Origin of the sequence: Kitasatospora purpeofusca (assembly GCF_042691725.1) — a bacterium.
In the GTDB taxonomy this organism is placed as follows: domain Bacteria; phylum Actinomycetota; class Actinomycetes; order Streptomycetales; family Streptomycetaceae; genus Kitasatospora; species Kitasatospora purpeofusca_B.
Map to the genome: position 1 here is coordinate 1,764,026 of NZ_CP170483.1, position 57,671 is coordinate 1,821,696.

The 57,671-nt window shown below is 73.9% G+C and carries 43 protein-coding genes (2 of these 43 running past the window's edge); 28 read left to right on the plus strand and 15 right to left on the minus strand.

Annotation, left to right across the window (positions count from 1 at the left end; all coding sequences use genetic code 11):
• On the minus strand, window positions 1–630 hold the 5' portion of the coding sequence (locus tag ACFCLZ_RS06990) for a GntR family transcriptional regulator (RefSeq protein ID WP_380283876.1). Its footprint begins 144 nt before the window's first position; 630 of the gene's 774 nt are visible here — the first part of the coding sequence; its start codon is at window positions 628–630; its stop codon lies off the left edge, out of view.
• Window positions 631–897: 267 nt separating this feature from the next.
• Between ACFCLZ_RS06990 and ACFCLZ_RS06995 the strand changes: the two genes are divergently transcribed.
• From ACFCLZ_RS06995 to ACFCLZ_RS07005, 3 genes are all read left to right on the plus strand, one after another.
• The gene (locus ACFCLZ_RS06995; RefSeq protein WP_380283877.1) at window positions 898–1,839 is read left to right on the plus strand and encodes a glycoside hydrolase family 19 protein; all 942 of its coding nucleotides are present in this window, start codon (window positions 898–900) and stop codon (window positions 1,837–1,839) included.
• Between the two features lie 116 nt (window positions 1,840–1,955).
• Window positions 1,956–3,026: a serine hydrolase domain-containing protein gene (locus tag ACFCLZ_RS07000; protein WP_380283878.1), complete on the plus strand. Its 1,071-nt coding sequence runs from the start codon at window positions 1,956–1,958 to the stop codon at window positions 3,024–3,026.
• 161 nt (window positions 3,027–3,187) lie between these two features.
• A complete protein-coding gene (locus ACFCLZ_RS07005) occupies window positions 3,188–6,886 on the plus strand; it encodes a SpoIIE family protein phosphatase (protein WP_380283879.1) in 3,699 nt (1,232 codons plus the stop codon).
• Between the two features lie 90 nt (window positions 6,887–6,976).
• Here ACFCLZ_RS07005 and ACFCLZ_RS07010 read toward each other — a convergent pair whose 3' ends face one another.
• A complete protein-coding gene (locus tag ACFCLZ_RS07010) occupies window positions 6,977–7,918 on the minus strand; it encodes a pseudouridine synthase (RefSeq protein ID WP_380283880.1) in 942 nt (313 codons plus the stop codon).
• Window positions 7,919–8,022: 104 nt separating this feature from the next.
• Here ACFCLZ_RS07010 and ACFCLZ_RS07015 point away from each other — a divergent pair, with 104 nt between their 5' ends.
• The 3 genes from ACFCLZ_RS07015 (at window position 8,023) to ACFCLZ_RS07025 (ending at window position 10,501) form a co-directional block, all read left to right on the plus strand.
• On the plus strand, window positions 8,023–9,123 hold the full coding sequence (locus ACFCLZ_RS07015) for a PP2C family protein-serine/threonine phosphatase (RefSeq protein ID WP_380283882.1): 1,101 nt from the start codon (window positions 8,023–8,025) through the stop codon (window positions 9,121–9,123).
• Window positions 9,124–9,230: 107 nt separating this feature from the next.
• A complete protein-coding gene (locus ACFCLZ_RS07020; RefSeq protein WP_380283883.1) occupies window positions 9,231–9,629 on the plus strand; it encodes a DUF3224 domain-containing protein in 399 nt (132 codons plus the stop codon).
• A 113-nt stretch (window positions 9,630–9,742) separates the two neighbouring features.
• Entirely contained in the window at window positions 9,743–10,501 is a 759-nt protein-coding gene (locus ACFCLZ_RS07025) for a DUF5995 family protein (protein ID WP_380283885.1), read from the plus strand.
• On the opposite strand, the gene ACFCLZ_RS07030 is transcribed toward ACFCLZ_RS07025, so the two are convergent.
• Entirely contained in the window at window positions 10,462–11,901 is a 1,440-nt protein-coding gene (locus ACFCLZ_RS07030) for a GuaB1 family IMP dehydrogenase-related protein (protein WP_380283887.1), read from the minus strand. The two genes, ACFCLZ_RS07025 and ACFCLZ_RS07030, sit on opposite strands and share 40 nt — an antisense overlap.
• A 299-nt stretch (window positions 11,902–12,200) precedes the next feature.
• On the opposite strand from ACFCLZ_RS07030, the gene ACFCLZ_RS07035 reads away from it, so the two are divergent.
• Both ACFCLZ_RS07035 and ACFCLZ_RS07040 read left to right on the plus strand, forming a co-directional pair.
• Window positions 12,201–13,709, plus strand: a complete 1,509-nt coding sequence (locus ACFCLZ_RS07035; protein WP_380283889.1) for an SDR family NAD(P)-dependent oxidoreductase — start codon at window positions 12,201–12,203, stop codon at window positions 13,707–13,709.
• A gap of 30 nt (window positions 13,710–13,739) precedes the next feature.
• A complete protein-coding gene (locus ACFCLZ_RS07040) occupies window positions 13,740–14,195 on the plus strand; it encodes an NUDIX hydrolase (RefSeq protein WP_380283890.1) in 456 nt (151 codons plus the stop codon).
• A gap of 183 nt (window positions 14,196–14,378) precedes the next feature.
• On the opposite strand, the gene ACFCLZ_RS07045 is transcribed toward ACFCLZ_RS07040, so the two are convergent.
• Genes ACFCLZ_RS07045 through ACFCLZ_RS07055 form a run of 3 tightly spaced genes read right to left on the minus strand, consistent with a single transcriptional unit; the run spans window position 14,379 to window position 17,844 of the window.
• Entirely contained in the window at window positions 14,379–16,613 is a 2,235-nt protein-coding gene (locus ACFCLZ_RS07045; protein WP_380283891.1) for an FtsX-like permease family protein, read from the minus strand.
• Window positions 16,610–17,323, minus strand: a complete 714-nt coding sequence (locus ACFCLZ_RS07050) for an ABC transporter ATP-binding protein (RefSeq protein WP_380283892.1) — start codon at window positions 17,321–17,323, stop codon at window positions 16,610–16,612. The genes ACFCLZ_RS07045 and ACFCLZ_RS07050 overlap by 4 nt, the downstream gene beginning before the upstream one ends.
• On the minus strand, window positions 17,320–17,844 hold the full coding sequence (locus ACFCLZ_RS07055) for a PadR family transcriptional regulator (protein WP_350570858.1): 525 nt from the start codon (window positions 17,842–17,844) through the stop codon (window positions 17,320–17,322). Before ACFCLZ_RS07055 ends, ACFCLZ_RS07050 begins: the two co-directional genes overlap by 4 nt.
• Before the next feature lie 398 nt (window positions 17,845–18,242).
• Here ACFCLZ_RS07055 and ACFCLZ_RS07060 point away from each other — a divergent pair, with 398 nt between their 5' ends.
• Window positions 18,243–18,914, plus strand: coding sequence for a hypothetical protein (locus tag ACFCLZ_RS07060; protein WP_380283893.1), 672 nt, complete (start codon window positions 18,243–18,245; stop codon window positions 18,912–18,914).
• Between the two features lie 71 nt (window positions 18,915–18,985).
• A complete protein-coding gene (locus ACFCLZ_RS07065) occupies window positions 18,986–19,522 on the plus strand; it encodes a GNAT family N-acetyltransferase (RefSeq protein WP_380283894.1) in 537 nt (178 codons plus the stop codon).
• Between the two features lie 747 nt (window positions 19,523–20,269).
• Here the strand turns inward: ACFCLZ_RS07065 and ACFCLZ_RS07070 are convergent.
• Entirely contained in the window at window positions 20,270–20,944 is a 675-nt protein-coding gene (locus tag ACFCLZ_RS07070; protein WP_380283895.1) for a YoaK family protein, read from the minus strand.
• Window positions 20,945–21,045: 101 nt separating this feature from the next.
• Window positions 21,046–22,878 (minus strand): asparagine synthase (glutamine-hydrolyzing), encoded by a 1,833-nt coding sequence (gene asnB / locus ACFCLZ_RS07075; RefSeq protein ID WP_380283896.1) that lies wholly within the window; start codon window positions 22,876–22,878, stop codon window positions 21,046–21,048.
• A 177-nt stretch (window positions 22,879–23,055) separates the two neighbouring features.
• On the opposite strand from asnB, the gene ACFCLZ_RS07080 reads away from it, so the two are divergent.
• The 7 genes from ACFCLZ_RS07080 (at window position 23,056) to ACFCLZ_RS07110 (ending at window position 27,094) form a co-directional block, all read left to right on the plus strand.
• Window positions 23,056–23,994, plus strand: a complete 939-nt coding sequence (locus ACFCLZ_RS07080; protein WP_380283897.1) for a TIGR01777 family oxidoreductase — start codon at window positions 23,056–23,058, stop codon at window positions 23,992–23,994.
• A gap of 154 nt (window positions 23,995–24,148) precedes the next feature.
• Window positions 24,149–24,520 carry a BlaI/MecI/CopY family transcriptional regulator gene (locus ACFCLZ_RS07085; protein ID WP_380286098.1) on the plus strand — a complete coding sequence of 124 codons (372 nt, stop codon included), beginning with the start codon at window positions 24,149–24,151 and terminating at the stop codon, window positions 24,518–24,520.
• On the plus strand, window positions 24,517–25,401 hold the full coding sequence (locus ACFCLZ_RS07090) for a M56 family metallopeptidase (RefSeq protein ID WP_380283898.1): 885 nt from the start codon (window positions 24,517–24,519) through the stop codon (window positions 25,399–25,401). Before ACFCLZ_RS07085 ends, ACFCLZ_RS07090 begins: the two co-directional genes overlap by 4 nt.
• Window positions 25,402–25,502: 101 nt before the next feature.
• On the plus strand, window positions 25,503–26,006 hold the full coding sequence (locus ACFCLZ_RS07095; protein ID WP_380283899.1) for a metallophosphoesterase family protein: 504 nt from the start codon (window positions 25,503–25,505) through the stop codon (window positions 26,004–26,006).
• A 75-nt stretch (window positions 26,007–26,081) separates the two neighbouring features.
• The gene (locus tag ACFCLZ_RS07100; RefSeq protein WP_380283900.1) at window positions 26,082–26,630 is read left to right on the plus strand and encodes a hemerythrin domain-containing protein; all 549 of its coding nucleotides are present in this window, start codon (window positions 26,082–26,084) and stop codon (window positions 26,628–26,630) included.
• Between the two features lie 84 nt (window positions 26,631–26,714).
• A complete protein-coding gene (locus ACFCLZ_RS07105) occupies window positions 26,715–26,867 on the plus strand; it encodes a hypothetical protein (protein WP_380283901.1) in 153 nt (50 codons plus the stop codon).
• Window positions 26,864–27,094 carry a hypothetical protein gene (locus tag ACFCLZ_RS07110; protein ID WP_380283902.1) on the plus strand — a complete coding sequence of 77 codons (231 nt, stop codon included), beginning with the start codon at window positions 26,864–26,866 and terminating at the stop codon, window positions 27,092–27,094. Before ACFCLZ_RS07105 ends, ACFCLZ_RS07110 begins: the two co-directional genes overlap by 4 nt.
• An 8-nt stretch (window positions 27,095–27,102) precedes the next feature.
• On the opposite strand, the gene ACFCLZ_RS07115 is transcribed toward ACFCLZ_RS07110, so the two are convergent.
• Window positions 27,103–28,131 carry an NlpC/P60 family protein gene (locus ACFCLZ_RS07115; RefSeq protein WP_380283903.1) on the minus strand — a complete coding sequence of 343 codons (1,029 nt, stop codon included), beginning with the start codon at window positions 28,129–28,131 and terminating at the stop codon, window positions 27,103–27,105.
• 305 nt (window positions 28,132–28,436) lie between these two features.
• Here ACFCLZ_RS07115 and ACFCLZ_RS07120 point away from each other — a divergent pair, with 305 nt between their 5' ends.
• Genes ACFCLZ_RS07120 through meaB form a run of 3 tightly spaced genes read left to right on the plus strand, consistent with a single transcriptional unit; the run spans window position 28,437 to window position 33,583 of the window.
• Window positions 28,437–30,371, plus strand: coding sequence for a methylmalonyl-CoA mutase family protein (locus tag ACFCLZ_RS07120; protein WP_380283904.1), 1,935 nt, complete (start codon window positions 28,437–28,439; stop codon window positions 30,369–30,371).
• Window positions 30,368–32,581 (plus strand): methylmalonyl-CoA mutase, encoded by a 2,214-nt coding sequence (gene scpA, locus ACFCLZ_RS07125; protein WP_380283905.1) that lies wholly within the window; start codon window positions 30,368–30,370, stop codon window positions 32,579–32,581. The genes ACFCLZ_RS07120 and scpA overlap by 4 nt, the downstream gene beginning before the upstream one ends.
• A gap of 12 nt (window positions 32,582–32,593) precedes the next feature.
• Window positions 32,594–33,583, plus strand: a complete 990-nt coding sequence (gene meaB / locus ACFCLZ_RS07130; RefSeq protein WP_380283906.1) for a methylmalonyl Co-A mutase-associated GTPase MeaB — start codon at window positions 32,594–32,596, stop codon at window positions 33,581–33,583.
• Window positions 33,584–33,587: 4 nt separating this feature from the next.
• Here the strand turns inward: meaB and ACFCLZ_RS07135 are convergent, their stop codons facing one another.
• Complete coding sequence (locus ACFCLZ_RS07135; RefSeq protein ID WP_380283907.1) at window positions 33,588–34,004, minus strand: ATP-binding protein; 417 nt, start codon at window positions 34,002–34,004, stop codon at window positions 33,588–33,590.
• Between the two features lie 245 nt (window positions 34,005–34,249).
• On the opposite strand from ACFCLZ_RS07135, the gene ACFCLZ_RS07140 reads away from it, so the two are divergent.
• On the plus strand, window positions 34,250–34,576 hold the full coding sequence (locus ACFCLZ_RS07140) for a putative quinol monooxygenase (protein ID WP_380283908.1): 327 nt from the start codon (window positions 34,250–34,252) through the stop codon (window positions 34,574–34,576).
• Entirely contained in the window at window positions 34,573–35,814 is a 1,242-nt protein-coding gene (locus tag ACFCLZ_RS07145; RefSeq protein ID WP_380283909.1) for a helix-turn-helix domain-containing protein, read from the plus strand. The genes ACFCLZ_RS07140 and ACFCLZ_RS07145 overlap by 4 nt, the downstream gene beginning before the upstream one ends.
• A gap of 113 nt (window positions 35,815–35,927) precedes the next feature.
• Here ACFCLZ_RS07145 and ACFCLZ_RS07150 read toward each other — a convergent pair whose 3' ends face one another.
• The gene (locus ACFCLZ_RS07150) at window positions 35,928–36,530 is read right to left on the minus strand and encodes a superoxide dismutase (RefSeq protein WP_350541079.1); all 603 of its coding nucleotides are present in this window, start codon (window positions 36,528–36,530) and stop codon (window positions 35,928–35,930) included.
• A 163-nt stretch (window positions 36,531–36,693) separates the two neighbouring features.
• On the opposite strand from ACFCLZ_RS07150, the gene tsaD reads away from it, so the two are divergent.
• From tsaD to ACFCLZ_RS07165, 3 genes are all read left to right on the plus strand, one after another.
• Window positions 36,694–37,761: a tRNA (adenosine(37)-N6)-threonylcarbamoyltransferase complex transferase subunit TsaD gene (gene tsaD, locus ACFCLZ_RS07155; RefSeq protein ID WP_380283910.1), complete on the plus strand. Its 1,068-nt coding sequence runs from the start codon at window positions 36,694–36,696 to the stop codon at window positions 37,759–37,761.
• A gap of 194 nt (window positions 37,762–37,955) precedes the next feature.
• Window positions 37,956–40,286 carry a collagenase gene (locus ACFCLZ_RS07160; protein WP_380283911.1) on the plus strand — a complete coding sequence of 777 codons (2,331 nt, stop codon included), beginning with the start codon at window positions 37,956–37,958 and terminating at the stop codon, window positions 40,284–40,286.
• 235 nt (window positions 40,287–40,521) lie between these two features.
• Window positions 40,522–42,855: a collagenase gene (locus ACFCLZ_RS07165; RefSeq protein WP_380283912.1), complete on the plus strand. Its 2,334-nt coding sequence runs from the start codon at window positions 40,522–40,524 to the stop codon at window positions 42,853–42,855.
• A 78-nt stretch (window positions 42,856–42,933) separates the two neighbouring features.
• On the opposite strand, the gene ACFCLZ_RS07170 is transcribed toward ACFCLZ_RS07165, so the two are convergent.
• Window positions 42,934–48,834, minus strand: a complete 5,901-nt coding sequence (locus ACFCLZ_RS07170; protein WP_380283913.1) for a TIR domain-containing protein — start codon at window positions 48,832–48,834, stop codon at window positions 42,934–42,936.
• Between the two features lie 160 nt (window positions 48,835–48,994).
• Between ACFCLZ_RS07170 and ACFCLZ_RS07175 the strand changes: the two genes are divergently transcribed.
• Together ACFCLZ_RS07175 and ACFCLZ_RS07180 are read left to right on the plus strand one after the other, a co-directional pair.
• Window positions 48,995–50,203 (plus strand): SLC13 family permease, encoded by a 1,209-nt coding sequence (locus tag ACFCLZ_RS07175; RefSeq protein ID WP_380283914.1) that lies wholly within the window; start codon window positions 48,995–48,997, stop codon window positions 50,201–50,203.
• An 83-nt stretch (window positions 50,204–50,286) separates the two neighbouring features.
• Window positions 50,287–51,303 carry a hypothetical protein gene (locus tag ACFCLZ_RS07180; RefSeq protein WP_380283915.1) on the plus strand — a complete coding sequence of 339 codons (1,017 nt, stop codon included), beginning with the start codon at window positions 50,287–50,289 and terminating at the stop codon, window positions 51,301–51,303.
• An 18-nt stretch (window positions 51,304–51,321) separates the two neighbouring features.
• On the opposite strand, the gene ACFCLZ_RS07185 is transcribed toward ACFCLZ_RS07180, so the two are convergent.
• From ACFCLZ_RS07185 to adhP, 3 genes are all read right to left on the minus strand, one after another.
• Complete coding sequence (locus ACFCLZ_RS07185) at window positions 51,322–51,987, minus strand: hypothetical protein (RefSeq protein WP_380283916.1); 666 nt, start codon at window positions 51,985–51,987, stop codon at window positions 51,322–51,324.
• A 196-nt stretch (window positions 51,988–52,183) separates the two neighbouring features.
• On the minus strand, window positions 52,184–54,751 hold the full coding sequence (locus ACFCLZ_RS07190) for a ricin-type beta-trefoil lectin domain protein (RefSeq protein ID WP_380283917.1): 2,568 nt from the start codon (window positions 54,749–54,751) through the stop codon (window positions 52,184–52,186).
• Between the two features lie 325 nt (window positions 54,752–55,076).
• A complete protein-coding gene (gene adhP, locus ACFCLZ_RS07195; protein ID WP_380283918.1) occupies window positions 55,077–56,090 on the minus strand; it encodes an alcohol dehydrogenase AdhP in 1,014 nt (337 codons plus the stop codon).
• Window positions 56,091–56,350: 260 nt separating this feature from the next.
• Between adhP and ACFCLZ_RS07200 the strand changes: the two genes are divergently transcribed.
• Window positions 56,351–57,671, plus strand: partial view of a glycoside hydrolase domain-containing protein gene (locus ACFCLZ_RS07200; RefSeq protein ID WP_380283919.1) — the 5' portion only. 608 nt of this gene lie beyond the right edge of the window; only the first 1,321 of its 1,929 coding nucleotides appear in the window; its start codon is at window positions 56,351–56,353; its stop codon lies off the right edge, out of view.

Genomic DNA, 57,671 nt, shown 5'->3' on the forward strand with positions numbered 1-57,671 from the left:
GGCCTCGCGCGGGGTGGCCAGCACCGTCTCGATCCGCTCGTCGGCGGCGCCGAAGCCGATGCCCGCCTTCTGCGCGAGGTAGGCGTACAGCGAGGAGCCGGGGTCGAACTCGACGTCCAGCGCCGGGACCCGGCCGACCGCCAGGTAGGTGCTCTCCAGGCCCACCCGCTCGCCGTCCGCGAGCAGCACCCGCTCCAGGTGCCAGACCGGCTCGCCCGGGGCGAGCCGCAGCTGCCCGGCCAGCTGGGGCTCGGCGCCGAGCCGCTCCAGCCCGATCAGCGTGCGCCCGGGGACCCGGCCCTGGCGCCGCACGCCCTCGGTGTAGCTGGCCAGCGAGAGCGGCTGCTCCAGCTTGGGGCCGGCCACCACCGTGCTGCGCCCGCGCCGCCGGAGCCGGCCCTGGATCAGCAGCTCGCGCAGGGCCTGACGGAGCGTCTCGCGGGCCACCCCGAAGCGGGCCGCGAGGTCGCGCTCGGTCGGCAGCACGCCGCCCTCGCCGAGTTCGTCGAGCAGCTCCTCCAACCGGCCCTTGACGGCGTAGTACTTGGGCACCCGGCCGTGCTCCGGGATGCCCGAGCGGATCGGCGCGCCCGGACCGGACCGGGCGGCGGGGTCGGAGGTCTCGTCCACCCGGCCATCCTTCCAGATGGAGAGACCTGGTCATGACAGGACCGGTGCGGGCGGGTCGCGGCCGCCCCGCAGACCGCACGCCTTTTGCCCGCAACCCCTTGACAGGTCTAGACCATTCCGCTTGAGTCTGGGTCAGCCCCGCATCGGCCCGCACCCCGGTCGGCCCGTCCCCCACGACGTGCCCCCAGCCCGCGGGGCCCGGCTCCCCTGCCCCGACGTCCCTACCTCCACGACCGTGCGGCCCCACACCGCACAAGGGGTGATCAAGTGTCCACGAAACGCCTGCTCGCACTGCTGTCCGCCGTCGCCACGGCGCTGACGGTGGTCCTGCTGCTGCCCGCGGCCAACGCCAGCGCCGCCGTCTGCGCCACGCCCTGGAACTCCTCGGCCGTCTACACCGGCGGCGCCGCCGTCTCCTACAACGGCCACAACTGGCTCGCCAAGTGGTGGACCCAGAACGAGCCGCCGAGCACCGGCGGCTCCGGCGTCTGGTCCGACCAGGGCGGCTGCGGCACCGGTCCGACGACGACCCCGACCCCGACCGTCACGCCGACCGTGACGCCGACCTCGACCGGCACCCCGAACCCGGGCGGATTCCCGGTCGGCCAGGCCCAGTTCGACCAGATGTTCCCGAACCGGAACCCCTTCTACACCTACCAGGGTCTGATCGACGCGCTCGCCGCCTACCCCGCCTTCGCGGCCACCGGCACCGACACCGTCCGCAGGCAGGAGGCCGCGGCCTTCCTCGCCAATGTCAACCACGAGACCGGTGCGCTGGTCTACGTCGTCGAGCAGAACACCGCCAACTACCCCCACTACTGCGACAGTTCGCAGTCGTACGGCTGCCCGGCCGGCCAGGCCGCGTACTACGGGCGCGGCCCGATCCAGCTGAGCTGGAACTTCAACTACAAGGCGGCCGGCGACGCCCTCGGCATCGACCTACTGCGCAACCCCAACCTGGTGCAGACCGACCCGGCCGTGGCCTGGAAGACCGCGCTCTGGTACTGGAACACCCAGAGCGGTCCGGGCACCATGACCCCGCACAACGCGATCGTCAACGGCTACGGCTTCGGCGAGACCATCCGCAGCATCAACGGCTCGCTGGAGTGCAACGGCGGCAACCCCGCGCAGGTGCAGAGCCGGATCAACGCCTACCAGCGCTTCACCCAGCTGCTCGGCACCGTGCCGGGCAACAACCTGAGCTGCTGAACCGGGCCGTGACCCCGCCCGTCCCGCCCGTCCTTCCGGGGGACGAGCGGGGTCACGGTGAAAATCGTCGCCGCGGTGGACGCCGCCGCCCTCCCGCCGCTCCTAGGCTCGGGGGCATGAACGATCTTGGCAGCCTCGTCCAGCAGACCGCCGACCGCCTCGCCGGCCCCCAGGTCGGCGCGGTGGTCGCCGGCCTCGCCCGCGGCTCGGTGGAGATCCGCGGCGCCGGACGCACCGGCCCCGGCCCCGCCGGCGGGCGACCCGGCCCGGACACGCTGTTCGAGATCGGCTCGGTGACCAAGGTCTTCACCTCGCTCGCGCTCGCCCGGATGACCCTGGCGGGCACCGTCGCGCTGGACGAGCCGCTCGCGGACCTCCTCGCCGACGCGCTCCCGGCCGGCGCCGCCGTCCCCGCCAAGGGCCCGCAGCCGATCGCGCTGCGGCACCTGGCGACCCACACCTCCGGCCTGCCGCGCCTGCCCGCCGGCATGCTGCTCTCCTCCCTGCTCACCCCCAACAAGCCCGACCCCTACGCGCACTGCACCACCGAGTGGCTGCTGGGCAGCCTCGGCCGGACCAGGGCGCGGGCCGTGCCCGGGCGCAGCTTCCGCTACTCCAACCTCGGCGCCGGACTGCTCGGCCTCGCCCTCGCGCACCGGGCGGGCGTCACGTACGGGGAGCTGGTCCGGCGGGAGGTCTGCGAGCCGCTCGGGCTCGCCGACACGGTGCTCGCGCCCGACGCGGAGCAGACCGCGCGGCTCGCCCCCGGCCACACGGCGGGCGGCCGCCCGGTGCCGGGCTGGGACCTCGCCGGCCTCGCGGGGGCGGGCGCGCTCAAGTCCACCGCCGCCGACCTGGCCGTCTTCCTGCGGGCCCAGCTGGCGGCCGGGCCCGAGGGCGCCGACGGCGGCTCGCCGCTCGGGCCGGCGATCGCGCTGACCCGCGAGGTGCGGCACCGGGTCCACCCGTTCGCCTGGACGCACCTCGGCTGGCTGGGCCACCGCCTGCACGCCCGGCAGGGCGGCCACCTCAGGATCTGGCACAACGGCGGCACGGGCGGCTACCGCTCCTTCACGGCCTTCGACCCGGAGCAGCAGGTCGGGGTCGTCGTGCTGGCCAACACCCGCCGCTCGGTCGACAGCGCCGGCACCCAGCTCCTGCGCAGCCTGCAGACCGGCCACGGCTGAGCCGCCCGCGGGACCGGCCGGGCCGGCGGGCGGGCGGGGTCGGCCGGCGGGCGGACGGCGGGCGGGCGGCGGGCGTGCCGCGCGGGGGTGGCGGGGCGCGTGGGAAGATGGCAGGGCTGGTGTCGGCGATCTCCGGGCGGTTCTGGCCATGGTGACCGAGCATGGTGAACAAACGGCATGAGCGGCGCGAGGCCGGCGGTCCCGGACGGCCCGACGGTCCGGAGGCCCTGCTGATGGTGCCGATCGCCACCGCCCTGATCGAGCCCGACGGCCGGATCCTGCACTGGAGCAGCGACGCCGAGGCCCTGCTCGGCTACTCCGCGCAGGAGGCGATCGGCGCGCGGGCCGCCCAGCTGCTGGTCTCCGACGAGCGGCGGCCGGAGGTGCTCGAGCTGTTCCAGGGGATCCTGGACGGCCGCGGCTGGTCCGGCGTCTTCCCGGTGCGCCACCGCGACGGGCACCTCGTGTACCTGGAGTTCCGCACCCATCCGATCACCGGGCCGGGCGGCAGCCCACTGGTGCTGGCGGTGGCGTCGGACGTGACGACACTGCGCCGGATCCAGTCGGACCTGGCCGTCCTGGACGGCTTCTTCACGCAGGCCCCGGTCGGCATGAGCGTGTACGACACCGGGCTCGCCTTCGTGCGGCTCAACGAGGCGCTGGCGCGGATCAACGGGCTGTCGGTGGAGCAGCACCTCGGGCACCGGCTGACCGAGCTGCTGCCCGGCATCAACGGCGCCGAGAGCGAGGCGGTGATGCGCCGGGTGCTGGAGACCGGCGAGCCGGTGGTGGACGCCCGCTCGTACGGCCGCACGCCGGGCGACCCGACGCGCGACCACGCCTGGTCGGCCGCCTACTTCCGGCTGGAGGACCAGGGCGGCCGGATCCTCGGGGTGAGTTCGACCGTCGTCGACGTCACCGAGCGCTTCCAGGCCGAGACCAGGGCCGCCCGCGCGCAGGAACGGCTCACCCTGCTGGTCGAGGCCACCGCCTCGATCGGCACCACGCTGGACCTGCGGCAGACCGCCCGGGAGCTGGCCGACGCGATGGTGCCCAAGGTGGCCGACATCAGCGGCGTCTTCGCCCTGGAGGCCCTGGCCGCCGGCCGGGACGTCGAGCCGCTGGACCCCACCGCCCCGCTGCAGGTGCGCCGGCTGGCCCTGACCACCGCCGACCCGCTCTACCCGGCGGACGCGCTGCCGGTGGACGCGGTCTACGAGTTGGCGCCGGACTCCCCGTACTCGCGGGCGCTGGCCAGCGGGCGGACGGTGGTGGTGCCGTCCTGGGAGCTGCCGCCGCTCAGCGAGGCGATCACCGACAGCGGCCGGCAGGCGTACCTCGGCGACCGTCCGCGCTCGGTGCGGATCACCCCGCTGGTGGCGCGCGGCACCACGCTCGGCATGATCGTCTTCTCCCGGCGCGGCGAGCGGGAGTCCTTCGCCGAGGCGGACATCACGCTCGGCGACGAGCTGGCCTCCCGGGCCGCGGTGGCCATCGACAACGCCCGGCTGTACCTGCGCCAGCACCAGACGGTGCTCGACCGGCAGCAGGCGCTGCGCGAGGCGAAGGCCGCGCAGGAGCGCCTGGCGGTGGTGAACACCGCCTCCGCCCGGATCGGCACCACGCTCGACCTCACGCAGACGGCCCAGGAACTGGCCGAGGTGGCGACGCCCCGGCTGGCCGACACGGTGGTCGTCGAGGTGCTGGACGACCTGGTGCGCGGTGAGCGCGAGGCCCGCCCGTCGGCCGACGGCTCGGCACTGCTGCGGCGGATGGCGTTCCAGGCGGCGGCGCACTCGACGCTGCGCCCGATCGACCGGACCGGCGGGGTGCACCGCTTCGCCCCCTCCACCCCCTACGCCTGGGCGCTCACCCACCGCACCCCGGTGCTGGTGCCGCGGATGGACGCGGCCGGGCTGGCCTGGTTCCGGGACGACCCGGTCCGGGTGGCGGCGGTGCGCGAGCAGAACGTCCGCTCGTTCATGGTGGTTCCGCTGATCGCCCGCGGCTCGCCGGTCGGGGTCGCCGCGTTCTACCGGACCGTGGTGGACCGCCCGTACGAGGAGGACGACCTGACGCTGGCCGGGGAGCTGGCGGTGCGGGCGGCCGTGTCGATCGACAACGCGCTGCTGTTCACCCGGGAGCGGGACGCCGCGGCCGCCCGGCAGCGGGCGCTCGACGAGGCCTGGGCCGCGCAGCAGCGGCTGTCGCTGCTCAACGAGGCGTCCGGCCGGATCGGCACCACGCTCGATCTGCACCGCACCGCCCACGAGTTGGTCGAGGTGGTGGTCCCGCGGTTCGCCGACTTCGTCACCGTCGACCTGCGCGAGGCGGTGCTGGACGGCGAGGACCCGGCGCCGGTGCCGCCCGACGGCTCGGTGCTGATGCGGGCGGTGGCGGTCGGCGAACTGGACGAGCAGGGCCGGATGGCGGACGCGGCCGACGCCGTCGGGCAGACCTCGCAGTCGGCGCAGGTGTACGCGCAGAGCCTGCGCACCGGCCGCTCGATCCTGGTCTCGGAGGTGGACGAGGCGGCGCTGCGCCGGATCGTGGCCTCGCCGGACCGGGTGCAGCCGAGCCTGGCGGCCGGCGTGCACTCGTACCTGATGGTGCCGCTGCTGGCGCGCGGACTGGTGCTCGGCGGCGCGGAGTTCGTCCGCAACCGCAACCCGGTGCCGTTCGGCCCGGCGGACCGCGCGCTGGCCGAGGAACTCGTCGCCCGCACCGCGCTGGCCATCGACAACGGCCGGCTCTACCGGCGGGAGCGGGAGACCGCGCTCACCCTGCAGCGCAGCCTGCTGCCGCAGGAGATCCACCGCACGCCGGGGCTGGAGCTCGCCTACCGGTACCTGCCGAGCAGTGTGGTCAGCGAGGTCGGCGGCGACTGGTTCGACGTCGTGCCGCTCTCCTCCGGGCGGGTCGCGCTGGTGGTCGGCGACGTCATGGGCCACGGCATCCGGGCCGCCGCGACGATGGGCCAACTGCGGACGGTGGCACGAACGTTGATCACCCTGGAGATCGCCCCCGACCGGGTGCTGCAGCGGCTGGACGAGGCCACCACGGCGCTCGGCGAGGGACAGTTCGCCACCTGCGTCTGCGTGGTCTACGACCCCGTCGGCCGGCGCTGCACCGCCGCCTGCGCGGGCCACCTGCCCCCGGTGGTGTCCGACACCGAGGGCAACGCCCACCTGGTCGAGCTGCCGCCCGGCGCCCCGCTCGGGGTCGGCGGAGTCCCCTTCGAGAGCGTCGAGTTCACCCTCCCCGAGGAGGGCATCCTGACGGTGTACACCGACGGCCTGGTCGAGCGGCGCGGCCGCGACATCGACGAGGGGCTGCGGCTGCTCTGCCGCACCGTCGCCGACCGGCACGGCTCGCTGGAGCAGACCTGCGACGCCGTGCTCACCCGGCTCACCGGCCGCACCAGCGAGGACGACATCGCCGTCATCGTGGCCCAGGTCCGGCCGGCCGGTTCGGACCGGATCGCCACCCTCCCGCTCGGCGGCGACCACGCGATGGTCGCCCACTCGCGGCGCTTCACCCGCGAGACGCTCGGCGCGTGGGGGCTGGAGGCCCTCGCCGACTGGGCCGAGCTGCTCACCAGCGAGCTGATCACCAACGCCCTGGTGCACGCCGGATCCCCCACCCAGCTGCGGCTGTTCTGCGATCGCACGCTCACCGTGGAGGTCGCCGACCGGGACATCACCACCCCCCGGATGCGGCGCGCCCACGAGGAGGACGAGGGCGGGCGCGGCATCCACCTGGTGAACGAGCTCGCCCACCGCTGGGGCAGCCGGCGCACGCCGGAGGGGAAGGTGGTCTGGTTCGAGCTGGAGCTGCCGCCGGGAGCGTCCGGACGCTAGCCCCGGGGGGCGCGTGGAGCGTCAGGCGTCGTCGGCCGGGGCGAGGGCCCTCCCCGGGCAGCCGTCCGGCCGGCGTCGGCCGAACGGAAGCTACCAGGACTCGCGGTCCGTCCAGGCCGCCAGCGTCCGGCGGCTCTCGAAGCGGCGCGGGCGGCCGCTCAGCGGGTCGGTGAACTCCATCGCCGAGGAGAGCAGCTGCAACGGGCGGCGGAAGTCGTCCGGGGCCGGCTCCGGCAGCACCACCGGGTACACCGGGTCACCCAGGATCGGCAGCCCCAGACCGCTCATGTGCAGCCGCAGCTGGTGGGTGCGCCCGGTCGTCGGCCGCAGCAGGTAGCGGCCCAGCCCGTCGCGCCGCTCCAGCAGCTCGATCCGGCTCTCGCTGTTCGGCGCCTCGTCCAGCTCGTGGGCGGCGATCCGCCCGCGCTCCTTGACGATGTGGCTGCGCACGGTGGCGGGCAGCACGACCGCCGGGTCGTACGCCGCCACCGCCCGGTACTCCTTGCGGACCAGCCGGTCCCGGAACAGCGCCTGGTAGGCGCCCCGGTCCTGCGGCCGGACCACGAACATCGCCAGCCCCGCCGTCAGCCGGTCGAGCCGGTGCGCCGGGCTCAGCGCGGGCAGCTCCAGCGCGTGCCGCAGCCGGGAGAGGGCCGTCTCCACGACGTGCCGCCCGCGCGGGGTGGTGGCCAGGAAGTGCGGCTTGTCCACGACCACCAGGTGCTCGTCCCGGTGCAGCACCTCCAGCTCGAACGGGACCGGCACCTCCGGCGGCAGCTCCCGGTAGAACCACAGGTGCGCCCCCGGCCGGAACGGCTCCGCCGCCCCGACGGGCCGCCCGTCCTCGCCGACCACCCCGCCGTCCCGCAGCAGCCCGTCCACCCGCTCCGCCGCGACCGCCGGCAGGCGCTCCACCAGATACGCCCGCACCGTCTCCCACGGCCCGCCCGCCACGGGCAGCCGCAGGTGCACCGGATCCACCCCGAACCGCTGCGGAAGCGGCGAGGCCGGCGCCGTACTCCTACGTCTCATCTCGCCCGCCACCCTACGTCCTCCCGGCCACCGCCCGTTCCGGGATGCCGGTGGGGTGGGGGGCGGTGGAGAGTGGACGGGGGGCGGGTTTGCGGAGGCGAGGCGTGGCCGTGGGTGGTGACGGGTCCGAGGACGGTGCGGTGCCGCTGCCGCGGCTGCCCCGACGGACGCGGCTGCTGCTGTACGGCGCGTTCCTGCTGCTCGTCGGGGCCGTGCTGGCGGATCTGTTCACCGGGCCGGGCACCACCCTCTCCCCCGTCCTCGCCGTGGCGCCGGTCCTGGTCGGGGCGACCACCCGGCGGGCCCGGGTGCCGCTGGTCACCGGGATCGCCGCCATCGCCGTGGCCGCGCTGCTGGAGGAGGAGAACAGCCACCTGCCCGGCACCGTCCACCTGGCCTCGCTGATCACCATCACCGCCGCCACCCTCGCCAGCACCGCCAACGTCGTGCTGATCGCGGCCCGCGAACGCGAGCTGTTCCACGTCCGCACCGTCGCCGAGGCCGCCCAGCGGGCCCTGCTGCGCCCGCCGCCCGAGCGGGCCGGGCCGCTGCGGATCGCCGTGCGGTACGTCGCGGCCGCCGCCGAGGCGCGGATCGGCGGCGACCTGTACGAGGTGGCGGACACCCCGTACGGCGTCCGGATCCTGCTCGGCGACGTCCAGGGCCACGGCCTGCCCGCCGTGGAGACGGCCGCGGACGTCCTCGGCGCCTTCCGCACCGCTGCCCGCACCGAACCGGACCTCGCCCGGCTCGCCGAACGGCTCGACGCCGCCCTCACCGACCGCCCGACCGACGGACGGTTCGTGACCGCGCTGCTGCTCGGCGTGGACCGGGACGGCGCCGCCCTGCTGGTGAACTGCGGCCACCCGCACCCCCTGCTGCGCCGCGCCGACCGGGTCACCGAGCTCGCCCCGGCCCGGCACGCCCCGCCGCTCGGCCTGCTCGGCCTGACCGGCGACGGCGGCTACCACGCCGACCCCGTCCACCCGCGCCACGGCGACCTGCTGCTCCTGTACACCGACGGCGTCTCCGAGGCCCGCAACGCGGCGGACGTCTTCTACCCCCTCCCCGCCCGCCTCCCCCGGCTCCCCGCCGGCACCCCGGACGACCTGCTCGACGCCCTCCTCGCCGACCTCGACGCCTGGGTCGCCCCCACCGGCCTCGCCGACGACGCCGCCGCCCTGGCGCTCCGCTGGGAGCGGTGAGCCCGGCGCGGCGGCGCACGCCCGGGCGATTGTCGGTGCGGCGTGGGAGGGTGGCGGTGCGGTCGGTACCCGCCGGGCGCGTGGGGCCTTCGCGAGGGGACGGTGCGATGGGGAACAGGGCGAGCGGGGCATTCGAGGTGACGGCCTTCGAGCCGGAGGAGACGGACGAGCAGCCGGGGTCGGCGGTCGGCCGGGTGCGGATCACCAAGGAGTTCACCGGTGGCCTGACCGGGGCGAGCGTGGTGCGGATGCTGTCCGTGCTGGACGGCGCGGGCGGCCCGGCCGCGTACGTGGCGGTGGAGCGGTTCACCGGCGCGCTGGACGGGCGGCAGGGGTCGTTCGTGCTGCAGCACGCGGCGCCGGGGAGCCACGGCGAGCGGCTGGCGATCCGGGTGGTGGAGGGCACCGGCTCGGGCGAGTTGGCGGGAATCACCGGGGTGTTCGCGCTGGACGTGGACGGGGAGGGGCGGCACACGTATGTGCTGGACTACGCGTTGAACCGATGATTCACCGGCCCGGCGTGCCACGATGATGCGATCAGTGCACGAACGGCGCCGGAAGGTGACGCATGGTCAGGACGTCCACGCGGAGCACACGGAGCACGGGGAGCACGGGGGCGGTGCGGCGGATCGACGCGGTGGTCCGCCGGTTGCGGACGATCGCGGCCGAACTGCCGCCCGCCGACGGGGTCGCGGTGTTCAACCGGATGTACCTGACCGTCACGGAGAGCGTCCGGGACCGGCTGGGCGGGTTCGCGGACCCGTCCGCGATGGGCGTGCTCGACGCGGTGTTCGCCGGGCGCTACCTGCTGGCGGTGGACGCGGTCGCGGCGCGGCGACGGCCGCCGGCCTGCTGGCGGCCGCTGTTCGAGCTGCGCGCGCACCCGGAGGTGCACCCCGTCCAGTTCGCGCTGGCCGGGATGAACGCCCACATCCAGCACGATCTGCCGCTCGCCGTCCTCGACACCTGCCGGCGGCTCGGCCGGGAACCGGACCAGCTGGCCGGCGACTACCACCGGATCAACGACCTGCTGGCCGGGGTGGAGACGGCCGTCCGGGAGCAGCTGATGCCGGGGCCCGACCTGCTGGAGCGGTTCGAGCCGCTGACCCACCGGCTCGGCGCGTGGTCGGTCGACACCGCCCGGGACGCCGCCTGGGCCTCGGTGCGGGTGCTCTGGGAGCTGCGCGAGCGGCCCGCGGCTGCGGCGGCGTTCAGCACGGCGCTGGACGGCGCGGTCGGGCTGCTCGGCCGTGCGCTGCTGCTGCCGCTGGCCCTCGGCCCGGCGGCCGGCCCGTTCCCCACCACGGGGAGCGGGCCGGCCGCCGGGCGCGCGCAGGCTCAGGCCCAGCTGGAGTGCAGCGGCTTGCCCTCGGCGTAGCCGGCCGCGCTCTGGATGCCGACCACGGCCTTCTCGTGGAACTCCTCCAGGGTGGCCGCGCCCGCGTAGGTGCAGGAGCTGCGCACGCCCGCGACGATGGAGTCGATGAGGTCCTCGACGCCCGGGCGGGCCGGGTCGAGGAACATCCGCGAGTGCGAGATGCCCTCCTCGAACAGCGCCTTGCGGGCCCGGTCGTACGAGGAGTCCTGCGCGGTGCGGTTGCTCACGGCCCGCTTCGAGGCCATGCCGAAGGACTCCTTGTACTGCCGGCCGTCGGCGGTGGTCTGCAGGTCCCCGGGCGACTCGTAGGTCCCGGCGAACCAGGAGCCGATCATCACATTGGACGCGCCGGCGGCCAGCGCCATGGCGACGTCGCGCGGGTGGCGCACGCCGCCGTCGGCCCAGACGTGCTTGCCGAGCCGGCGGGCCTCGGCGGCGCACTCGAGAACGGCCGAGAACTGCGGTCGGCCGACACCGGTCATCATCCGGGTGGTGCACATCGCGCCCGGGCCGACACCGACCTTCAGGATGTCGGCGCCCGCCTCGACGAGGTCGCGCACGCCGGCCGCCGAGACGACGTTGCCCGCGACGACCGGGACCCGCGGGTCCAGGCCGCGCACGGCCCGCAGCGCGCCGATCATCGACTCCTGGTGGCCGTGCGCGGTGTCCACGACCAGCGCGTCGGCGCCGGCCTCCAGCAGGGCCTTGGCCTTGCCGGCGACATCGCCGTTGATGCCGACGGTGGCGGCGATCCGCAGCTTGCCGGCGGCGTCCACGGCCGGGGTGTAGAGGGTGGCGCGCAGCGCGTTCGTGCGGGTCAGGATGCCGACCAGGCGGCCCTCGCCGTCCACCACGGGAGCCAGCCTGCGGTGCCCCTCGCTCAGCCTGTCGAAGGCGTCGCGCGGGTCGACGTCCTCGTCGAGCAGCAGCAGCTCGCGGGACATCACCTCGGAGAGCGAGGTGAAGCGGTCGACGCCCTGGCAGTCGGAGTCGGTGACGACGCCCACCGGACGGCCGTCCTCGACCACCACCAGCGCGCCGTGGGCGCGCTTGGGCAGCAGCGAGAGCGCCTCGGCGACGGTGGCGCCGGGGTCGAGGGTGATGGCCGTGTCGTGCACCAGGTGGCGCCGCTTGACCCAGCCGACGACCTCGGCGATGACCTCGGTCGGGATGTCCTGGGGAATGGCCACCAGGCCGCCGCGGCGGGCGACGGTCTCGGCCATCCGGCGGCCGGCGATGGCGGTCATGTTGGCGACGACCAGCGGGATGGTGGTGCCGCTGCCGTCGTTGGAGGAGAGGTCGACACCCTGGCGGGAGCCCACGGCGGATCGACTGGGGACCATGAAGACGTCGTCGTACGTGAGGTCGTACGAGGGCATGAGGTCGTTCAGGAAGCGCATGAAACGGGGCTCTCTGGCTGGGAGAAAATACACCTCGGGTGCGGGTGCGGCTCTGCCGCAGGGCGCACTCGGGCGCCCCTGCACCCGACGTTCGATTCTCCGGCAGCCGTTCGCCAAAAGCCAGTTCGACCACGATTGCTGGCGCTGTACACAAGCCATGATCGAAGCTCCGCGCGTAGACCTGGAGGATCCTCCAAATACTCCGCTTTTCGCCCCGGCCGGGGCCGCTCCCGTAGCATTCACGCGGTGACGCGGCGAACGCCGTGGTCGGCGAGGCGAGTGGGAAAGCGGCAGACGGCATGACGGCGGCGGGCGTGGACATCGAGCAGGACAACGGCACCGGGACCGCCGAGGAGGTCGACTACGGCCCCGGCCTCGACCCGGAGCGGCTGCGGCTCTGCCTGGAGGTGCTGGCCGAGCTGGACGAGCTGCACGTCGACCATCCGGACGCGATCAGCGTCCGCCAGGCCGTCGGCGGCGTATTCCGCACCCTGAAGCAGCGTCGCCGCCAGGAGACCCGGGCCCGCAAGACCGCCAACGACCGCGAGGTCACCGCGCGCACCGCGACCGGCGCCCCGACCCGGATCGACGACGAGACGGCCGGCGCCTTCGGCCTGACCACCGTCACCACCAGCGAGATCGCCGGGATCCTGGAGCGCCCCCGCTCCTGCTACATCTGCAAGCAGCGGTACACCGAGGTCGACGCCTTCTACCACAACCTCTGCCAGGACTGCGCGGTCAAGAACCGGGCCCGCCGGGACGCCCGGGCCGACCTCACCGGCAAGCGGGCGCTGCTCACCGGCGGCCGGGCCAAGATCGGCATGTACATCGCGCTGATGCTGCTGCGCGACGGCGCCCACACCACCATCACCACCCGCTTCCCCAACGACGCGATCCGCCGCTTCACCGCGATGCCGGACAGCGCCGCGTGGCTGCACCGGCTGAAGATCGTCGGCATCGACCTGCGCGACCCGGCGCAGGTCATGGCGCTGGCCGACGAGGTCGCCGCGGACGGCCCGCTGGACATCCTGATCAACAACGCCGCGCAGACCGTGCGCCGGCCGCCGGAGTCCTACCGCGAGCTGGTCGCCGCCGAGTCCGCGCCGCTGCCGGCCGGCGAGCTGCCGCAGTCCACCACCATCGGCCGGTTCAACAGCGGCAGCGTCGACCTGCCCGCCCTGCCGCACCAGGCCTCCGGCGGCGACGAGCGGATCTCCGCCGAGGAGGTCACCTCGCTCGCCCTGGTCACCGGCTCGGCGACCCCCGAACGGATCCAGGCCGGCACGGCGATCGACGCCGGCGGCCTCGTCCCCGACCTCGCGGACACCAACAGCTGGGTGCAGACCGTCAGCGAGGTCGGCCCGGTGGAGCTGCTGGAGGTCCAGCTCTGCAACTCCACCGCGCCGTTCATCCTGATCAGCCGACTGCGCCCGGCGATGTCCGCCTCGGCGTCCCGGCGCAAGTACGTGGTCAACGTCTCCGCGATGGAGGGCGTGTTCCAGCGCGGCTACAAGGGCGCCGGCCACCCGCACACCAACATGGCCAAGGCCGCGCTGAACATGCTCACCCGCACCAGCGCGCAGGAGATGTTCCAGACCGACGGCATCCTGATGACCGCCGTCGACACCGGCTGGATCACCGACGAGCGCCCGCACCCGGACAAGATGCGGCTGGCCGACGAGGGCTTCCACGCCCCGCTCGACCTGGTCGACGGCGCGGCCCGGGTCTACGACCCGATCGTCCGCGGCGAGCAGGGCGAGGACCTCTACGGCTGCTTCCTGAAGGACTTCGAGCGCGCCGCCTGGTAACCCCGGCCCCGATTCGACGGAGGAACCGCCATGACCACCGCACCGCTGCTCGGCGCCGGCGTGATCGTGCCCACCGGGGACGGCCGGGTGCTGATCGGCCGCCGCACCACCCCGGGCGAGCCGCCGACCTGGAGCCTGCCCGGTGGCAAGGTCGACCCGGGCGAGTCCTTCGAGGAGACGGCCGCGCGCGAGCTGGCCGAGGAGACCGGGATCGTGCTGCCCGCCGGGGAGATGCGGGTGCTCGCGGTGCTGCTCGACCACGAGCTGGGCCGCCCCCGGCTGACCGCCGCGGTGCTCGCCCCGCCGAGCCTGGCGCCCGCCGTGGTCACCGAGCCGCACGCGTGCGGCGGCTGGGAGCGGCTGCCGCTGGACGCGCTGCCCAAGCCGATGTTCTACCCGTCCGGGCTGGTGCTCGCCAGCTGGCGGCCGCAGCCCGGCGTCGGCGCGCCCCGGGCCGGGACGCACGCGTACCCCGTCGTCCGGTGAGAGCCGCCCCGGCGGGGCGCCGAAGCGCTCCGCCGGGGCGGCTCTCACCCGGTCCGCTCGGAACTCGCCGGTGACGCTCGCCCCGTTGAGCCTTCGGTCCGCGATGCACGCCGAACGCGCGGACCCCGCCTCCGGTTCCGGGGCGGGGTCCGCGCGGGCGAGCCGTCACCGGCTCCGGGCGGGTCAGCCGTTGCGGGCCGCCTCGGGGCCGGTGATCCGCTTCAGCAGCGGCAGCGTGGAGGCGATGATCCCGAGCGACACCACGAGCCCGAGCAGCACCAGCCCGAAGTACACCGCGCCCGGCGAGACCAGGTCGTAGTTCATCTGCGACTTGAGGAACATCGCCGCCGCGCCGAAGCCCGTCCCGGTCGCGATCGCCGCCACCACCAGCAGCGGCAGCGCGCTCTCCAGGGCGATCACCCAGCGCAGCAGGCCCAGCGGCGCCCCGGTGAGCCGGAGCATCGCGAACGGCCGGCGCCGGTCGGACAGTCCGGCGACCACGCTGACCGCGAGGCTGCAGCCGGCGATCGGCAGGGTGGTGAGCAGCACGACGTCGGCCAGCTGCCGCCAGCCGGCGAGCATCTGCTGCTGCTCGGAGCCCCAGTCCTGGACCATCCGGGCGTGCTGGTCCGGGAAGGACCGGCCGAGCAGCGTGCGCACCCGCTCCTTGGCGGCCGTCGACCCGTCGGTCGTCACGTAGACCGACTGCACGGGCAGCCGGGCGGCGGCCTCGGCGGTGACCGGCGCGGTCGGCCACTCGACGGAGTCCTGCGACTCGAGGTCCAGGAAGCCGTACGGCGCGACGGCCGCCACCTCGGCGCCGGGGGCGCAGTGGCCGACCACCGGGACCTGCGCGAGGTCCGAGCAGAGCGCGAGCACGGGCGCGGGCCAGCCGGGCGGCTTGGACGCGTCACGGGCCAGGCCGGCCGGGTTGGCGTGGACGATCGCGAGGCCCCGGAAGCCGGGGTCGCCCCGCAGACCGGCGAGGACCTGCTCCGGAACGGCGTCGGTCATCGGCGGTTCGCCGACCATGGCGCCGTGCGACACCGCGACCCGGGTCTGCGGGTCGCCGCTGAGCACGCCCCGGTTGGTGTCGATGGTGCCGATGATGGCGACCGTCGCGGTGGTGACGAACAGCGCCAGGACCAGGCCCGCCACCGAGCGGAACCCGGCCTTCGGGTCGTCGGCGAGGCGTCGCACGGCGATCAGGGTGGCCGGGCGGCCGGTCCGGGCGGCGACCGCGCGGGCGGCCGTCATGGTCAGCCAGGGGCCGGCCACCACCAGGCCGAGCATGATCACCAGGAAGCCGGTCAGATACGCCGCGGTCTGGCCGTTGGTGGTGTGGGGTCGGCGGCCGACGAACCAGGCCAGCTCGGCGAGTCCGGCCAGCAGCGGTGCCACCCGCCAGGCGGACGGCGGCTTGGGGGTGACCCGGCGGCTGACGCCGAGCGGGGAGACGGTCACCCGGCGCAGCGCGAGCCGGGCGGCCACCGCGGCCGCCAGCGGGACGCCGAGCAGCACGCCCAGGGCCTGCGGCGCGGTGAGGGTGAGGTCCTCGACGAAGAAGCGGTCCCCGGTGAACGGGACGGTCGCCACCAGCGGGCGCAGCAGCAGGTACAGCCCGAAGCCGAGGACGGTGCCGGCGACGGCGGCCAGGGTGGACTCGACGGCCGCGATCAGGGTGATCTGCCGGGGCGTCGACCCGACCAGGCGCATCGCGGCGTAGCGCTGCTCGCGGGTGGCGGCGGAGAGCCGGGTGGCGGTGCCGATGAAGATCACCACGGGGAAGAGCAGCGCCCCGGCGACCACCGAGAGGATCAGCGTCATGGCGTCGCCGCGGGTGCCGGTGGCCGGGCAGTCACTCCGGCAGTCCGACGGGAGTTCGGTGGCGATGGTGGTGATCTGACGGGCACCCGGCCGGGCCGCGAGGGCCGCCGGGTCCTGGCCGACGACCAGGACGAGGGAGTCCGGGGAGGCGAGCGCGGTCTCGCCGATCTCCCCCGCGAGTCGGCCGGGGAAGCGGTCGGCCAGCTGGTCGGCGGGCTGCTCGCGGATCAGCTCGGCGAGGGCGGGCGAGGCGTAGTACTCACCCGCCGCGGGCGGCTTCGCCAGGCCCGGCGGGACGGGCGAGGTCGGCCCGGTGGCGGCGACGTCGATGTACAGCAGTCGCTTGCCGTCGTAGAACTCCGGGCTGTGGTCGCGCCACCAGAGCGGGTCGACGTCCGCGGTCTCGGTGCGGCTCTTCGCGCCGCTGTTGGCCCAGAGCATCCGTTCGTTGGTGGCGCCGACGGCGTTCACGGCGGCGATCGTGGAGAGCAGCAGGCCGACGCCGACGGCCGCGGCGGCGGCGATGGTGAGCAGCCGGGCGACGGCCTGCCGGCCGCCGCTGACGGCGAGGCGCAGGGCGAAGGCGATCACGAGGCGACCCGTTCCGCCGCCGGGCCGCCGGGGGCGTAGCCGGTGGAGAGCGAGCGGGCCCGGCCGTCACGGACGATGGCCTCGCGGTCGGCGTAGGCGGCGACCCGGGGCTCGTGGGTGACCAGGACGACGGTGGTGCCCTGCTCACGGGCGGCGGAGACCATCAGGGCCATCACCTGCTCGCCGGTGAGCGAGTCCAGCGCGCCGGTCGGCTCGTCGGCGAACAGCACCCGGGGGCGGGCCACCAGGCCCCGGGCGAGCGCGACCCGCTGGGCCTGGCCGCCCGACAGCTCGCCGGAGCGGCGGCGCTCCAGGCCGTCGAGGCCGAGCTGGGCGAACCACGGGCGGGCGTCGGCGAGGGCGGCGGAGCGGCGGACGCCGGAGAGCAGCAGGGGCAGGGCGATGTTCTCCTCGGCCGTCAGTTCCGGGACGAGCTGGCCGAACTGGAAGACGAAGCCGAAGCGGTCACGCCTTAAGGCGCTGCGCCGGTTCTCGTCGAGGTTGTCGATCCGCTGGCCGTCGAACAGCACCTCGCCCGCGTCGGGGACGAGGATGCCGGCCAGGCAGTGCAGCAGGGTGGACTTGCCGGAGCCGCTGGCGCCCATCACGGCGAGCACCTCGCCGGCCCCGGCGGCCAGGCTCGCGCCGCGCAGGGCCGGGGTCTCGCCGAAGGAGAGTTCGACGTCGCGGGCTTCGATCAGGGGGGTCATGCGCGCACCTCCGCGGCAAGGGCGTCCAGGCGGGCGGTGGTCAGGTCGATCCACCGCAGGTCCGCCTCCAGGTGGAAGAGGCCGTGGTCGGCGAGCAGGGCGTCGACCAGCGGGCCGGTACGGCGGAGCTCGGTGAGCTCGCGCATCCGCTGCAGGTGGGCGGCGCGCTGGGTGTCGAGGTAGGCCTCGGCGTCGCGGCCGAGCAGCAGGGCCAGCACGACCTTGGTGAAGAGCACGGACTGCAGGGTGGGTTCGGGTGCGACGGGCTCGGCGAGCCAGTGCTCGAACTCGGTCACGCCGGCCTCGGTGATGACGTAGCGCTTGCGCTCGGGACCGTCGCCGGGCTCGGCCTCGCCGGGGACGACCTTTCCGTCGCGCGCCAGGCGGCCGAGGGTGGCGTAGACCTGACCGTACGGCAGGGGTTTGCCACGTCCGAAGAAGGTGTCGTAGTCGCGCTTGAGGTCGTAGCCGTGGCTCGGCTCTCGCTCCAGCAGCCCTAGAAGGGTCAGGGGAACACTCATGAGAGGACCATACACCAGAGGTATACATCGAGTGTATAGCTGGCGAGAATACGGCCTTGACCTGGTGAAACGCGATGTCGATCTCTCCTTGGGGAATGCCGCGAGCGGGGGACGGCCCCAACCCGTCCCCCGCTCTGCACGGCGGCCCGGCGAGCCCCCACAGCGGGCCGGGCCTCCGCGTCCCCGGCACGAGAACGCGGTCAGGGCCCAGCCTGCCCGCTGCGCCCCCGGCCCGCCGAGGGCCGAACGTCCCGGTCCCGCGCTGCGGTTAGGGGCTTAGGACCTGTCTGCCGGACCGGCGCGCGGGACCACCCGGCTCTTGTGCGAGGGGCCGGTGCCGGGAGAGATTGGGATCCGACGGGGCCGAACCACGCCAACAGTCGTGAGGAGCACGCATCGTGTCCAGCTCACCCCGCTCGGCCCGCACCGCGCCCCTCCCCCGGCGGGCCGGCCGCCACCTGCGCCGCGCGCTCGGCCGCCGCCGGACCGTCCAGCGCCGCGAACCGCTCGCCCGGCCCGTCGACCGGGCCCGCAGCCGGGCCTGGCTCGTCGCCGGGCTCGCCCTGGTCGTCGGCCTGGCCGGCGTCGTCACCGCCGCCGTCCTCGGCTACCGCGCCGCCGGGCGGACCGCCGAGTCCGAACGCGGCCGCCTGCACCGCACCGAGGCGCTCGTCCTCGGCAAGCTCCGCACCGAGGAGACCGGGGCCGGGCGCTGGAGCGGGGGCTACCAGAAGCGGACCGACACCTCGGTCTCCTGGACGACACCCGAGGGCCTCGCCCGCACCGGCACCGTCGAGGCCCCGCGCAGCACGGCCAACGGCTCCACCATCGTCCTGTGGGTGGACGACGACGGCCGGCCCGCCACCGCCCCAGCCACCCGGCTCGGACTGACCGTCGGCGCGGTCTGCGTCGGCCTGGCCGGCTCGGCCACGCTGAGTGCGCTGATCGGCGGGGCGCTCGCCCTGCGGCTGCGCTTCCTCGAGCGGCGGGCGGACCGCGCCTGGGAACGGTCCTGGGCCCACTGGGAGCCCCGCTGGTCCGGGCGCACCAGCCAGCCGCAGGACGACTGACCGCGACCGGTCGCGGCCGACCGCACGTCGGAGCAGCGCCCGCACCATCGTTCACCGTTCGAGGAGCACCGTTGTTCAGTACCGACCGCCTGACCGCGCGCCTCTGGGAGCACACCGACGCCGAGCGCGCGTACGACCTGTACTCGCGCTGGGAGGTCGCGCGGTGGCTGGGCGCCGCGCCGCGGGCGCTGGAGTCGCCCGCCGAGGTGCCGGCGGTGATCGACCGATGGCGGGCGCGTTCGGCCGATGCCCGGTACGGCATCTGGGCGCTGGAGCGGCGGGACACCGGGGTGGTGGTCGGCTCGGTGATGCTCCTCCCGCTGCCGGACGAGGACGGGAGCGGGAACGGCGAGGTCGAGGTCGGCTGGCACCTCCACCCCGACTCCTGGGGCAACGGCTACGCCACCGAGGCCGCCCGCGCCGCCCTCGCCAAGGGCTTCGCCGACGGCCTCACCGAGATCCACGCCGTCGTCCGCCCGGGCAACACCCGCTCCGCCGCCGTCTGCCACCGCCTCGGCATGACCCCCCGCGGCCGCTCCACCCGCTGGTACGGCACCGAACTCGACACCTTCCTCATCACCGGCCCCCTCCCCACCACGAATATGTAGACCGGTCTATAGACCACGCTCCCCGGCGACTACGGGCAGCCACGGCGACCGCGCTGGAGCAGGAAGTCGGCCGGGCCGACTTCCTGCTCCACGCCCCGGCGTTGCCCGCGCCCCGGCCCGCGCCCTGCCCCTGCCCCTGCCCCTGCCCCTGCCCCCAGCATCGAGCGGGGCGTCGAGCGGGCATCGAGCGGCCGAATATGTAGACCGGTCCATAGATTTGCCCGCCCCGGCTCCCCAGCGGGCGCAGAAAGTCGGCCAGGCCGACTTTCCACTCCGCCGTGCGGCGCCAACCCCGGCCGCGGTCCACAAAATATGTAGACCGGTCCACAGATTCCCCGCCTCCGGCGGCCACCACCGAGCGCAGGAAGTCGGCCCGGCCGACTTTCCACTCCAGCGGCGCGCGGTGACGGTCAGTAGACCGGTCTACATATTCAGCGGGCGGTGGGATCGGAGAGGTGAGCCGCCGAGGGGCGGCCAGGGGTGGCGGGAGATGGGCCAGCGGGGTGAGCGGGGAGGCCGCCGGGGGGCGGGGTGGACAGGGGTGGCGGGAGGTGAGGCGGAGGAGTGGGCCGCCGAGGGCGGCGAGGGGGGATAGCGGGAGGTGGGCCGGGGGGTGGCGGGGGGCGGACCGGCGAGGTGGGCCGCCGGGGGCGGCCAGGGGTGGCGGGGTGGGGGGAGATCGCTCAGCAAGGTGGGCGGAGGGGCAGCCGGGGGGGCGGACCAGAGGAGGGGGCCGCCGGGGGGTGGTCAGGGGGTGGGGTGGGGCCAGGGGGTGGTGGGGTGGCGGGAGGCGTGGTGGGTGAGGGCGGCGACGGTGAGGAGGAGGGCCAGGGCCGCGGCAAGGGCGGCCGGGACGGTGGCGTGCAGCACGAGGACCGCGCCGAGCAGGGCACCCGCGAACATCCAGGCGGCGGAGGCGAGTCGGCGGGTGCCGGTGCGGTCGGCGGCCAGCGCGGTGAGCGTCATGGTCAGCACGGTGGTCGTCAGGTCCGGCACCTTGAGCGCGCGGACGACCGCGTTCTGCAGGCCCATCGCGGCGGCCAGCACACCGATCAGCGTGTAGCGGACCGGGTCGGCGGTGTGGCCGAAGGCCGCGGCGAACGCGGTGCAGGCGGCGAGCAGCGCCGACTGCACGGCGGCCGTGGTCACCAGCAGCCGCCCGCGGTGGCCGGGGCGGCGCTCGGCGAGGCGCCCGCCCGCGAGCGCGCCCACCAGGAAGGCGGCGAGGGCGGCGAGCGAGGCCGTCGCGGACAGCCCCGGCGCGCCGGCCAGGGCGAAGCCGAGGAAGACCACGTTGCCCGTCATGTTGGCGACGAAGACGTGCCCGAGCGCGAGGTAGCTCACCGCGTCGACCAGCCCGGTGACCACCGTGAGCACCAGGAGCATCGGCACCAGCGGGCCGTGCCGGGGGTCGCTGTGCATCCGGGGCAGCATCGCCTCAGCCTAACCGCGCCCGGCCGGCGGGACCCGACCACGGTGTCGGGTCCCGCCACAGACAGTCAGACAGTCAGACGGCCGGACGGTCAGACGGCGAGCGCCGGGCGGTGGTGGTCCAGCCACAGGGCGAGGTCCACGACCCGCTCCAGCCGCAGCCGGTGACCCCACTCCAGCTGGTCGGCCGGCGTGTCCAGGCTGCTCTTGATCACCGTCTCGTCCGCGATGTCGCGCACGTGCGGCGCGTCCAGCGCCTCCCGGGCGAGCCGCTGCAGGCCGCGGTTGTAGTCGGCGTGGTGGGTGGCCGGGTAGTGGTTCTTCGGCCGCCACAGCACCGATTCCGGGGCGATGCCCTGACCGGCGGCACGCAACAGGCTCTTCTCGCGGCCGTCGTAGTTCTTCATCGCCCACGGGGCGTTGAACGCGTACTCGACCAGCCGGTGGTCGCAGTACGGCACCCGCACCTCCAGGCCCTGGGCCATCGACAGCCGGTCCTTGCGGTGCAGCAGCTGGCGCAGCCAGCGGGTCAGCGACAGGTGCTGCATCTCGCGCTGCCGGTGCTCGGTCGCGCTCTCGCCCTCGACGTGCGGGACGGCCGCCAGCGAGCTGCGGTAGGTGTCGTCACGGAACTCGGCGATCCGCAGGTGGGCGGCGAGGTCCGGGTTGATCGGCATGGCCGCCTCGTCCCCGGTGACGAGCAGCCAGGGGAAGGTCTGCGCGGCCAGCGCCTTGGGGTTGTGGAACCACGGGTAGCCGCCGAACACCTCGTCGGCCGCCTCGCCGGAGAGCGCGACCGTCGAGTGCTTGCGGATCTCGCCGAACAGCAGGTAGAGCGAGGTGTCCATGTCGCCGACGCCGATCGGCGAGTCCCGGGAGACGACGACGGCCCGCCGGTGCTCCAGGTCGAGCAGGGTGCGCGGGTCGAGCACCACGGTGGAGTGCTCGCTGCCGATGAACGCGCCGGCCTCGGCGGCGTACGGGGTGTCGTGGCCGGTGCGCAGCACATCGCCGGTGAACTGCTCGGCCTGGTCGCTGTAGTCGACGGCGTAGGAGCGCAGCTTGGCCTGCGGGCCCTCCTGGACGCGCAGTTCGTCGGCGACCAGCGCGGTGACGATGGTGGAGTCGAGGCCGCCGGAGAGCAGGCTGCAGAGCGGGACGTCCGCCTCCAGCTGGGCGCGGGCGGCCCGGTTGACCAGCTCGCCGATCCGCTCCTTGGTGGTGTCCAGGTCCTCGGTGTGCGGGCGGGCGGTGAGCTCCCAGTAGCGGCGCTCGCGCACGCCCGAGCGGTCCAGGACGAGCAGGCCGCCGGGGTGGACCTCGCGGACGCCGGACCAGACCGTGGGGCCGGTGTTGAAGAGCAGGCTGTAGGCCTCGCGCAGGCCGTCGGCGTCCACGGTGGGGGTGACCTCGGGGTGGGCGAACAGCGCCTTGGGCTCGGAGCCGAAGACCAGGCCGCCGTCGATCCCGGCCCAGAACAGCGGCTTGACGCCGAGCCGGTCGCGGACCAGCAGCAGGCGCTGCTCGCGCTCGTCCCAGACGGCGAAGGCGTACATGCCCTCCAGCCGGTCGACGAGCGCGTCGCCCCACTCCTGGTAGGCGCGGAGCACCACCTCGGTGTCGCTGCGGGTCTCGAACCGGTGTCCCCTGGCGCGCAGTTCGGCACGCAGTTCGTGGTGGTTGTAGACCTCGCCGCTGTAGGTGAGGACGGCGCCGGGTTCGTCGTGGCGGTCGGGCATGGGCTGGGCGCCGCCCTCGATGTCGATGACGGCGAGGCGCCGGTGGCCGAGGGCGGCGTGACGGCCGAGCCAGACGCCGCCGGCGTCGGGGCCGCGCAGGGTCATGGTGGCGGTCATCGCCTCGATGACGGGGGCGCTGTGGCGGACGTCCTGGTGGAAGGACACCCAGCCGGTGATTCCGCACATGCGCGAGCACTCCTTGGACGAGCAGACAATCGGATCCGGCCCAGCAGTCGGACAAACGGGGGCGGTGGTTCCACGGATTCGGTCACATTTCCGGCCATGTCCTGGCGGCCCCGGCATTTTGAACACGTTCAGACCAAGAGCTAGGGTGGGTACCGACGAACGACCGAGGGGGTCTCGATGAGAATCGTCATACCCGGGGGGACCGGGCAGATCGGCCGCATCCTGGACCGGGCGCTGACCGCCGAGGGCCACGAGGTCCTCGTCCTCACCCGCCGGCCCCGGCGGGACCAGGAACTCCACTGGGACGGCCGCTCGCTCGGCCGCTGGACGGCCGCGCTCGACGGCGCGGACGCCGTCGTCAACCTCGCCGGACGCAGCATCGACTGCCGCTACACCGAGCAGAACCTGCGCGACATGCGCGAGTCCCGGGTGCACTCCACCCGGACCGTCGGCCGGGCCATCGCCGGCGCCCGGCGTCCGCCCCGGGTCTGGCTGCAGATGAGCACCGCCACCATCTACCGCCACACCTTCGGCACCCCGCACGACGAGGCCACCGGCGTCATCGGCGGCGGCGAGCCCGACGCGCCCCGGTCCTGGGACCACAGCGTACGGATCGCGCGCGACTGGGAGCGCGAGCAGTCGGACGCCGCCACCCCGCGGACCCGCCGGATCGCACTGCGCTGCGCCGCCGTGATGAGCCCGGACGCCGGCGGCACCTTCGACCGGCTGGTGCGGCTCGCCCGGACCGGCCTCGGCGGGCCGGTGGACGGCGGCGCGCAGTACGTGTCATGGATCCACGACCATGACCTGGCCCGCGCCGTGCGCTTCCTGCTCGACCGCGAGGACGTCACCGGCCCGGTGAACCTGGCCGCGCCGGCGCCGCTGCAGCAGCGGGCCTTCATGCAGGCGATCCGCCGGGCCAGGGGCGTCCCGGTGGGGCTGCCGGCCACCCGGTGGATGGCCCGGGCGGGGGCGTTCGCGCTGCGCTCGGACACCGAGCTGCTGCTGAAGAGCCGGGCCGTCGTGCCGGGCCGGCTGCTGGCGGCCGGGTTCGGCTTCGAGCACCCGCACTGGCCTGCGGCCGCCGCCGACCTGGTCCGCCGGATGCGCCCCTGAGCACGGCTCCCCGCCCGGACGGTCCCGGCACCCGGGCGGCCGTACGATGGGCGGCACGGCCGGCGGGCGGAACAGCAGTCAGACGGAACAGCACGCAGACGGCACAGCAGTTCAGACGGCACGGCGAGCAGGACGGCAGAGGAGCGGACGGGTGCTGCGCGGATTCGGCGATCTGGAGGCCGAGATCATGGACCGGCTCTGGTCCTGGGGCCGCCCGGCCACCGTCCGCGAGGTCGTCGACGACCTGCGGCGCGCGCGCCCGGTCGCGTACACCACCGTCAACACGGTCGCCGACATCCTGCACACCAAGGGGTGGCTGCGGCGCGAGAAGGTCGGCCGCGCCTGGGTGTACCAGCCCACCTGCACCCGCGAGTCGTACACCGCGCAGCTGATGCACCAAGCGCTGGAGACCACCTCCGACCGGGCCGGGGCGCTGCTGCACTTCGTCGACCGGATCAGCGGGGACGAGGCGACGGCTCTGCTCGCCGCCCTGGAGCAGGTCAAGGCCCGGGACGACGCCCGGTGACCCTGGTCCTGCTCGCGCTCCACCTGCTCCTGGTCGGCGTCCTGCTCCCCAGGCGGCTGGCCGGCTCGCGACGGCTCCAGGACCGCCCCGGCCTCGGCGCCGCCGTCTGGCTCGCGCTGATGGCCTCCTTCGGCACCGGTCTGCTGCTGGCCGCGCACCACCTCCTGGCCCCGCTCGGGCACGAGCCGGCCGGGCTGGTCGGACTGCTGCCGCACGTCGAACCGCCCACCGCCGCCGCGCCGCACGCCCACGGCTGGTGGATACCGGCCGCCGCGGGCGCGGCCGTCGCGGCGGTCGCGGCGGTGCTGGCCGCCCGGGCCGCCCGGGCGCGGCGGCGGCACCGGACGGCGCTGGACCTGGTGGCCGCCCGGGATCCGCGGCGCCACCTGCTGGTGCTGGACGACCCTCGGCCCGCCGTCTACTGCCTGCCCGGCCGCCGGGCCCGGGTGGTGGCCACCCGCGGCGCCCTGGAACTGCTGGACGAGCGCCGGCTCGCCGCGGCCGTCGCCCATGAGCACGGCCACCTGCGGGGGCGTCACCACCTGGTGCTGCTCGCGGCGGACACCTTCGCGCTGCTCCTCGGCCGCCGACTGCCGCTGGCCCGCCTCGGGCGGGCGGAGGTCGCGCTGCTGCTGGAGATGGCGGCCGACGACGCCGCGCTCGCCCGGGTGACGCGCACCGACCTGGCCGGCGCCCTGTACGCGCTGGCCACCGCCGCCCCGGCCGCCGGACCGGGCACGCTCGCCGCCGCGTCCACCGGCGTGCTCGCCCGCGTCCAGCGCCTCGCCCACACCCCCGCGCCCCCGGCCCGCGCCTACCGCCTGGCCGCCCTCGCCGCCCCGCTCCTCCCCTACCTCCTCGCCTGCGCCCCGCACCCGTAGGACCGCACCCGGCAGGACGACACCCGGCGTTTCGACGGCCCTCCGCCCCTCCGGCCCGGGGAGGATCGGACCCACCGCCCGTCACCCCGCCGGAGCCCCGGATGCGCCTGCTGATCACTTCCGACACCCATGTCCCGCCGCGCGCACGGCAGTTGCCCGCACCGCTGCTCGCCGCCGTGGACGAGGCCGACGTGGTGTTCCACGCCGGCGACTGGGTCGACACCGCCACCCTCGACCTGCTGCTCGCGCGGTCCGCGCGGCTGGTCGCCGTCCACGGCAACAACGACGGGCCGGGGCTGCGCGAGCGCCTGCCCGAGATCGCGCGGGCCGAACTCCAGGGCCTGCGCTTCGCCGTGGTGCACGAGACCGGCCCGGCCCGGGGCCGCGAGCAGCGGTGCGAGGCGCGGTTCCCCGACACCGACGTCCTGGTCTTCGGCCACAGCCACATCCCCTGGGACAGCACCGCCCCCGGCGGCCTGCGGCTGCTCAACCCCGGATCGCCCACCGACCGCCGCCGCGAGCCGTTCGCCACCTACCTGACGGCCCGTGTCGACGACGGCCGCCTCGCCGACGTCCGGCTCCACCGCCTGCCGCCCCGGTCCTGACCGGCGCCCGCACGCGACGACCCGAAACGGGCTTGCCGCGAGGCCGTGACGCGTGATGGGATCACGGGGCATCGCGTGCCGGTGGCGGACCGCGCCAGGCATGGAGGTGCGGAACCCGAAAGGGCGGCCGGTCATGGCTTCCCCGGCGGCGACCGCGCGGTCGCCCTCAGCATCCAACTCTCCCGGGTCCACCGGGACCTGATCCGCCGGATCGACGACCTCAGGTCCGATCCCGATCCCGATTCCCGCCGGCTGGACGACGATCCGCTGGCCGCCCACTGCCTGGCCTTCTGCGAGGCCCTGACGGCCCACCACGAGGGCGAGGACGAAGGGCTGTTCGCCCAGTTGCGGCGCGAGCGACCCGAGCTCGCCCCGACGATCGCCAAGCTCGTCGAGGACCACGGGCTGATCACCTCGCTCCTCACCCGGGTGCGCGAACTCGCGCTCCGGGCCGCCGGATCCGCCGCCCCGGAGCGCGCGACGATCCGGGGCGAGCTCGACGGCCTCGCGGCGATCATGCAGTCCCACTTCCGCTACGAGGAGCGGACGATCAGCGCGGCACTCGACGCCATGACCCCGGTCGGCGACTGGCCCGACCCGGTCTTCCGCCCCGAGCGGGCCTGAGGCTCCCCCGGAAACCCGTTTACCTAACCATCGCCGAAGAGTTCAATGGTTAGCATCAAGCAGGCCGACCCCACAGAGGACCTCATGCCCCGCACCCCCCGAGCGGTCCCGGACACCGCCGAGGCCGAACGACGCGACTTCAACCGCCGCGCCGAGCCCGACCCGGGCTTCCCGCCACTCGCCCCGATGGACGTCCCGGCTGCGGACCCGGCTGCCGACCCGGCGGTGGGCCGGTGAGCGGCGGGCTGAACTGGCGGGAGGGCGCCAGCATCGAACTGATGTCCGGCTACGCCCTCCTGGACGGCGCGCGCACTCCCCGCACCCGCCTCACCGGCGTCCGGCTGGCGATCGAGGGCGGCTTCGTGCACGTCGCCGTCCCGGGCACGGCCGACGTCCAGGTGGTCTCCGCCCCGGCGGTCGCCCGCCTCGAGTACCCGGCGCCGCCGGCGGACCCCGCCGGGTAGCGCCCGGCTCAGGGGCGGACGGCGCCGACGTAGGGCATCGCGTCGATCGGGAGGACCTCGACGTTCTTGCCGGTGCGGGGGGCGTGGATCATCTTGCCTCCGCCGATGTAGATGCCGACGTGGTGGATGTCGCCGTAGAAGAAGACCAGGTCACCGGGCTGGAGGTCGCCGCGGGCGATCCGGGCGCCGGCCTTCCACTGGTCCTGGGAGACACGCGGGAGCTTGACGCCCGCGGCGCGGTAGGCGGCGCCGGTGAGGCCGGAGCAGTCGAAGCCGGAGGGCCCGGTGGCACCCCAGACGTAGGGCTTGCCGAGCTGGGCGTAGGCGAACTGGACGATGGTGGCGGCCCGGCCGGTGACCGGTCCGGTGTCGGCGGGGCGCTCGGCGGCGGAGCGGGAGGCGCGAGTGGCGGCGGCCTCCTGGGCGTTGACCTTGGCGCGGTCGGCGGCGCTCAGCTTGTTGAGCAGCGCCTGCGCCTTGGCCAGCTTGTCCTGGATCCCCTTCTTCTCCGCCGCCAGCGCGCTGGCGGCCTCGTCGAGCTGGGCGAGGGTGGCGGTGGCCTCGGCTCGGTCCTGGTCGAGCCGGCGCTGCTCGTCGAGGGCCTGGCGGAGCAGCGCCGCCTGGGAGTCGACGACCTGGTTCTGGGCGGCGGCCCGGGCCAGGTAGCCGCCCGGGTCGGAGTCGAGCATCAGCTGGACGGACGGGTCGAGGCCGCCGTTGCGGTACTGCTCGGCCGCGATGCCGCCGAGCTGGGTGCGCAGCTCGTTCATCGCCTCCTGGCCGCGGGCCACCTTCTCCTGGATCCGGTTGGCGTCGCCCTGGAGCTTCTGCTGCTTCTCCTGGAAGCCGTTGTAGCGCTCGATCGACTGCTCGGCCTCCTCGTTGAGCTGGTCGACCTGTTCCTTGACGGCGGCGAGGCCGGGCGACGGCTCGGCCTGTGCGGGGCCCGCGGCGAGGACGACGCCGCCGGCCATCGCGGTGGTGACGACCGCCAGGCGGGCCCGGCTGGGCGGGCTGGGCTTGCGGCGCTTTCCCATGACGACTGACTCCTCGGGACGGGGGCGGGGGCACGGACGAAGGGGCGGGGACGAGAGGGGGAGGGAACGCGGGCAGGGGGCGTTCCGGGGAGAGCCGACCCCTCCGCCCGCGCTCTTCTAAGTAAGTTAATAGATGACGGCCGCCCTTCCGCAAGCCGCCCGCCCCGCGGCCCCGCCCCGCCACCCACCTCGCCGCCCGCCCGGCCCCCGCGCGGCACCGCTAGTGCAACAGAGTGCAGAGCGAGGGCAAGGTCACACCCGTCACCTCTCCTGCGCTCCCGTTCACGGGCGCTAACCTGCGGGGCATGACGGTCCCGCCCGAAGGGCTTCCCCTGGCCGCCGAGTTCCCGGCCGCCCACCGCGAGCAGTGGCAGACCCTCGTCGAGGGTGTGCTGCGCAAGTCGGGGGCGCAGCCCGAGGACGGCGCAGCGGCCGAGCGCGCGCTCAGCACCGCGCTCCAGGACGGGCTGCGCGCCCGCCCGTTGTACACCGCCGAGGACGCCCCGGCCGACCCGGGCTTCCCCGGCTTCCCGCCGTTCGTCCGCGGCGCCCGCCCGCAGGGCGCCTCGGTCGCGGGCTGGGACGTCCGCCAGCGCCACGGCGACCCCGATCCGCGCCGCACCAACGAGGCCGTACTGGCCGATCTGGAGCACGGCGGCGGCTCGCTCTGGCTGGAGCTGGGCGGCGACGGCCTGCCGGTCACCGCCCTGGGCGAGGCGCTCACCGGCGTCTACCTGGACCTGGCCGGGGTGGTGCTCGACGCGGGCGCCGAATTCCCCGAGGCCGCCGCGCAGTTGTTCAAGCTGTACCAGGAGCGCGAGGTCTCCCCCGGCTCCGCCGCCGGCACCCTGGGCGCCGACCCGCTGGGCCTGCAGGCCCGCACCGGCGACGCCGCCCGCACCGACGCGCTGCTCACCGAGGCCACCGCGCTGGCCGCCCGCTGCGCCGAGGGCTTCCCCGGCCTGCGGGCGCTTGTCGTCGACGCGCTGCCGTACCACGAGGCCGGCGCCTCACCCGCGCAGGAGTTGGGCGCCTCGCTGGCCACCGGTGTCGCCTACCTGCGCGCGCTGACCGCGTCCGGGCTGTCGGTGGACGCCGCGCTCGGCCAGCTGGAGTTCCGCTACGCGGCCGACGCCGACCAGTTCCTGACGATCGCCAAGTTCCGTGCCGCGCGCCGTCTCTGGGCCCGGGTCGCCGAGGCCTGCGGTGCCTCCCCGGCCGCCTCGGCGCAGCGCCAGCACGCCGTCACCTCCGCGGTGATGATGACCGCCCGCGACCCGTGGGTGAACATGCTGCGCACCACGATCGCCTGCCTGGCCGCCGGGGTCGGCGGCGCGGACGCCGTCACCGTGCTGCCGTTCGACGCCGCGCTCGGCCTGCCGGACGCCTTCGCCCGCCGGATCGCCCGCAACACCCAGGCGGTCCTGCTGGAGGAGTCGCACCTGGCCCGGGTGGTCGACCCGGCCGGCGGCTCCTGGTACGTGGAGCGGCTGACCGACGAGCTGGCGCACGCCGCCTGGGCGTGGTTCCAGGAGATCGAGCGGGCCGGCGGACCGCGCGCCGCACTGGAGTCGGGCCTGGTCGGCGAGCGGATCGCGGCCACCTGGGCGGAGCGCTCGGCGCGGCTCGCCAAGCGGCGCGAACCCATCACCGGCGTCAGCGAGTTCCCGAACCTCGGCGAGCAGGCGCTGGTCCGCGCGCCGGCCCCGGCCGGTCCGTCCGGCGGGCTGCCGACGGTGCGCCGCGCCGAGGCCTTCGAGGCGCTGCGCGACCGCTCGGACGCGCGGCTCGCGGCCACCGGCGCGCGGCCCGCGCTGTTCCTGGCCTCGATCGGCACCGCCGGCGCGCACACCGCGCGCACCACCTTCGCCGCCAACCTGTTCCAGGCCGGCGGCATCGCCACCACCGCGCACGAGGGCACCGAACCCGCCGCGTTCGCCGAGGCGTTCGCCGCGAGCGGCGCCACGGTGGCCTGCCTCTGCTCCAGCGACGCCCTGTACGCCGAGCAGGCCGAGGCGGTCGCCGCCGCGCTCCGGGCGGCCGGCGCGCGGCGGGTGCTGCTGGCCGGCCGGCCTGGTGCGACGCCGCCGGCGGGCGTGGACGCGTTCGTCTTCGCGGGCGGCGACGCGGTCGCCGTCCTGACCTCCCTGCTCGACCTGCTCGACGTGCCCGGTGCGCCCAGTGCGCCCGCCGCGCCCGAGCCGGTGGACGTGCCCGACGCGATCGGAGTGGCCCGATGATCCCCGACTTCACCACGATCGGGCTGGACGCCGACGGCGCGGACGCCCCGGCGGGCGTCACCGACGGCCAGTGGCGCGCCGCCTGGCGGCAGGCCACCGGCAAGGACGTCGACGAGCAGCTCTGGGACACCCCCGAGGGCATCGGCGTCAAGCCGCTGTACACCGCCGAGGACCTCGCGGGCCTGGACTTCCTGGGCACCTACCCGGGCATCGCGCCCTACCTGCGCGGCCCGTACCCGACGATGTACGTCAACCAGCCGTGGACCGTCCGGCAGTACGCCGGCTTCTCCACCGCCGAGGAGTCCAACGCCTTCTACCGCCGCAACCTGGCGGCCGGCCAGAAGGGCCTGTCGGTCGCCTTCGACCTGCCGACCCACCGCGGCTACGACAGCGACCACCCGCGGGTGACCGGCGACGTCGGCATGGCGGGCGTGGCGATCGACTCGATCTACGACATGCGCCAGCTGTTCGACGGCATCCCGCTCGACCGGATGTCGGTGTCGATGACGATGAACGGCGCGGTGCTGCCCGTCCTCGCGCTGTACATCGTGGCGGCCGAGGAGCAGGGCGTGCCGCCCGAGAAGCTGGCCGGGACCATCCAGAACGACATCCTCAAGGAGTTCATGGTCCGCAACACCTACATCTACCCGCCGCAGCCGTCGATGCGGATCATCTCGGACATCTTCGCCTACACCTCGCAGAAGATGCCCCGGTACAACTCGATCTCCATCTCCGGCTACCACATCCAGGAGGCCGGGGCCACCGCCGACCTGGAGCTGGCCTACACCCTGGCCGACGGCGTGGAGTACCTGCGGGCCGGGCTGGACGTCGGGCTGGACGTGGACGCGTTCGCGCCGCGCCTGTCGTTCTTCTGGGCGATCGGCATGAACTTCTTCATGGAGGTCGCCAAGCTGCGCGCGGCCCGCCTGCTCTGGGCCAAGCTGGTCAAGCAGTTCGACCCGAAGAACGCCAAGTCGCTGTCGCTGCGCACCCACTCGCAGACCTCCGGCTGGTCGCTCACCGCGCAGGACGTCTTCAACAACGTCACCCGCACCTGTGTGGAGGCGATGGCCGCCACCCAGGGCCACACCCAGTCGCTGCACACCAACGCGCTGGACGAGGCGCTGGCGCTGCCGACCGACTTCTCCGCCCGGATCGCCCGCAACACCCAGCTGCTGCTCCAGCAGGAGTCCGGCACCTGCCGGGTCATCGACCCGTGGGGCGGCTCGGCGTACGTCGAGAAGCTGACGAACGACCTGGCGAACCGCGCCTGGCAGCACATCCAGGAGGTCGAGGCGGCCGGCGGCATGGCCAAGGCGATCGACGCGGGCATCCCCAAGCTGCGCGTCGAGGAGGCCGCCGCCCGCACCCAGGCGCGGATCGACTCCGGCCGCCAGCCGGTGATCGGCGTCAACAAGTACCGGGTGGAGAGCGACGAGCAGATCGAGGTGCTCAAGGTCGACAACTCCTCGGTGCGCGCCCGCCAGATCGAGAAGCTGCGCCGGCTGCGCGAGGAGCGCGACGAGGCCGCCACCCGCGCCGCGCTGGACGCGCTCACCCGGGCCGCCGAGGCCGGTCCGCAGCGCGGCGGCTCGCTGGACGGCAACCTGCTGCACCTGGCGGTGAACGCGGCCCGCGCCAAGGCCACCGTCGGCGAGATCTCGGACGCCCTGGAGAAGGTGTACGGCCGCCACTCCGGCCAGATCCGTACCATCTCGGGTGTGTACCGAGACGAAGCGGGCCCGTCGGCCCCCCTGCAGCGCACCCGGGAGCTGGTCGAGGAGTTCGAGCGGGCCGAGGGCCGCCGGCCCCGCATCCTGGTCGCCAAGATGGGCCAGGACGGCCACGACCGCGGCCAGAAGGTGATCGCCACCGCCTTCGCCGACCTCGGTTTCACCGTGGACGTGGGCCCGCTGTTCCAGACCCCGGCCGAGGTGGCCCGCCAGGCCGTCGAGGCGGACGTGCACATCGTCGGCGTCTCCTCGCTGGCCGCCGGCCACCTCACCCTGGTGCCCGCGCTGCGCGCCGAACTGGCCGCGGCGGGCCGGGAGGACATCACCATCGTGGTCGGCGGGGTGATCCCCCCGCAGGACTTCGACGCGCTGTACGCGGCGGGCGCCGCGGCGGTCTTCCCGCCCGGCACGGTGATCCCGGAGGCCGCCTACGACCTGCTGAAGTCGCTCGCCGCCGATCTCGGCCACGAGCTCTGAGGCGCTGATCCGATGGCGCCCCGGACGATCGACCTCGACAGCTACGCGACGGGCGTGCGGGAGGGCTCGCGCGCGTACATCGCGCGGGCCATCACCCTCGTCGAGTCCATCCGGCCGGACCACCGCGCGCTGGCGCAGCAGTTGCTGACGACGCTGCTGCCGCACGCGGGCGGTGCGGTGCGGGTGGGCATCACGGGCGTGCCCGGAGTCGGCAAGTCGACTTTCATCGACGCCTTCGGCACCATGCTCACCGGGCTCGGGCACCGGGTCGCGGTGCTGGCCGTCGACCCGACGTCCAGCCGGACCGGCGGCTCGATCCTGGGCGACAAGACCCGGATGGAGCGGCTGGCGGTGGACCCGAACGCCTTCGTCCGCCCCTCGCCCACCTCGGGCACGCTCGGCGGGGTCGCCAAGGCCACCCGGGAGTCGATGCTGGTGATGGAGGCGGCCGGCTACGACGTGGTGCTGATCGAGACGGTCGGCGTCGGCCAGTCGGAGACCACGGTGGCCGGCATGGTCGACTCCTTCCTGCTGCTGTCACTGGCCCGCACCGGCGACCAGTTGCAGGGCATCAAGAAGGGCGTGCTGGAGCTGGCCGACGTCATCGCGGTCAACAAGGCGGACGGCCCGCACGAGACGGACGCCAAGGGCGCGGCCCGGGAACTCGCGGGCGCGCTGCGGCTGTTGCAGGCCCCGGACGCCCCGTGGACGCCGCCGGTGCTGACCTGCTCGGGGCGCGACGGCAGCGGCCTGGACGTCGTCTGGGAGCGGCTCCAGCAGCACCGCAAGGTGCTGGACGCGACCGGCGCGCTGGCCGCCAAACGGCGCGACCAGCAGGTCGAGTGGACCTGGGCGATGGTCCACGACCAGCTCCTCGCCCGCCTCCACGCCCACCCGGACGTGACCCGCCTGCTCCCCGACCTCGAACGCCGCGTCCGCGAGGGCGAACTGACCGCCACCCTCGCGGCGGACACCATCCTGGACGCCTTCGGCCTGCACTGAGCCACTACGCCACCACGAGCCCGAGCGCCGTGCCCCACCCGTGGGGGCACGGCGCTTCGCGCTGCTCGGAGAACTCGAACCACACCACCTTGCCGTCCACCTGCGGGTACCAGCCCCACGCCCCGGCCAGCGCCTCCACCAGCAACAACCCACGCCCGCCCGTCGCTTCGGCCCCGCGCTCCCGCCGCGGGAGCGCGGGGCATCTGTCGGTCACCTCGACCCGCAGCCGCCCCGGCCGCCGCAACACGGTCACGGCACAGCGGTCCTTGGTATGCAGCAGCGCATTCGCGATCACCTCACTCGCGCACAGCTCCAGGTCCTTGAACACGTCGTCCGCGAGCGGCACACCCCACTCCCGCACGATCGCCCCCACCAACCACCGCGCCGCCGGCACCGCCTCCGGTGCCGGCGGCGCCCCCATTCCAGCGGAACCGGGAACCGGGCACTGCTGAGCGGGCTGACGGTCACATTCCACCCCATCGATCCTCCACCACCACAGATGGACAGCACTGCCGGAAGACGGCAGCGAAAGGGAGCCGTTCGTGGCTCTCCGCCACGACTGCAACACCGAAAGTAGTCGCAGAAAAACTGTGAGTCAAGAATCTCTGCTACTCGCAGTTCTTCACCGAGTCGTGCGAGACTCGACCGATCCAGGAAGGGGAGAACATGGGATTCGGCCTCGTTGTACGCTTCGTCGCCCGTGATGTGACGGCCGCTCACGCCTTCGACGAACTGGCTCGGGAAGCACTCGAAGGGATCCGCACCAAGGAGCCCGGCACTCTCGTCTATGTCAATCACGCCGTGCCCGACGAACCGCGCGTCCGGGTCTTCTACGAGCTGTACGCGGACCGCGAGGCGTTCGAGGAGCACGAACGGCAGCCTCACGTCCGCCGATTCCTGGCCGAGCGCGGCCAGCACCTCGAATCGTTCGAGGTCACGTTCCTTGACGAGATCGACGGCAAGGGACCGTCCGCCGACAGGTCCGGCCGGTGAGTCCCGAGGAACAACGGGCGTTCGGCGCCCGGGTGGCCCAGCTCCGCAAGGCGCGTGGCATGCGGCAGGACCAGCTCGCCGCAGCCGTCAACCGAACCGCCAGCTGGGTGTCGCAGGTCGAGCGCGGTATCCAGCCGGTCGTACGTCTCGATGTACTCCAGTTGCTCGCTGACGGCCTCGGCGTCTCCGTCCAGACGCTGAGGCCGGATGCCCCGTCGCCCACCCGATCCGCGTCGCCGACTTCGGATCAGGTCAACGACCTCGACCTGGTCCGGCTCGCACTCTCAGGGCACCCCGCGCTCGATGCCGTGCTCGACGAGAACCCCGCCGTAACAGCACCCGACGCGACCGAGCTGGCCACCGCTGTGGCGCAGCTCTGGCATCTGACGCACAACGCCCGATTCGCGGAGCTCAGCACAGCTGTCGCCGATACCCTGCCCCGACTCGAAGCCGCCACACGGACCGCCTCCCCGGAGCAGCGGCCGGAACTTCAGCTCCTCCTCAGCCAGGCGTATCAGGCGGTCGCGGCAGCATTCGTCCGCCAGGACGAGGCCGATGCGGCCTGGGTGGCCGCCGATCGGGCGATCCGGGCCGCGGAGCAGTCCGGCGAGCCTCTTCAAGTCTTCGCGGGCATCTACCGCTTGGCCCACGCATTCGTCCGGCTCCGGCGGTTGGACCAGGCGGAACACGTGGCCGGGAGGGGTGTGACGGCCCTTCAGACATACATCTCAGCGGCCGGACCACCCTCGCCGGAAGCCCTCTCCGTGCTCGGCTCGCTCCACTTGGTCCTCGCGTTGGCCGCCGCCCGCGCCGGCCAACGCGAGCAGGCCCGGAAGGAACTCGCCGACGCGCGAGAGGTCGCGGCGCTGCTCGGCGAGGATCGCAACGACTTCAATCTGGAGTTCGGCCCCACGAACGTCGAGATCCAGGCGGTGTCGGCGGCGATCGACCTCGGCGACGCGGGCGAGGCGCTGGACCTGGGGAAGCGGATCGATGCGGGTCGGCTCTCGCCCGAGCGGCGGTCACGGCTGCTGGTCGACCTCGGAAGGGCCCACGCGCAGAGGCGCCACCTCGGGGAGGCCGTCGACTGCCTCCTCCGGGCCGAGGAGCTGGCACCTGAGAGTGTCCGGAGCCACCTGGCGGCCCGGTCGGCCATCCGCGAGCTCATCCTCCTGGCGGGTCGGAGCGCACCGCCGGAACTGGTGAAGCTCGCCAAACGCGCCAACGCCGCAGAGTGACGGGGGCTTAGAGCCGGAACCGTCCGCGTGACCTGAACCTCCCGATCGAGACGAAAGGGCCCCCGGCCGGTTCGCACCGGCCGGGGGCCCTCCGTTACCTGCCCTGCCCTGGGTCAGGCGCTCTTGGCGTCCGCGAAGCGGGCCGAGACGTCCTGCCAGTTGACGACGTCCCACAGGCGGGTGACGTAGTCGGGGCGGACGTTCTTGTACTGCAGGTAGTACGCGTGCTCCCAGGCGTCGAAGGCCAGCAGCGGGGTGGTGCCCTGGCCGACGTTGCCGTGGTGGTCGTAGACCTGCTCGACGATCAGGCGGCCGCCGAGCGGCTCCCAGGAGAGGATGCCCCAGCCCGAGCCCTGCACGCCGGTGGTGGCGTTGGTCAGCTGCTTCTTGAAGGCCTCGAAGCTGCCGAAGTGCTCGGTGATGGCGTCGGCCAGCTCGCCCTCGGGGCGGTCGCCGCCCTCCGGGGAGAGGTTCTGCCAGAACAGCGAGTGCAGCACGTGGCCGGAGAGGTGGAAGGCGAAGGTCTTCTGCAGGCCGACCAGACCGCCGAACTGCTCCTTGTCACGCGCCTCGGCCAGCTGCTCCAGGGTGTCGTTGGCGCCCTTGACGTACGCGGCGTGGTGCTTGGAGTGGTGCAGCTCCAGGATTTCCGCGGACATCGCGCGCTCCAGCGCGGAGTAGTCGTACGGCAGGTCGGGAAGCGAGTAGGTGCCCATCAGGACACGGCCCCTTTCGGCGGGTTCAACGATGACGATCGTGCCGGGACAACACTATTGCGTATCAGTTGCAAGAACACACAAGGGGCTCCTGCATATTCCTCCCGCCGTGTCGGGCACAATGGGCGCGGCAGTGTGTAATGAGCGGCAAGGGTGAGTGACCATGACCGACGCACCGGTGGTGCTGGGCATCGAGTCGTCCTGCGACGAGACCGGCGCGGGCCTGGTGCGCGACGGCGTGCTGCTCGGACAGGCGGTGGCGTCGTCGATGGACGAGCACGCCCGCTACGGCGGCGTGGTGCCGGAGATCGCCGCCCGAGCGCACCTGCACGCGATGGCGCCGGTGGTCCGGGAGGCGCTGGACCGGGCCGGGCTGACCCTCGCCGACGTCGGCGCCGTCGCGGTGACGGCCGGTCCGGGCCTGGCCGGGGCGCTGCGGATCGGCGTGGCGGCGGCCAAGGCGTACGCCTTCTCGCTCGGCGTCCCGCTCTACGGGGTGCACCACCTGGCCGGGCACGTGGCCGCCGCGACGCTCGACGGCGGGCCGCTGCCGGACCCCTGCGTGGTGCTCGTCGTCTCCGGCGGGCACACCTCGCTGCTGCTGGTCCGCGACCTCGCCCGTGACCCGATCGTCCATCTGGGCGACACCCTGGACGACGCGGCCGGCGAGTGCTTCGACAAGGTCGCCCGGATCCTGCGCCTGCCCTACCCCGGCGGACCGGCGATCGACCGGGCCGCGCGCGAGGGCGACCGGCGCGCGGTGCGCTTCCCGCGCCCCCTGAGCGGGCCGGCCGACCCCCCGTACGCCTTCTCCTTCTCCGGCCTCAAGACCGCCGCCGCCCGCTGGGTGGAGACGCAGCGGGCCGCCGGCACCGAGCCGCACGTCCCGGACGCGGCCGCCGCGCTCCAGGAGGCGATCGCCGACGTGCTGACCCGCAAGGCCGTCCGGGCCTGCTTGGACCACGGGATCGGAACGCTGGTGGTGGTCGGCGGGGTGGCCGCCAACTCGCGGGTGCGGGAGCTGGCCGAGCGGCGCTGCGCCTCGGCCGGGATCGCGCTGCGGGTGCCGCCGCTGCGGCTGTGCACGGACAACGGGGCGATGGTCGCGGCCGTCGGCGACCTGCTGGTGCGCGCCGGCGCCGCACCGGCCCCGGCGGACCTGTCGGTCGACCCGTCGGCGCCGCTGGAGTTCGCGGCGCTCACCCCGCGGGCGACGGTGCGGGCCGCCTGAGGTCCCGCGAGGTCGTCAGGTCCGGAACAAAAGCCCCATACGACTGTCCTCTGACAACGTTTCGGTTGCGGCGAACAATTCTTCGATCTTTGATCTTCCCACCGCACTGTGACGTGTGCCATTTTACATGTCACACATCGAGAGGCCGCGGTCCCCCAAACCGCGACCCCGAACGGCCCCGGAGGCCCCCACAGATGCGTCCCTTCCGGATTTCCAAGGCCAACGCGCGCAGGCTTCCTGCGCTCGGTGCCGCCTTCTTCATCGCACTCGGCCTGTTCGCCCCGCAGAGCCAGGCCGCCCCGGCCGGCACCGCCGCGACCCCGGCCGGCACCAGCGCCGCCTCGTCGACGCCGCGATCGATCCCGGTGCCCAAGTCTCCCGACGCCAAGAGCACCAGCCCCTTCAAGCTCTCCGCTCAGGACAGCACCGAGGAGCTGGCCCCGCCGGCCGCCCCGGCCACCCAGCCGGCCAAGGCCGCCAAGGGCTTCTCGGCCGCGGCCGCCGACCCCTGTCCCGACCTCTCCGGAGTGCTCAGCGCCACGGGCAGCGCGCTGGTCCAGCAGCTCAAGGCCCTGCCGCGGGTCGACTGCACCTATCCGCTGTTCAACGTCACCGGCGACAGCGTGAAGGCCTTCCGCGAGGCCAACATGGTGGCCGTCGCCAACGCCCTGCGTGACGCCTCCGCCACCTACCCGGGTGACAACAGCACCAACATCGGTCAGCTGGTCCTGTTCCTGCGCGCCGGCTACTACGTGCAGTGGAAGTACCCGGCGCTCGTCGGCTCCTACGGCTCCGCGCTGAACGGCGCGACCGGCGCCGCGCTGGACGCCTTCTTCGCCTCCGCGCACGGCAAGGACGTCACCGACGCCAACGGCGCGCTCCTCGTCGAGGTCGTCAAGGTGATCGGCCAGAGCGACACCCTCGGCCGCAACGCCGGCGTGTTCAAGTGGCTGCTCGCCAACTACAACGGCAACACCTGGCCCGCCCAGATGACCGCCACCGTGTCGGAGTTCGACTGGGTCCTCAAGGACGCCTACGAGTCCAAGACCGACGCCACCGGCTGGAAGGCCGCCCTCAAGGCCGACCCCGCCCTCCTCAACACCTGGTCCGGCTTCATCACCCGCAACGACTCGCAGCTGAACCGCTGGGACGTCGTCAGCAACATCGGCCGCTACCTCGGCTACGCCCTGGACGTGCCGGAGCTGAAGACCACGCTGCGGCCGGTCCTGAAGGACCTGATCAACCGCTACCCGAACGTCGGCCCCACCGCCCCGATCACCATGAACCTGGGCTGGGCCACCCGTCAGTTCGACAAGGGCAACTGCGCGGCCTACGGCATCTGCGACCTGAGCACCCGCCTCATGCCGGTGATCCTGCCGATCCAGCGCGTCTGCAACGACGGCCTGAAGATCAAGGCCCAGGACATGTCCCCCGGCCAGCTGGACTCGACCTGCACCAGCCTGATCAACCAGGACGCCTACTTCCACAAGATCATCGGTGACAAGGGCGCCATCCCCGGCGACGTGAACACCAACCTCGAGGTCGTCGCCTTCGACGACTACGACCAGTACTCGCTGTACGCCTGGGCCTTCTACGACATCGACGTCGACAACGGCGGCATGTACGAGGAGGGCGACCCGAGCAAGCCGGGCAACCAGGCCCGCTTCATCGCGCACGAGGCGTCCTGGCTGCGGCCGTCGTTCTCGATCTGGAACCTGAACCACGAGTACACCCACTACCTCGACGGCCGCTACAACATGGCCGGCGACTTCGAGGCCAGCCAGACCACCCCGACCATCTGGTGGGTCGAGGGCATCGCCGAGAACATCTCCTACGGCTACCGCAACGAGCGCAACGCCGACGCGATCACCGAGGCCGGCAAGAAGACCTACAAGCTCAGCGAGCTGTTCGACACCGTCTACGGCCAGACCGCCGACGCCGACGAGAACTCCAACCGCGTCTACCGCTGGGGCTGGCTGGCCGTCCGCTACATGCTCCAGGAGCACCGCTCCGACATCGACGCGGTGCTCACCAAGTACCGTGCCGGCGACTTCAACGGCGCCCGCACCATCCTGAAGCAGGACATCGGCACCCGCTACGACGCCGGCTTCGACGCCTGGCTGACCAAGTGCGCCACCAACGACTGCGGCCCGCTGCCGGAGGCGCCGACCGGACCGGTCACCCCGACCACCCCGCTCTGCACCATCCCCGACACCCGTCAGTTCGACAACAACTGCCGCCGTGACGGCCTGGCCGCCACCACCGGCAACTACAGCTACCACTTCCTCAACCTGCCGGCCGGCGTCAAGACGCTGACCATCACCAGCAGCGGAGGCACCGGCAACGCCGACCTCTACTACGGCGGCTCCAACTGGGCCACCACCGGCAACGCGCTGGCCAAGTCCACCAACGCCGGCAACGGCGAGACGCTGACCATCACCAACCCGCCCGCCGGCTGGGTCTACTTCAGCCTCGCCGCCCAGCAGAGCTTCACCGGCGCCACCCTCTCCGTCCAGTACCAGTAAGCAGTCTCCGTACGCGCAGGGCCCCGCCGGGACATCCGGCGGGGCCCTTCCCATGCCCGCGCACACCCCCTCGGAGCTTGGCCGGCAAACGAACTGACAACGTTTCGGTTGCGGCGAACAATTCTTCGGTCCGCGATCTTCCCAGCGGAGTGTGACGTGTGCCATTTTACATGTCACACATCGAAGACCGTGTGCCCCAAAACACACGGCCCCGACGGCCCGGAGGCCCCCACAGATGCGTTCCTTCCGCATGTCCGCCGCCACCGCACGCAGAGTCCCTGCGCTCGGCACCGCCTTATTCCTCGCGATCGGCCTCTTCGCCCCGCAGAGCCAGGCCGCCCCGGCCCCCGCGGGCCCCCCTGCCGCCGCCGGCACCACCTCTTCTTCGGCGCCCCGGTCGATCCCGTTCCCCGAGCCCGACATCCGACGGACGCACCCCTTCAAGCTCTCCGCCGACGACAACGACCGGGACGAGCGCTCACTCGGCGCCCCGACCGCCGCGCCTGCCCCGGCCGCCAAGGGCTTCTCGGCCGCCGCCGCAGACAGCTGTCCCACCGACCTCTCCGAGCTGATCAGCGCCACGGGCAGCGCGCTGGTCCAGAAGCTCAAGGATCTGCCGAAGGTCGAGTGCACCTACCCGCTGTTCGACCTCACCGGGGACAACGCGGCGACCGCCTTCCGCGAGTCCAACCTGGTGACCGTCGCCAACGCGCTGCGCGACGACTCGCCCGCCTACCCGGGCGACAACAGCACCAACATCGGGCAGCTCCTGCTGTTCCTGCGCGCCGCCTACTGGGTGCAGTCGAACTACCCGGCCGTGGTCGGCACCTACGGCCCGACGCTGACCGCCGCGGCCAACGGCGCGCTGGACGCGTTCTTCGCCTCCCCGCACAGCAAGGACACCACCAACGCCAACGCCGCGCTCCTCATCGAGACGGCCACGTTCATCGACCAGACCTCGACGCTCGGCCGGTACGCCGGTGTCTACAAGTGGCTGCTCTCCACCTACGACGGCCTCACCGCGCCCGAGCGCCTCCAGGCCACCGTCCGGCGGTTCGACCCGATGGTCAAGGACGGCTTCGAGGACAAGAAGGACACCACCGGCTGGAAGGCCGCACTCCGGGCCGACCCCACCATTGTCGACGCCTGGGCCGGCTTCATCACCCGCAACGAGCCGGTGCTGAACCACGACACCCTCGTCAGCAACACCGGCCGCTACCTCGGCTACGCCCTGAAGGTCGACGAGCTCAAGCCCCGGCTCCGGCCGATCCTGAAGGACCTGATCACCCGCTGGCCGAACACCGGCCCGACGGCCCCGATCACCATGAACCTGGGCTGGGCCACCCGCCAGTTCGACAAGGGTCACTGCGCCGACTACGGCATCTGCGACCTGGGCGCCCGCCTCATCCCGGTGATCCTCCCGACGACGTACACCTGCAACCCGGACCTGAAGATCCGGGCCCAGGACATGTCCCCCTGGCAGCTGTCCTCCACCTGCACCAACCTGGTGAACCAGAACCCCTTCTTCCACAAGATCATCGGTGACCAGGGCGTCATCCCCGGGGACGTGAACACCAACCTTGAGGTCGTCGTCTTCAACGACGAGTACCACTACAAGCTGTACGCCTGGGCCTTCTACGACATCGACGTCGACAACGGCGGCATGTACGAGGAGGGCGACCCGAGCAAGCCGGGCAACCAGGCCCGCTTCATCGCCCATGAGGTCTGGTGGGACACCTCGACGTTCTCGATCTGGAACCTCAACCACGAGTACACCCACTACCTCGACGGCCGCTACAACATGGGCGGCGACTTCGCGGCCAGCGAGCTCACCCCGACCACCTGGTGGGTCGAGGGCATCGCCGAGAACATCTCGGCCGCCTACCGCAACGAGCGCAACGACAAGGCGATCGACCTGGCCGCCACCAAGGCCTACAAGCTCAGCGAGCTGTTCGACACCGTCTACGACCAGACCGCCAGCGCGGAGGTCAACACCAACCGCGTCTACCGCTGGGGCTGGCTGGCCGTGCGCTACATGCTCCAGAAGCACCGCGCGGACGTCGACACCGTGCTCACCAAGTACCGCGCCGCCGACTGGAACGGTGCCCGCGCCTTCCTGAAGCAGGACATCGGCACCCGCTACGACGCCGACTTCAACACCTGGCTGGACGCCTGCGCGAGCAACGACTGCGGCCCGCTCCCGGAGGCCCCCACCGGCCCGGTCACCCCGACCGTCCCGGTCTGCACCATCCCCGACACCCGTCAGTTCGACAAGAACTGCCGCCGTGACAACCTGGCCGCCACCACCGGCAACTACAGCTACCACTTCGTCAACCTGCCGGCCGGCGTCAAGACGCTGACCATCACCAGCAGCGGCGGCACCGGCAACGCCGACCTCTACTACGGCGGCTCCAACTGGGCCACCACCGCCAACGCCCTCGCCAAGTCCACCAACGCCGGCAACGGCGAGACGCTGACCATCACCAACCCGCCCGCCGGGTGGGCCTACTTCAGCCTCGCCGCCCAGCAGGACTTCGCCGGCGCCACCCTCTCCGTCCAGTACCAGTAGGCAGCACCCGAGAGCACCACCCCCAGGGGCCCCGCCGGTGTGCGAACGGCGGGGCCCCGTCCTCGTTCCCGCAATTCCCTACAGCTCCTCCTCCAGGGGGAGGCGGTGGAGGCCGGGGAGGTGGGTGTCGAGTTCGCCGGGTTCGAAGCGGCACATGCCGACGGCGTGCCAGAACTCGCCGGCCACGTCGCCCTCGCACTTGTAGGCGCCGGAGGGGAGCAGGGCGGCCCAGCCGTCGGGGGCGCCGAGGAGGGTGGCCAGGGCGGTGGGGCGGCCGTCGGCGGGGACCCTCCAGAGGCGGACGGTGCCGTCCTCGCCGCCGCTGGCCAGCAGCGAGCCGTCCGGGCTGAAGGTGACGGCGAGGATCCGGCCGGTGTGGCCGCGCAGGCCGACCAGTTCGGTGCCGGCCAGCGGGTCCCAGACGCGGACCACCCGGTCGTCGCCGGCGGTGGCGAGCAGCGGGCGGTGCGGGTGGGCGGCGGCGGTCCACAGCCGGCCGACGTGGCCGGTGAGGCGGTGCCGGACGGTGCGGTCGACCCAGATCAGCGCGGTGCCGTCCCAGGAGGCGCTGGCCAGCCAGTCGCTGTGGACGGACGGCGCGACGGCGTACACCCGGTCGGTGTGGCCGTCGAGTTCGGCCTCCACCCGGCCGGTCGCGATGTCGGAGACCCGCACCCTGGTGTCGTCGCAGCCGGTGAGCAGCTGCCGGCCGTCCGGGCTGAAGGCGATGGAGCGGACCCGGCCGCGGTGCTCGCGCAGCGTGGTGAGGTGGGCGCCGGTGCGGCGGTACCAGATGCGGACGGTGTCGTCGTCGTTGGCGGTGGCGACCAGGACGCCGTCGGCGCTGAACGCCTCCGCCCAGACGTGCTCGGTCTCGACGTCCATCTCGCGCAGGTACTCGCCGGTGCGGGCGTTCCACAGGCACAGGTCGCCGTCGTTGGTGGCGGTGGCCAGCACGGCCTCCTCCGGGCTGAACACCGCGGAGACCAACCGGCTGCTGCGGCCGGAGAGTTCGCGCAGCCGGCGGCCGGTGGACGGGTCCCAGACCCGGACCGCCCCGTCGTTGCCGCCGGCCGCGAGCAGGCTGCCGTCGCCGCTGAAGGTGAGCGAGCCGATCCGCCGGCCGTGGCCGCGCAGCAGCTGGCGGCTGCGGCCGCTGGCCGGGTCCCAGAGCCGGACCCGGCCGTCGTTGCCGCCGGTGACCAGCAGCGGGTCGCTCTCCGCGCCGCCGCGGCCCGAGCCGGGCCGGAACCGGCAGGCCCAGACCGAACCCCGGTGCTCCGGCGGCTGGCGGCGCAGCGGCACCACCTCGCGGGCGCCCACCGCCCCCGCGGCGCCCGCGCCCTCGGCGCCGACCCGCCAGACCCGGACCCCGCCGTCGCTGTCGCTGGCCGCGAACCGGGTGCCCGCCTCGTCGAAGGTGACCTGGTAGATCTTGCCGGTGGAGTCCTCGGGCCGGCCGACGGAGGTGCCGTCGAGGGGGTTCCAGAACCGGATCTGGCCCTCGGTGTCGCCGCTGGCGAGCAGGTCGCCGTCGGGGTGGAAGGCCAGCGTGTAGATCCGCCCGGCGTGGCCGGACATGCTGTGGCGCAGCCGGCGGCCGGCCACCTCCCAGATCCGCACGGTGCCGCCGGTGCCGTCGTCCGGCCCGCCGTCGGCGGTGGCCACCAGGGTGCCGTCCGGGCTGAACGCGGAGCGGTAGACGGTGCCGCGGTGGCCGGGGAGGACGGCGAGCCGGCGGCCGTTCGCGGTGGACCACAGGCGGGCGCCGCCGCCCTGGTCACCGGTGACGAGCACGGTGCCGTCGGGGTTGAACACCGCGGTGTAGACGGGCGCGGCGTGGCCGGGCAGGCGGTGCAGCGGCTCGCCGGTGGCGGTGTCCCAGAGGGTGACGACGCCGTTGAGGTCGCCGGTGGCGACCATCCGGCCGTCGGGGGCGAGCGAGACCGGCCAGACGCCGCCGGGGTGGACGTCGAGGCGGTGCCGGCACTCGCCGGAGACCGGGTCCCAGAGCCGGACGGTGCCGTCGGCGCTGCCGGTGGCGAGCACGTCCCCGGCGAACTTGACGACGTAGACGCGGCCGATGTGGTCCTTGAGGGTGCGCAGGGCGATGCCGGTGACGGCGTCGCAGACCAGTACGCTGCCGTCCTCGGAGCCGACCGCGAGCAGGTGGCCGTCGCGGCTGAAGGCGACGGGTTCGGGCAGCCGGGTGGAGCGCACGTCGAAGCCGTAGGGGACGCCGACCTCGGAGGGGCTGAAGCCGGCCTCGACGGGCAGGCCGGGGGCAATGGCGGCGGCGCGCAGTTCGGGGGCGGCCAGCACCTCCTCGTCGGTGACGGCGGAGATCAGCGCGGCCCGCTGCCAGCGGCTGCCGCGCAGCCGGGCGCCGCGCAGGTCGGTGCGGATCAGCCGGGCGCCGTGCAGGTCGGCGAAGCGCAGGTCGGCGCCGCTGAGGTCGGCGGAGTCCAGGCGGGCCCCGGCGAGGCGGGCGCCGCGCAGGTCGGCGCCGGAGAGGTCGGCGCCGAGCAGCCGGGCGCCGCGCAGGTCGGCGCCGAACAGGTCGACGCCGGACAGGTCGCGGTGCGAGAGGTCCTCGCCGGCCAGGGTGGCGCCGCGCAGGTCGGTGTGGGCGGGCACGCGCAGCCGGTCGAGGACCTTGACGGCGTTCAGCCGGGCCGCCTCGGAGCCGGTCTCGGGGGCGTCCAGGACGGAGCGGGCCCAGCGCTGGCAGACCTGGTGGTCGGCGAGGTCGCAGAGGAACTCGACGGCGAGCCGGCTGAGCGGGCCGCGGCCGAGCAGGGTGGCGTCGCCGCGCAGCAGCGCCTCGGCGGCGGCCCGGGCGACCAGCCACTCCACCACGGAGCCGTGGATGAAGTGGAACATGCCCTCGTCGGAGCGGACCAGCAGGCTGCCGGAGCCGACGGCGTGGGCGACCTGCGGGGTGGGCATCCGGCTCTCGGCGAGGCCGTTGAGCACGCCGGCGATGTCGACGATCTCGTCCAGCGGGATGGAGCTGCGCCCGCTCTCCCACAGCCGCAGCGCGAGCAGGGTGACGGCCTGCCAGAGCTGGTCGAGGTGCAGGCCGGGGGCGGCGCCGGGGCCGCCGTGGCCGCGCTGCTCCTCGAACCGCAGCCAGGCGGTGAAGACCTCCTGGTAGAGGCCGGCGGCGCTGAGCGCCCGGCCGGCGCCGGCGACGGACCGCAGCCGGTCGTGGTCGAGGTCGGCGACGAAGCTGAGCAGGCGGGGGTTGCGGCACAGGGCCAGCAGGTCGGGGATGGCCTCCAGCAGGCGCATCCGGCGGTCGGCGGTTTCCTGGTTGCCGTAGCGGTTGCCGAGGTAGCCGCGGATCTGGTGCGGGGTGAAGTCCTGGACGGCGATGAGCCGGCGCTGCGGGAGCAGGCCGACGCGCTCGCCGAGCGCGGTGAGCACCTGCTCGTGGGAGCTGAAGTGCTGGGTGCGGCTGGTGACGACGATCTTGGCGTTGTCGACGGCGGCGTCGAGCAGCACCTGGAGGTGGTCGGCGGCGCGTTCGTAGCTGACCCGGTTGACGAGTTCGTCGAAGCCGTCGAAGAGCAGCACCACCCGGCCCTGGCGGAGCATGTAGCGAAAGGCCCGCAGGTCGAGGGTGTCGATGCCGTGCTCGGTGAGGTGGGCGGCGACCAGGCCGTCCAGCGAGTGCGCCTTGTCGAGCGCGCTGAGCTCGATGAACAGCGGGGACAGGTGCGGGAGTTCCGCGGGCAGCCGGCGGGCGAGCTCGCGCAGGGCGAAGGTCTTGCCGCGGCCGAAGTCGCCGAGCAGCAGGACGAAGCGGCCGTGATCGGAGTCGAGCAGCCGGAGCAGTTCCTCGACCAGGCCGTCGCGCTCCTCGGCGCCGGGGCGTTCGGTGTCGCGGTAGCGCTGCGGCAGGTAGAGGCCGGGGTGGTACTGGCTGTCGGTGGCGAGCCGCTCGGTCTGCGCGGCGACGTGGCCGCGCAGGTCGATCAGGCCCTGGAACTCCAGGAAGCTGCGCAGCCGCACGCCCCGGCGGCGGGCCCGGTCGCGCAGCTCGCGCGAGGGCGGCGGGCCGTCGTGGACGAGTTCGGCGTCGAGGGCGGCGCCGTCGGCGTGCACCGAGTCGGCGAAGCGCTCGACCTCCTCCTCGGTGGGGGTGCCGACGCAGGCGGCCACCCGCTGCTGGCGGACCAGCCCGGATTCGGCCCAGGTGACGAAGAGCTGGGTGGCGGTGCCGGCGACGGGCCGGATCTGGGCCCCGGGGTGCCGGGTGCGGCAGACCTCGGCGACCCGGGCCAGCAGGGCCTCCTCCGGGGTGGCGAGCGCGCGCGCCTCGTGGTCGGTGTCGGCGGGTTCGCGGACCTCCTCCAGTTGCGGCGGGCCGGCCTGCGCGGCCGGCACGGGGGCCGGGAAGACGCGCCCGGCGCGCTGCCAGGGCGCGGTGAGCCGCTGGCGTTCGGCGGCGGGGGCGGGCCAGCGGGTGAGGCCCTCGCGGGTGACCTGGAGCAGTTGGTGGGCGCCGGGGGCGGCCGCGGCGAACACCGGCAGCTCGCCGGCCGAGGTGGTGAGGGTGCGCGGGGCGGTGCGGCCCTCGCCCGGGCCGTGCAGCAGCAGGTGGAGGCGGGGCGCGGTGAGCCGGGTGAACCGGTCGCCGTCGCGCAGCGGTTCGGCGTCCGGGCCCCGGGGGGCACGGGCGGGGGCGAGGTTGGCGGAGCGCACGCCGGAGCCCGGGGTGACCGGGTGGCGCACGGCGCCGATCCGCAGCCAGCCGTCGTTCTCGTAGGGGCGCAGCGCCTGGGCGAACCAGGCGGCCTGTTCGGGGCCGAGCCAGCCGTAGCGGTCCTCGGGCCGGTGGGTCCAGGCCATCGAGGAGTTGAGCGCGGCGACGACGGTGCCGAGTTCGGGCACCGGGAAGAGCGTCCACGGCTGGGCGCTGTCGAAGACCACGTCCAGGCCCTGGTAGAACTCCTGGAACAGCCGGGCGTAGTGCCGCCACTTGGGCCAGTACGGCGGGGCGGGCCGCAGTTCGTCGGCCTCGCAGGTGGCGAAGTAGGCGCGGGAGGCGGCCTGGTTGACGTCCTGGCCGCCGGGCAGGACGGCCACCCGGTGCGGTTCGAGGCCGAGCAGGGCGCGCATGCCGGTGAGGAAGGTGAGCGCCTGCTCGCACTCGCGGGGGCTGCCGGAGGCGGTGAGGTCGCCGGTGACGACGACGAGTTCGGGCGTGGGGGCGCCGGCGTCGGCGAGTTCGACGAGGTCGCCCCAGATCGCGGCCTGGAGGTCGACCGGGTCGTGGCCGCTGCCGAAGGCGGGCCCGGCCAGGTGCAGGACGGTGACCGCCTCGCGTCCGCCGGGGCGGCCGGCGTCCTGCGGGTACTCGGGCTGGACGGTGGGGCGGCGGCGTCCGGCCCGGCCGGTGCCCTCGACCTGGCGTGCGGCGGGGACGGCGGTCCGGGCCCGGAGGGGGCCGCCGGAGCCGCCACTGCCGTTGCCGCTGCCGCCGCCGCTGCCGTTGCCCGGGTAGCCGGGGACCAGGTCGGGGCGGGCCCGGCCGTCCATCGCCTGGGCGACCCGGGTGAGCAGCAGCTCGCGGGCGCGGGCGGGCTCGGCGACGCCGACGAGGTCGATGTAGGTGAGGGTGGCGAGCAGGCCGTCGACCGGGATGTCCTCGATCCGGACGGTCACCAGCCGCCGCTCGGGGGCGTCCGGATCGGCGCGCAGCGCGGCCTGCCACTCCATCCGGCCGTAGCGCGACCGCTCGTAGTTGCGCGAGAGCAGCGCGATGACGGCGGCGGACTCCGTCACGCCGCGGTCCATGAAGTCGACGAAGTTGGTGCCGGGCACGAAGTCCCAGGCCTGGAGGAAGGCCCGGTAGCCGGCCTCCTCCAGGGTCCAGGCGATCCAGGCCGCCCAGCGTTCGTCCGCCGGAGAGTAGCTGATGAAGAAGTCGATCGGCCCGGGGCCACCCGGGCTCGTGTCAAGAGCCCCCATGGGAGGAGCTTATGACCGATCCGGAGAGGCTCAACCCTGTTTCACCGCAACGGATCCGGGTGGTTTTCGGTCGCCGTTCCTCGAACACGGGTGCGGAGTCCGCCCTTCCGTGCGACCCGCGGCCTCGACCGGCAACACCTCGTGTGCGACCCTGACGTCCGTGTTCGCGTACTGGCCCGCCGTCAAGCGGCTGCACCCCCTGGACCTGCTGGCGGCGGGACTTCTCGCCTGCGGCCTGCTCCTGCTCGCCACCGGGCTCCTCCCGGCGGACTCCGCCGGAGCCGCCGTCCAGCGGATCGCACCGCTGCTCGCCTTCCTCGGCTCGGTGATCGTGCTCGCCGAACTCACCAGCGCCGCAGGAGTGTTCGACGTGGTCGCGGCCTGGGTGGCACGGGCCGGGCGGGGCAGCTACCCCGCGCTGTTCCTGCTCTGCGTCGGCTTCGCCGCGCTCACCACGGCGGTGCTCAACCTGGACACCACCGCCGTGCTGCTCACCCCGGTCATGCTGGCGCTGGCCACCCGGGTGGGCATCGCCCCGCTCCCGCTGGCGATGACCACGGTCTGGCTGGCCAACACGGCGAGCCTGCTGCTCCCGGTCTCCAACCTCACCAACCTGCTGGCCGCCGACCGGGTCGCGCTCTCCCCCGCCGGCCTGGCCCGCGCCATGTGGGCGCCGCAACTGGCCGCGCTGCTGGTCACCATGGCCTGCCTGTGGGGCTTCTACTGGCGGCGCGGACGGCGCGGCGCGGACGGCTACCTGCCGCCCGAGGCGCACCGGCCCGGGGACCGGGCGCTGTTCCGGATCTGCGCGCTGGCCTGCACCGGCTTCCTGGCCGCCAGCCTGGCGGCGGTGGTCCCGCTCTGGGCGGCCTCGGGCGCGGCGGCGGCCGTGGTGGTCGCGGCCTTCGCCGTGCGCCGGCCGGAGGCACTGCGGGCCTCGCTGGTGCCCTGGCGGCTGCTGGTGATGGTGCCCGGCATGTTCCTGGTGGTGCAGGCCGTGGACGCGCACGGGCTGCACCGGCTGCTGGCCGACGCGATCGGCACGGACGGCGGCACCCTCGGCCTCTTCCGGGCCTCGGCGGTCGGCGCGGGCCTGTCCAACCTGCTCAACAACCTGCCCGTGTACCTGGCCGGCGAGGCCGCCGTGCCGGAGGGCAACCACACCCAGCTGCTGGCCCTGCTGATCGGCACCAACGTCGGCCCGCTGGTGACCCCCTGGGCCTCGCTGGCCACCCTGCTCTGGTACGAGCGCTGCCGCTCGGCGGGCCTGCGCGTGCCGCTGCGCGGCGTCGCCGCGACCAGCGCCGTCCTGGCGCTGGGCGGCGTCGCGCTGGCGACGGCGGCGCTGGCGCTGACCGGCGGCAGGTGACCGGCCGGCGACTCTGGTATGACTCTGACGTTCAGTCAATCATCCTGCCCGCAGGGGCAGGTCTCATGGGAGACGGAGAGCGCATGGCGACGAACCCGAGGAGCACCTCGAAGACCCTGGTCGACTACGCGTTCACAGTGGCGTGCCTGGTCACCCTGATCGTCGGTATCGTGTTCGTCAACCTGGATCGCACCCTGACCGCACGCCAGATCCTCGCGAATCTCGGACTCAGCCTGGTCGCGAGTGTCATTTTCGCGGTGATCTTCTCGGTCCTGAGCTCACGTCTCCAGGAGAAGGGCCTGCAGCAGTCACTCGCGGCCAGCTTCACCCATTACTCCCAGGAGCTGACGGCGACCGTCGCGCAAGGCAACAGCGAGTACCTCCCCGACGCGCTCTACCCTCCGCTGGACCCCAAGGACGGCCAGTACGGAGAGCGGTTCAACATCGACATGATCCGCAGCCTCGAGGAAACCGGGTTCTACGCGTTCCGCGGCCCGAGTGCCCGCTATGTGGCCGCTCGACTCCGGGCCTCGAACCACTATCCGCAGCAGGTGAAGGTCGCCATGCTCAGCCCGGGCGACGCGAGGGCGATCGGGCGGCGCGCCGCCGACCGGGTCTACTGGGAGCGGTTCGCGGGCAAGGAGCCCCAGCAGCTCGAGGCCGAACTCCGCGATGAACTCATCATCAGCGTGGTCTCACTGTTCGACTACCGCCGCTTCTGCCAGGTCGATCTTCTGTACATCGAGGACACCGCGGTCTACCGCTATGAGATGTTCGACGAATCCGTCTACATCTCCTGGTACCACGGCGCACAGTCCCAGGCCAAGGAAATGCCCGAATCCATGCGGTTTCCGGCGAACTCGTTCCTCTACAAGACGCTCCGCCTCGACCTGACTCGCCGGTTCGGCATTTCGAACAGCAAGGTGAGCTTCACTCCCGAGCAGAACGACGACTTCCTGGCCGCTCACCTGGCCGGCCTACTCGGGGAGCCGGTGACCCAGAGCGACATCGACAAGTGGCGGCGGGACTACCAGGACCACGTCGACGACTTCTCCAGGTTCCTGCAGTCGAAGTACCGGGACCTGCGCCGCCTCGCCTGAGCCGGCCCGCCACCCGGGTCAGCCGTCGTCCCGTCCACCGATCCGCCTGGCCGCCTCCGCGGCGATCCGCGCCGTCCGGTCCGCGTCGCAGAGCCGCCGCACCACGCGGCGGGCGCTGCCGTCCACCGGCCCCAGCACCACGTCCACCGGCCCCGGCACGGTGCGGCCGAGCACCACGGTGGCGGTGGGCGTGCCGTCCGGCAGCACGGTGGCGTGGAACTCCCCCGCCCGCAGGGTGTACGTCTCGCCGCGCCCGCTGGTCTGCTCGGCCAGCGGCTCCCAGCGCACCAGCCGCGCGGTGGGCCGCAGCTCGTCCACCCCGGAGGCGGCGTCGCTGTGCACCTCGTAGGCCCGGTGGCTCGGCCGGGCGGGCTCGTCGTACACCCCGATCCGCAGATTGCCGATCCGGCCGTAGAGCACGCTGCTCTTCAGCTCCCAGCTGTGGCAGTGGATCTCCCGCTGCCCGGCGGCGGTCACCGGGTCGAACACGTGCACACAGACCCCGAGCGCGCCGTCGCGCAGCACCGGCAGACAGTAGAACCCGAGCGGATGGGCCACCGCCCTCAGCACCCGCGTCCCCCGCGCCACCTGGGCCAGCAGCCCGCCCACCAGCGTGTCCAGCCCGGGCTCGGCGATGCTCCGGCCGGCGGCCCGGTCGAGCGTCCTGAACAGTTCGTGGCTCATCGCTCCCCCTAGCTCCCCGCCCAACATGCTAGGACCGGGAAGAAGTTGACGGCCAGCGCCGGGACGCCCCGACCGCCCGTTTCCCGTTGCCACTTCACCCCGGCCGCCTCAACGGCCACCGTGACGGCCACCTCGACGGCCGCGGGCCCGCGACGCGTGGTGCGTCGCGGGCCCGCGGTGCGTTCGGGGGAGCCGGTCAGGCGGTGTTGGGGAAGAGCGTCCACCGCTGGTTGGCGTTGCCGCTGCAGCCCCAGATCATCAGGGCGGTGCCGTTGGCGTCGTTCCAGCCGGGCAGGTCCAGGCAGGCACCGGCGGCGGGGTTGTAGAGCGAGCCGTCGCCCTGGTAGGTCCAGATCTGACCGCTGGTCGCCCGGCAGTCCGCGAAGACCACCGAGGTGCCCCAGGAGGTCAGGTCGCCCTGGACGGTCACGCAGCGGTCGCCGCTGCGCAGGGTGCCGTTGGAGGCGAAGCCGAACTTCTGGTTCGCACCGTTCCAGCAGTCGTAGAGGCGCAGGCTGCCGCCGTCGGACGCGCCGAAGTTGTCGAGGCAGCGGCCCGGGTTGTGGACGGAGCTGATGTTGTGGCCGGGCAGCTGCTCCACGACCTCCTTCGGCGTGGCGAACCGGGGCAGGCCCGCCTCCGGGGCGGCGCCCAGGAAGCGGAGCAGCCGGCCGTCGGAGACGGTGGCGATCAGGTCGGGGAATCCGTCGGAGGTCATGTCACCGGGCGCGTCCAGGACGGGGAAGACGCTTGCGGCGAGCCCGAGCGGGAGCGCCGCGAGGGCGGTGGGAGCCGCCCACCGCTGGGCCGCCCCGTCGGTGCACTCCCCGATCGCCAGGCGGCCACCCGCCGTTGCGGCACCGGGCGCGTCGAGGCACTTGCCCGAGTTCGGGTTCTTCAGCGTGCCCGGGTGGGGGCCGGTGACCCACTTCTGGGCCGGGCTGCTGTTGCAGGACCAGAGGTTGACGGGCGAGCCGGACGCGGTGGCGCCGCCCGTGACGTCGAGGCACTTGCCGAGGACGTGCAGCAGGCCGTCGGTGCCGAGGGTGAACGCCTGGCCGGGGGCCGCGCCCTGGTCAGAGCAGGCCCCCAGCACGGCGGCGGTGCCGTTGACCGTCGAGCCGTGGTCGATGTCGGCGCACAGGCTCGTCCCGGCGGCGTCCTTGAGCGCGGAGGCCAGCGGCTTGTGGGCGGGCACCGCCAGGCGCGTGAAGCCGTTCACGGGCTTGCCCGCGGCGTCCAGCGGCAGGGACAGGCCGGTGACGGCCCCGGTGACGGAGTCGCGCACCCAGAGCGTCGGCGCGCCGTCGACCTCACCGGGCGACGCCAGGGTGAAGCCGCTCCAGTCGGCGCCGTCGGCACCGAGCTCGACGCCGGTGCCGAGGTGGCAGAGGGTGTCGGAGGGGTAGTAGCGCAGGTGGCCGTTCTCGATCGTGACGAGACCGGTCCCCCCGGTGCCCCGCTGGACGGCCGTCATCTGGGTGATGTTGTTCCAGGTGCCGTCGACGCCCCTGTCGCACACGCCGCCGGTGCCCAGCTGGACGGCGGTGCCGGTGAAGTGGCCGGCGGTGCCGTTCGTGTTCGCGTCGTTGACGTAGACGTAGAGCTGCTTCTCCGTCTTGTGGTAGGCGAACAGCGAGTCGCCCCTCCCGATGACCGCACCGCGGTGGGCCAGCAGGTAGGTGTTCCAGTTGTCGTGCCGGGGGCTCCGGTCCGCCGGGGAGGCCGTCTCGGGCCCGGCCGTGGCGCTGCCGCCCCGGACCAGGGTCAGCGAGCCGTCGGCGGCCGGGACGAGGGCGTCGGGGATGCCGTCGAGGTCGACGTCGCCCGCCACGGGCGCGGTGGTCGGCCCGGCGGGAACGAAGTAGTCGTAGGTGGCCCACTGCGGCTCGGAGTTGCCCGCGCCGTCGACGGCGCGCACGGTCAGCCGGTGGCTTCCCCCGTTGGCGACGCCGACGCTGATCGGGACGTCGGCGTACGCGGTGCCGTCGGCCGCGAGGGAGGCCGCGACGCGCGCCGTGCCGGTGGGCGAGCCGGTGTCGTCGAGCGCGTACTGGAACTCGCGGACGCCGCTGGTGACGCAGCTGCCGGGCGTGCAGCCGCCCGGGACCTGCTCCTTGCTGGTGACGCGGACGGTGATGCCGCGGTCCCCGGCGCGGCCGGTGGGCTTGGCGCCGCTGCCCACCGGCGGGAACACCGTGGAGGGCGCGATGGACGCGAGCGTCGGTGCGGTGAGGTCGATGTTGAAGGCGCAGGACGCCGTCACGGGGCTGGTCACGCCCCCGGCGGTGGACCAGGCGTTCCAGCCGTACTGGTGACCGTCCTGCAGCGCGCGGCCGACGTAGGCCTGACCGGTGCCCCCGGCCGCGGGAACGGTCTGGCTGGTCGGCCGGCTCCCGCCCGCGGACTCGCTGTTCTCACCGACCGTGATGTCCCAGACGTGGAACCCGACCGTGAGGCCGGCGCCGGGCGGCGCGGAGTCGGCGAATGCGGACAGTCGCACGTCGGACGTGTTGTCCGGCAGTGGCACCGTCCGGCCGATCCACCCGGGGGTGCCGCCGCCGCACGCGTTTCCGGTGGGGTTGACGGGCTGGGGACTGGTGGTCATCGCGCTGGGGGTGTTCGGCCCGGGGGCGCCGGCCGCCGTCGGGGCGTCCGCGAACGCGGCTCCGGGCGCGGCCAGTACGAGGCCGGCCGCGCACAGCGGCGCCAGGCCTCTCGCCAGCAGGCCGCCCGGCCTTCTGGGGGGACGGGATTCACGCATGATCTGTCAGTTCGCCTTCGCAGCAGGGCCCCCTCGGCCCGGGGCCGACCGCCACGTGCCGCACGAGGGCGACCGGTGAACGAAGGGGGCTTGTCCGATTGATGCCCAGGCCGATCTCCCGTCAGGTGACAGGACCTCACCTCGGCGATCGGTGCGCGGTCGAACGCTAGTGTGTTCGAGCGCGGGCTGGCAATCGGTTTCCGTGATCGCCGAGCGCCGTCCACCGGGGCGAACGGCGCAGGTCACGGGCGCGTCGAGGGGAACGGCGCGCGGCCCCGGCCGGAGGGTTCCGGTCGGGGCCGCGCGCCGTGGTGGTGCGGCGGGGTCAGCGCAGGTCGAAGACCAGGCGGGCGGAGACCTTGCCGGTGAGGACCTCGTCGAAGCAGGTGTTGACGTCCTCCAGGTGGCGGGTCTCGCGGATGACGCGGGTGCGGCCGAGGGCGTGGAGCTGGAAGACCTCGGCGAGGTCCTCGCGGGTGCCGACGATGGAGCCGATGACCTTGGTGCCGTTGAGGACGGTGTCGAAGACGGGCAGTTCGAGCTTGCCCTCGGCGGGGAGGGCCACCAGGACGAGGCTGCCGCCGCGGCGGAGGGCGGCGTAGGCGGCCTGGAAGGAGGCGTTGCTGACGGCGAGGGCGATGGCGGCGTGGGCGCCGCCGAGCTTCTGGACCTCGGCGGCGACGTCGTGGACGCGGGCGTCGAGGACGTGGTCGGCGCCGAGCTCGCGGGCCAGGGCGAGCTTGTCGTCGGTGACGTCGACGGCGATGGTCTCGGCGCCGGCGATCCGGGCGTACTGGAGGGCGAGGTGGCCGAGGCCGCCGATGCCGGAGATCAGGACGCGGGTGCCGGGGCCGGCGCCGGAGACCTTGAGGGCCTTGTAGGTGGTGACGCCAGCGCAGGAGAGCGGCGCGGCGTCGAGGGGGTCGATGCCGTCGGGCACGGGGACGACGTAGTCGCCGTGGGCGAGGGCGTACTCGGCGTAGGCGCCGTCGACGGAGTAGCCGCTGTTGTGCTGCCGGGTGCAGAGGGTCTCCCAGCCGGAGACGCAGTGGTCGCAGCGCCCGCAGGCGTCGGCGAGCCAGGGGATGGCCACCCGCTCGCCGACCCGGACGTGGCGGACCTCGGCGCCGGCCGCCTCGACGATGCCGACGCCCTCGTGGCCGGGGACGAAGGGCGGGTTCGGCTTGACCGGCCAGTCGCCACGCGCGGCGTGGATGTCGGTGTGGCAGAGACCGGAGGCCTCGATCCGCACCCGTACCTGGTGGGGGGCCGGGTCGGGCACCGGGCGCTCCTCGATCACGAGCGGCTGGGTGAAGTCGTGGACGACGGCGGCCTTCATGTTCTGCTCCTGCCCTTCGTGCCGGCGGGGCCGTTCCCGATCCCCCGGGGCCCCGTTCACCTCCATCCCACGTCACGCCCCGGCCCGCCGCCAGGGCCGGACGGGTGAAACCGGCGGGACCATGGTCCCGGCGTCGCCGGGAGATTTGGTGGGTACCCGGAGCAGTTTTCGCACGCGCCTGCGGGTACTGTCCCTAGCGGTGATCGATCACCCGGCCGCGCCGGGAGGGCGGGCCGCGACTTGAGGGGGACTCAACCGTGTTGTTCGGAAGCACTTCCGCACCGCAGCGTTGGCGCGGTGCCGCCGCCGCCCTCGCGGCGGCGACCCTGATGGGAGGCGCGGCGGGCACGGCACAGGCCGCGCCGGCCGCCGACCCGGTCAAGAACGTCTCCTACCTCGGCCACAGCTTCTCCGTACCGGAGAGCTGGCCGGTGGTCGACCTCGCCGCCGACCCGACGGCGTGCGTGCGGTTCGACCGCCACGCCGTCTACCTGGGCACGCCCGGCGCCGAGCAGAACTGTCCGGCCGGGCTGACCGGCCGCACCGAGGCCCTGCTGGTCGAGCCCGCCGCGGACGGCGGGGCGCCGGCCGGTACGACCGTGAACGCCATCGGCCACGAGGTGGTGGCCACGGCGCCCGGGATCCGGGCGACCGGCACCTACGACGGCGACCAGGCGCTGATCCGCCGCGTCCTGGCCAGCGCCGGGCTGCCGACCGGCGCGCCGAAGGGCGCCCCGGCCAAGGGTGCGCAGGCCAAGGGCACGGCCCCCGCCGCCGGTGCCCCCGCCGCCGGTGCGCCGGCCGCCGCCGCGGCGACGCTCAGCAGCGCCGCCGCGGACCTGACCAACTACACCGGCCTGGGCTTCGACGCCTGCACCGCGCAGGACAACGCCACCATGGACGCCTGGATGACCGCCTCGCCGTACCGGGCGGTCGGCATCTACATCGGCGGGGCCCGACGGGCCTGCTCGCAGCCCAACCTGACCGCCTCCTGGGTCCAGCGCCAGGCCAACGCCGGCTGGAAGTTCCTGCCGCTGTACGCCGGCACCCAGGCGCACCAGATCGTCTCGCCGGACGCCGAGGGCCGCGCCGCCGCCGACGACGCCGCCACCCAGGCCGCCGCCCTCGGGTTCGGCACCGGCTCGCTGCTGTACTTCAACATGGAGTCGTACAAGGTCGACCTGTACTCGGCCAAGGTCCTGCCGTTCGTGTCCGCCTGGTCCGCCCGGCTGCACGAGCTCGGCTACAACGCGGGCTACTACAGCAGCAGCTCGACCGGTATAGCCGACCTGGTGGCCCACCAGGGCAACGGCTACACGATGCCCGACGCGCTGTGGACCGCCAACTGGAACAACGACCAGACCACCAACGACCCGAGGGTCCCCGCGACGATGTGGGCCGACCACCAGCGGGTGCACCAGTTCCAGGGCAACATCGAGGAGACCTGGGGCGGCCGGAAGGTCGGCATCGACCAGAACTACCTGGACGTCCAGCTCACCGCCCGCGTCCCGGGGCGCTCGCTGGTCGGCGTGTACCGCCCGTCCACGCGGCAGTTCTTCACCGCCGACGCCAACGGCGGCG

Excerpts from the sequence above, each read along its gene's own strand:
- ACFCLZ_RS07115 (WP_380283903.1), bottom strand. The coding sequence starts at position 28,131 with ATGGGAAAGCGCCGCAAGCCCAGCCCGCCCAGCCGGGCCCGCCTGGCG.
- ACFCLZ_RS07050 (WP_380283892.1), bottom strand. The coding sequence starts at position 17,323 with ATGACCCCCCTGATCGAAGCCCGCGACGTCGAACTCTCCTTCGGCGAG.
- asnB (WP_380283896.1), bottom strand. The coding sequence starts at position 22,878 with ATGTGCGGAATCACCGGCTGGGTGTCCTTCCACCAGGACGTCCGCCAC.
- tsaD (WP_380283910.1), top strand. The coding sequence starts at position 36,694 with ATGACCGACGCACCGGTGGTGCTGGGCATCGAGTCGTCCTGCGACGAG.
- ACFCLZ_RS07035 (WP_380283889.1), top strand. The coding sequence starts at position 12,201 with ATGACGGCGGCGGGCGTGGACATCGAGCAGGACAACGGCACCGGGACC.
- meaB (WP_380283906.1), top strand. The coding sequence starts at position 32,594 with ATGGCGCCCCGGACGATCGACCTCGACAGCTACGCGACGGGCGTGCGG.
- ACFCLZ_RS07135 (WP_380283907.1), bottom strand. The coding sequence starts at position 34,004 with ATGGGGGCGCCGCCGGCACCGGAGGCGGTGCCGGCGGCGCGGTGGTTG.
- ACFCLZ_RS07120 (WP_380283904.1), top strand. The coding sequence starts at position 28,437 with ATGACGGTCCCGCCCGAAGGGCTTCCCCTGGCCGCCGAGTTCCCGGCC.
- ACFCLZ_RS07160 (WP_380283911.1), top strand. The coding sequence starts at position 37,956 with ATGCGTCCCTTCCGGATTTCCAAGGCCAACGCGCGCAGGCTTCCTGCG.
- ACFCLZ_RS07095 (WP_380283899.1), top strand. The coding sequence starts at position 25,503 with ATGCGCCTGCTGATCACTTCCGACACCCATGTCCCGCCGCGCGCACGG.
- adhP (WP_380283918.1), bottom strand. The coding sequence starts at position 56,090 with ATGAAGGCCGCCGTCGTCCACGACTTCACCCAGCCGCTCGTGATCGAG.
- ACFCLZ_RS07150 (WP_350541079.1), bottom strand. The coding sequence starts at position 36,530 with ATGGGCACCTACTCGCTTCCCGACCTGCCGTACGACTACTCCGCGCTG.
- ACFCLZ_RS07190 (WP_380283917.1), bottom strand. The coding sequence starts at position 54,751 with ATGCGTGAATCCCGTCCCCCCAGAAGGCCGGGCGGCCTGCTGGCGAGA.
- ACFCLZ_RS07010 (WP_380283880.1), bottom strand. The coding sequence starts at position 7,918 with ATGAGACGTAGGAGTACGGCGCCGGCCTCGCCGCTTCCGCAGCGGTTC.
- ACFCLZ_RS07080 (WP_380283897.1), top strand. The coding sequence starts at position 23,056 with ATGAGAATCGTCATACCCGGGGGGACCGGGCAGATCGGCCGCATCCTG.
- ACFCLZ_RS07165 (WP_380283912.1), top strand. The coding sequence starts at position 40,522 with ATGCGTTCCTTCCGCATGTCCGCCGCCACCGCACGCAGAGTCCCTGCG.
- ACFCLZ_RS07180 (WP_380283915.1), top strand. The coding sequence starts at position 50,287 with ATGGCGACGAACCCGAGGAGCACCTCGAAGACCCTGGTCGACTACGCG.
- ACFCLZ_RS07040 (WP_380283890.1), top strand. The coding sequence starts at position 13,740 with ATGACCACCGCACCGCTGCTCGGCGCCGGCGTGATCGTGCCCACCGGG.
- ACFCLZ_RS07020 (WP_380283883.1), top strand. The coding sequence starts at position 9,231 with ATGGGGAACAGGGCGAGCGGGGCATTCGAGGTGACGGCCTTCGAGCCG.
- ACFCLZ_RS07170 (WP_380283913.1), bottom strand. The coding sequence starts at position 48,834 with ATGGGGGCTCTTGACACGAGCCCGGGTGGCCCCGGGCCGATCGACTTC.
- ACFCLZ_RS07070 (WP_380283895.1), bottom strand. The coding sequence starts at position 20,944 with ATGCACAGCGACCCCCGGCACGGCCCGCTGGTGCCGATGCTCCTGGTG.
- ACFCLZ_RS07005 (WP_380283879.1), top strand. The coding sequence starts at position 3,188 with ATGGTGAACAAACGGCATGAGCGGCGCGAGGCCGGCGGTCCCGGACGG.
- ACFCLZ_RS07140 (WP_380283908.1), top strand. The coding sequence starts at position 34,250 with ATGGGATTCGGCCTCGTTGTACGCTTCGTCGCCCGTGATGTGACGGCC.
- ACFCLZ_RS07185 (WP_380283916.1), bottom strand. The coding sequence starts at position 51,987 with ATGAGCCACGAACTGTTCAGGACGCTCGACCGGGCCGCCGGCCGGAGC.
- ACFCLZ_RS07055 (WP_350570858.1), bottom strand. The coding sequence starts at position 17,844 with ATGAGTGTTCCCCTGACCCTTCTAGGGCTGCTGGAGCGAGAGCCGAGC.
- ACFCLZ_RS07030 (WP_380283887.1), bottom strand. The coding sequence starts at position 11,901 with ATGCGCTTCCTGAACGACCTCATGCCCTCGTACGACCTCACGTACGAC.
- scpA (WP_380283905.1), top strand. The coding sequence starts at position 30,368 with ATGATCCCCGACTTCACCACGATCGGGCTGGACGCCGACGGCGCGGAC.
- ACFCLZ_RS07105 (WP_380283901.1), top strand. The coding sequence starts at position 26,715 with ATGCCCCGCACCCCCCGAGCGGTCCCGGACACCGCCGAGGCCGAACGA.
- ACFCLZ_RS07000 (WP_380283878.1), top strand. The coding sequence starts at position 1,956 with ATGAACGATCTTGGCAGCCTCGTCCAGCAGACCGCCGACCGCCTCGCC.